The sequence below is a fragment of the Streptomyces sp. NPDC048623 genome (assembly GCF_040650755.1).
Classification (GTDB): Bacteria; Actinomycetota; Actinomycetes; order Streptomycetales; family Streptomycetaceae; genus Streptomyces.
Map to the genome: position 1 here is coordinate 165429 of NZ_JBEZHV010000011.1, position 55330 is coordinate 220758.

Annotated in this window: 53 protein-coding genes and 1 pseudogene; 27 read left to right on the forward strand and 27 right to left on the reverse strand. The window is 71.9% G+C overall.

The annotated features are described in order from the left end of the window. Window positions 1–321: 321 nt before the first annotated feature. Complete coding sequence (locus AB0C73_RS18410; RefSeq protein WP_362530833.1) at window positions 322–1026, reverse strand: hypothetical protein; 705 nt, start codon at window positions 1024–1026, stop codon at window positions 322–324. A gap of 75 nt (window positions 1027–1101) precedes the next feature. Between AB0C73_RS18410 and AB0C73_RS18415 the strand changes: the two genes are divergently transcribed. From AB0C73_RS18415 to AB0C73_RS18425, 3 genes are all read left to right on the forward strand, one after another. After that, window positions 1102–1836, forward strand: coding sequence for an aquaporin (locus tag AB0C73_RS18415; protein ID WP_362530835.1), 735 nt, complete (start codon window positions 1102–1104; stop codon window positions 1834–1836). 46 nt (window positions 1837–1882) lie between these two features. Continuing rightward, window positions 1883–2572 carry an ElyC/SanA/YdcF family protein gene (locus AB0C73_RS18420; protein ID WP_362530838.1) on the forward strand — a complete coding sequence of 230 codons (690 nt, stop codon included), beginning with the start codon at window positions 1883–1885 and terminating at the stop codon, window positions 2570–2572. A 237-nt stretch (window positions 2573–2809) separates the two neighbouring features. Beyond that, window positions 2810–4981 (forward strand): molybdopterin oxidoreductase family protein, encoded by a 2172-nt coding sequence (locus AB0C73_RS18425; protein WP_362530841.1) that lies wholly within the window; start codon window positions 2810–2812, stop codon window positions 4979–4981. A gap of 80 nt (window positions 4982–5061) precedes the next feature. Here the strand turns inward: AB0C73_RS18425 and AB0C73_RS18430 are convergent, their stop codons facing one another. Both AB0C73_RS18430 and cutA read right to left on the reverse strand, forming a co-directional pair. Continuing rightward, entirely contained in the window at window positions 5062–5466 is a 405-nt protein-coding gene (locus AB0C73_RS18430; protein ID WP_362530844.1) for a gamma-glutamylcyclotransferase family protein, read from the reverse strand. Further along, window positions 5463–5780: a divalent-cation tolerance protein CutA gene (cutA, locus tag AB0C73_RS18435; RefSeq protein WP_362530847.1), complete on the reverse strand. Its 318-nt coding sequence runs from the start codon at window positions 5778–5780 to the stop codon at window positions 5463–5465. The genes AB0C73_RS18430 and cutA overlap by 4 nt, the downstream gene beginning before the upstream one ends. A gap of 297 nt (window positions 5781–6077) precedes the next feature. Here cutA and AB0C73_RS18440 point away from each other — a divergent pair, with 297 nt between their 5' ends. Next, window positions 6078–6641, forward strand: a complete 564-nt coding sequence (locus AB0C73_RS18440; protein WP_362530850.1) for a hypothetical protein — start codon at window positions 6078–6080, stop codon at window positions 6639–6641. Between the two features lie 90 nt (window positions 6642–6731). Beyond that, window positions 6732–7355 (forward strand): class F sortase, encoded by a 624-nt coding sequence (locus tag AB0C73_RS18445; protein ID WP_362530852.1) that lies wholly within the window; start codon window positions 6732–6734, stop codon window positions 7353–7355. Between the two features lie 37 nt (window positions 7356–7392). Here the strand turns inward: AB0C73_RS18445 and AB0C73_RS18450 are convergent, their stop codons facing one another. After that, window positions 7393–8184, reverse strand: coding sequence for a TSUP family transporter (locus AB0C73_RS18450; RefSeq protein ID WP_362530855.1), 792 nt, complete (start codon window positions 8182–8184; stop codon window positions 7393–7395). Between the two features lie 213 nt (window positions 8185–8397). Between AB0C73_RS18450 and AB0C73_RS18455 the strand changes: the two genes are divergently transcribed. From AB0C73_RS18455 to nirD, 3 genes are read left to right on the forward strand one after another with little or no spacing between them, the layout of a single operon-like run. Further along, window positions 8398–9900, forward strand: a complete 1503-nt coding sequence (locus AB0C73_RS18455) for an FAD-dependent oxidoreductase (protein WP_362530858.1) — start codon at window positions 8398–8400, stop codon at window positions 9898–9900. Further along, window positions 9897–12446, forward strand: a complete 2550-nt coding sequence (gene nirB / locus AB0C73_RS18460) for a nitrite reductase large subunit NirB (RefSeq protein WP_362530861.1) — start codon at window positions 9897–9899, stop codon at window positions 12444–12446. Before AB0C73_RS18455 ends, nirB begins: the two co-directional genes overlap by 4 nt. Then, window positions 12443–12808 (forward strand): nitrite reductase small subunit NirD, encoded by a 366-nt coding sequence (gene nirD / locus AB0C73_RS18465; RefSeq protein ID WP_362530863.1) that lies wholly within the window; start codon window positions 12443–12445, stop codon window positions 12806–12808. The genes nirB and nirD overlap by 4 nt, the downstream gene beginning before the upstream one ends. Window positions 12809–12939: 131 nt before the next feature. On the opposite strand, the gene AB0C73_RS18470 is transcribed toward nirD, so the two are convergent. The 3 genes from AB0C73_RS18470 to AB0C73_RS18480 all read right to left on the reverse strand — a co-directional run bounded on the left by AB0C73_RS18470 (window position 12940) and on the right by AB0C73_RS18480 (window position 15075). After that, complete coding sequence (locus AB0C73_RS18470) at window positions 12940–13353, reverse strand: VOC family protein (RefSeq protein ID WP_362530865.1); 414 nt, start codon at window positions 13351–13353, stop codon at window positions 12940–12942. Window positions 13354–13466: 113 nt separating this feature from the next. Next, window positions 13467–13949, reverse strand: coding sequence for a group III truncated hemoglobin (locus AB0C73_RS18475; RefSeq protein WP_362530867.1), 483 nt, complete (start codon window positions 13947–13949; stop codon window positions 13467–13469). Between the two features lie 73 nt (window positions 13950–14022). Beyond that, complete coding sequence (locus AB0C73_RS18480) at window positions 14023–15075, reverse strand: hypothetical protein (RefSeq protein WP_362530870.1); 1053 nt, start codon at window positions 15073–15075, stop codon at window positions 14023–14025. A 278-nt stretch (window positions 15076–15353) separates the two neighbouring features. On the opposite strand from AB0C73_RS18480, the gene AB0C73_RS18485 reads away from it, so the two are divergent. Continuing rightward, window positions 15354–16514, forward strand: coding sequence for an alkaline phosphatase PhoX (locus AB0C73_RS18485; RefSeq protein WP_362530871.1), 1161 nt, complete (start codon window positions 15354–15356; stop codon window positions 16512–16514). Here the strand turns inward: AB0C73_RS18485 and AB0C73_RS18490 are convergent. The 4 genes from AB0C73_RS18490 to AB0C73_RS18505 form a co-directional block, all read right to left on the reverse strand. Further along, window positions 16484–17533: a winged helix-turn-helix domain-containing protein gene (locus tag AB0C73_RS18490; protein WP_362530874.1), complete on the reverse strand. Its 1050-nt coding sequence runs from the start codon at window positions 17531–17533 to the stop codon at window positions 16484–16486. The two genes, AB0C73_RS18485 and AB0C73_RS18490, sit on opposite strands and share 31 nt — an antisense overlap. Window positions 17534–18091: 558 nt before the next feature. Beyond that, window positions 18092–20803, reverse strand: a complete 2712-nt coding sequence (gene ppdK, locus AB0C73_RS18495) for a pyruvate, phosphate dikinase (protein ID WP_362530876.1) — start codon at window positions 20801–20803, stop codon at window positions 18092–18094. 377 nt (window positions 20804–21180) lie between these two features. Further along, window positions 21181–22317 carry a tRNA dihydrouridine synthase DusB gene (gene dusB / locus AB0C73_RS18500; protein ID WP_362530879.1) on the reverse strand — a complete coding sequence of 379 codons (1137 nt, stop codon included), beginning with the start codon at window positions 22315–22317 and terminating at the stop codon, window positions 21181–21183. Window positions 22318–22637: 320 nt separating this feature from the next. Then, a complete protein-coding gene (locus tag AB0C73_RS18505; protein WP_362531012.1) occupies window positions 22638–23636 on the reverse strand; it encodes a helix-turn-helix domain-containing protein in 999 nt (332 codons plus the stop codon). A 110-nt stretch (window positions 23637–23746) separates the two neighbouring features. On the opposite strand from AB0C73_RS18505, the gene AB0C73_RS18510 reads away from it, so the two are divergent. From AB0C73_RS18510 to AB0C73_RS18520, 3 genes are all read left to right on the forward strand, one after another. Continuing rightward, window positions 23747–25207, forward strand: a complete 1461-nt coding sequence (locus AB0C73_RS18510) for an MFS transporter (RefSeq protein WP_362530882.1) — start codon at window positions 23747–23749, stop codon at window positions 25205–25207. A gap of 74 nt (window positions 25208–25281) precedes the next feature. Then, on the forward strand, window positions 25282–26319 hold the full coding sequence (locus AB0C73_RS18515; protein WP_362530885.1) for an aldo/keto reductase: 1038 nt from the start codon (window positions 25282–25284) through the stop codon (window positions 26317–26319). A 17-nt stretch (window positions 26320–26336) separates the two neighbouring features. Next, window positions 26337–26927 carry a TetR family transcriptional regulator gene (locus tag AB0C73_RS18520; RefSeq protein WP_362530888.1) on the forward strand — a complete coding sequence of 197 codons (591 nt, stop codon included), beginning with the start codon at window positions 26337–26339 and terminating at the stop codon, window positions 26925–26927. Between the two features lie 107 nt (window positions 26928–27034). On the opposite strand, the gene AB0C73_RS18525 is transcribed toward AB0C73_RS18520, so the two are convergent. Continuing rightward, the gene (locus tag AB0C73_RS18525; RefSeq protein WP_362530890.1) at window positions 27035–28417 is read right to left on the reverse strand and encodes a glycine--tRNA ligase; all 1383 of its coding nucleotides are present in this window, start codon (window positions 28415–28417) and stop codon (window positions 27035–27037) included. A 263-nt stretch (window positions 28418–28680) separates the two neighbouring features. Between AB0C73_RS18525 and AB0C73_RS18530 the strand changes: the two genes are divergently transcribed. The 4 genes from AB0C73_RS18530 (at window position 28681) to AB0C73_RS18545 (ending at window position 31913) form a co-directional block, all read left to right on the forward strand. Continuing rightward, window positions 28681–29652: a metal ABC transporter substrate-binding protein gene (locus AB0C73_RS18530; protein ID WP_362530892.1), complete on the forward strand. Its 972-nt coding sequence runs from the start codon at window positions 28681–28683 to the stop codon at window positions 29650–29652. A 68-nt stretch (window positions 29653–29720) separates the two neighbouring features. Continuing rightward, complete coding sequence (locus tag AB0C73_RS18535) at window positions 29721–30524, forward strand: metal ABC transporter ATP-binding protein (RefSeq protein ID WP_362530895.1); 804 nt, start codon at window positions 29721–29723, stop codon at window positions 30522–30524. 20 nt (window positions 30525–30544) lie between these two features. Beyond that, window positions 30545–31441, forward strand: a complete 897-nt coding sequence (locus AB0C73_RS18540; protein ID WP_362530897.1) for a metal ABC transporter permease — start codon at window positions 30545–30547, stop codon at window positions 31439–31441. Window positions 31442–31502: 61 nt separating this feature from the next. Beyond that, window positions 31503–31913, forward strand: a complete 411-nt coding sequence (locus AB0C73_RS18545; protein WP_362530899.1) for a transcriptional repressor — start codon at window positions 31503–31505, stop codon at window positions 31911–31913. A gap of 67 nt (window positions 31914–31980) precedes the next feature. On the opposite strand, the gene AB0C73_RS18550 is transcribed toward AB0C73_RS18545, so the two are convergent. Genes AB0C73_RS18550 through recO form a run of 3 tightly spaced genes read right to left on the reverse strand, consistent with a single transcriptional unit; the run spans window position 31981 to window position 34101 of the window. Continuing rightward, on the reverse strand, window positions 31981–32493 hold the full coding sequence (locus AB0C73_RS18550; protein ID WP_362530901.1) for a YcxB family protein: 513 nt from the start codon (window positions 32491–32493) through the stop codon (window positions 31981–31983). Between the two features lie 21 nt (window positions 32494–32514). Then, window positions 32515–33339, reverse strand: coding sequence for an isoprenyl transferase (locus tag AB0C73_RS18555; RefSeq protein WP_362530903.1), 825 nt, complete (start codon window positions 33337–33339; stop codon window positions 32515–32517). A 12-nt stretch (window positions 33340–33351) separates the two neighbouring features. After that, window positions 33352–34101 carry a DNA repair protein RecO gene (gene recO, locus AB0C73_RS18560; protein WP_362530905.1) on the reverse strand — a complete coding sequence of 250 codons (750 nt, stop codon included), beginning with the start codon at window positions 34099–34101 and terminating at the stop codon, window positions 33352–33354. A gap of 278 nt (window positions 34102–34379) precedes the next feature. Here recO and AB0C73_RS18565 point away from each other — a divergent pair, with 278 nt between their 5' ends. Further along, window positions 34380–35546 carry a DUF3103 family protein gene (locus tag AB0C73_RS18565; protein ID WP_362530907.1) on the forward strand — a complete coding sequence of 389 codons (1167 nt, stop codon included), beginning with the start codon at window positions 34380–34382 and terminating at the stop codon, window positions 35544–35546. Between the two features lie 92 nt (window positions 35547–35638). Here AB0C73_RS18565 and AB0C73_RS18570 read toward each other — a convergent pair whose 3' ends face one another. Further along, entirely contained in the window at window positions 35639–35854 is a 216-nt protein-coding gene (locus AB0C73_RS18570) for a hypothetical protein (RefSeq protein WP_362530910.1), read from the reverse strand. After that, complete coding sequence (locus AB0C73_RS18575) at window positions 35851–36078, reverse strand: hypothetical protein (RefSeq protein WP_362531015.1); 228 nt, start codon at window positions 36076–36078, stop codon at window positions 35851–35853. The genes AB0C73_RS18570 and AB0C73_RS18575 overlap by 4 nt, the downstream gene beginning before the upstream one ends. Window positions 36079–36210: 132 nt before the next feature. On the opposite strand from AB0C73_RS18575, the gene AB0C73_RS18580 reads away from it, so the two are divergent. The 4 genes from AB0C73_RS18580 to AB0C73_RS18595 are packed head-to-tail and all read left to right on the forward strand — an operon-like array spanning window position 36211 to window position 38724. Further along, window positions 36211–37044 (forward strand): helix-turn-helix transcriptional regulator, encoded by an 834-nt coding sequence (locus AB0C73_RS18580; RefSeq protein ID WP_362530911.1) that lies wholly within the window; start codon window positions 36211–36213, stop codon window positions 37042–37044. Continuing rightward, entirely contained in the window at window positions 37026–37295 is a 270-nt protein-coding gene (locus AB0C73_RS18585; RefSeq protein ID WP_362530912.1) for a DUF397 domain-containing protein, read from the forward strand. The genes AB0C73_RS18580 and AB0C73_RS18585 overlap by 19 nt, the downstream gene beginning before the upstream one ends. Next, window positions 37292–38131: a hypothetical protein gene (locus AB0C73_RS18590; RefSeq protein ID WP_362530914.1), complete on the forward strand. Its 840-nt coding sequence runs from the start codon at window positions 37292–37294 to the stop codon at window positions 38129–38131. Before AB0C73_RS18585 ends, AB0C73_RS18590 begins: the two co-directional genes overlap by 4 nt. Continuing rightward, entirely contained in the window at window positions 38128–38724 is a 597-nt protein-coding gene (locus AB0C73_RS18595) for a GNAT family N-acetyltransferase (protein ID WP_362530916.1), read from the forward strand. The genes AB0C73_RS18590 and AB0C73_RS18595 overlap by 4 nt, the downstream gene beginning before the upstream one ends. On the opposite strand, the pseudogene AB0C73_RS18600 reads toward AB0C73_RS18595, so the two are convergent. The 4 genes and pseudogenes from AB0C73_RS18600 to AB0C73_RS18615 all read right to left on the reverse strand — a co-directional run. After that, a pseudogene (locus AB0C73_RS18600) lies at window positions 38670–39133 on the reverse strand (class I SAM-dependent methyltransferase); the annotation flags it as partial. The gene AB0C73_RS18595 and the pseudogene AB0C73_RS18600 overlap by 55 nt on opposite strands. Further along, the gene (locus AB0C73_RS18605) at window positions 39117–39704 is read right to left on the reverse strand and encodes a hypothetical protein (RefSeq protein WP_362530919.1); all 588 of its coding nucleotides are present in this window, start codon (window positions 39702–39704) and stop codon (window positions 39117–39119) included. The gene AB0C73_RS18605 and the pseudogene AB0C73_RS18600, both read right to left, overlap by 17 nt. After that, window positions 39701–41212, reverse strand: coding sequence for a hypothetical protein (locus tag AB0C73_RS18610; protein WP_362530921.1), 1512 nt, complete (start codon window positions 41210–41212; stop codon window positions 39701–39703). Before AB0C73_RS18610 ends, AB0C73_RS18605 begins: the two co-directional genes overlap by 4 nt. A gap of 16 nt (window positions 41213–41228) precedes the next feature. After that, the gene (locus tag AB0C73_RS18615; protein ID WP_362530924.1) at window positions 41229–41702 is read right to left on the reverse strand and encodes a hypothetical protein; all 474 of its coding nucleotides are present in this window, start codon (window positions 41700–41702) and stop codon (window positions 41229–41231) included. A 222-nt stretch (window positions 41703–41924) separates the two neighbouring features. Between AB0C73_RS18615 and AB0C73_RS18620 the strand changes: the two genes are divergently transcribed. Continuing rightward, window positions 41925–42728, forward strand: a complete 804-nt coding sequence (locus AB0C73_RS18620; RefSeq protein WP_362530926.1) for a hypothetical protein — start codon at window positions 41925–41927, stop codon at window positions 42726–42728. A gap of 9 nt (window positions 42729–42737) precedes the next feature. Here the strand turns inward: AB0C73_RS18620 and AB0C73_RS18625 are convergent, their stop codons facing one another. Beyond that, window positions 42738–43190, reverse strand: a complete 453-nt coding sequence (locus AB0C73_RS18625; RefSeq protein WP_362530928.1) for a DUF3592 domain-containing protein — start codon at window positions 43188–43190, stop codon at window positions 42738–42740. 86 nt (window positions 43191–43276) lie between these two features. On the opposite strand from AB0C73_RS18625, the gene AB0C73_RS18630 reads away from it, so the two are divergent. From AB0C73_RS18630 to AB0C73_RS18640, 3 genes are all read left to right on the forward strand, one after another. Beyond that, complete coding sequence (locus AB0C73_RS18630) at window positions 43277–44128, forward strand: hypothetical protein (protein WP_362530931.1); 852 nt, start codon at window positions 43277–43279, stop codon at window positions 44126–44128. 213 nt (window positions 44129–44341) lie between these two features. After that, window positions 44342–45715 (forward strand): FAD-dependent oxidoreductase, encoded by a 1374-nt coding sequence (locus AB0C73_RS18635; RefSeq protein WP_362530934.1) that lies wholly within the window; start codon window positions 44342–44344, stop codon window positions 45713–45715. A gap of 56 nt (window positions 45716–45771) precedes the next feature. After that, window positions 45772–47208, forward strand: a complete 1437-nt coding sequence (locus AB0C73_RS18640) for a LuxR family transcriptional regulator (protein ID WP_362530936.1) — start codon at window positions 45772–45774, stop codon at window positions 47206–47208. 282 nt (window positions 47209–47490) lie between these two features. Here AB0C73_RS18640 and AB0C73_RS18645 read toward each other — a convergent pair whose 3' ends face one another. Together AB0C73_RS18645 and leuA are read right to left on the reverse strand one after the other, a co-directional pair. Continuing rightward, on the reverse strand, window positions 47491–48186 hold the full coding sequence (locus AB0C73_RS18645) for a TerB family tellurite resistance protein (protein WP_362530939.1): 696 nt from the start codon (window positions 48184–48186) through the stop codon (window positions 47491–47493). 306 nt (window positions 48187–48492) lie between these two features. Beyond that, window positions 48493–50256, reverse strand: a complete 1764-nt coding sequence (gene leuA, locus AB0C73_RS18650) for a 2-isopropylmalate synthase (protein ID WP_362530941.1) — start codon at window positions 50254–50256, stop codon at window positions 48493–48495. Window positions 50257–50551: 295 nt separating this feature from the next. On the opposite strand from leuA, the gene AB0C73_RS18655 reads away from it, so the two are divergent. Both AB0C73_RS18655 and AB0C73_RS18660 read left to right on the forward strand, forming a co-directional pair. Then, window positions 50552–51607, forward strand: coding sequence for a M4 family metallopeptidase (locus AB0C73_RS18655; protein WP_362530944.1), 1056 nt, complete (start codon window positions 50552–50554; stop codon window positions 51605–51607). A gap of 21 nt (window positions 51608–51628) precedes the next feature. After that, complete coding sequence (locus AB0C73_RS18660; RefSeq protein WP_362530947.1) at window positions 51629–51910, forward strand: protealysin inhibitor emfourin; 282 nt, start codon at window positions 51629–51631, stop codon at window positions 51908–51910. Window positions 51911–51934: 24 nt separating this feature from the next. On the opposite strand, the gene AB0C73_RS18665 is transcribed toward AB0C73_RS18660, so the two are convergent. From AB0C73_RS18665 to AB0C73_RS18675, 3 genes are read right to left on the reverse strand one after another with little or no spacing between them, the layout of a single operon-like run. Continuing rightward, window positions 51935–53239: a TerD family protein gene (locus AB0C73_RS18665; RefSeq protein ID WP_362530950.1), complete on the reverse strand. Its 1305-nt coding sequence runs from the start codon at window positions 53237–53239 to the stop codon at window positions 51935–51937. Window positions 53240–53271: 32 nt separating this feature from the next. After that, a complete protein-coding gene (gene era, locus AB0C73_RS18670; protein WP_362530952.1) occupies window positions 53272–54222 on the reverse strand; it encodes a GTPase Era in 951 nt (316 codons plus the stop codon). A gap of 30 nt (window positions 54223–54252) precedes the next feature. After that, the gene (locus tag AB0C73_RS18675) at window positions 54253–55227 is read right to left on the reverse strand and encodes a DUF916 domain-containing protein (RefSeq protein WP_362530954.1); all 975 of its coding nucleotides are present in this window, start codon (window positions 55225–55227) and stop codon (window positions 54253–54255) included. Window positions 55228–55330 lie beyond the last annotated feature (103 nt).

Here is a 55330-nt window from a genome sequence, read left to right on the forward strand (position 1 = left end):
AGAAGAAGGCGAGGCGGGTGCGACTCGCGGCCCGCCGCAGGCAGGGCCGGCCCGAGCGGCTGCACGGCGCCCAACGGACGGCCCAGAGCAGGCGCGCCCGGCTGCGACCGCTGGACGCCCGTGCGTGGCCGGATCAACGGGCGCAGGCCCGGCGGGCCCTTGGCCCACCGGCCCGCGCGCAGCGCGCTACGGCCGGGTGGGCACTGGAGGCCGGCCGGCCGCGCCCACCGCGCCTGCCGCGCCTGCCGCGGGCCGGCCCGCGCACGGCGCGAGGCCCTCCCCCGGGCCGGCCGGAGGCCCTGGGCCGCCCCGTCTCACCCGCTATGCGTCGAGCCAGACCCACAGCGGGCCGAGCGTCTCGAAGCCCGCCGCGAGGGCCGCGTCCAGGTCGTCGCCCGACTCGTAGCCGACGACCGGGAGGCCAGGGGTGGCGTGGGCGAGGGCGCCCGTCCAGGCGTAGGAGGCGGGGAGGCCGTCCGTCGTGAAGAGGTTGGAGACGCCGGTGACACCGGCGGACTCGGTGAGGACGGCGCCGCCGAGGACGCGGCCGTCGGCGGCGTACCCCGCGAGGATCGTGGTCGTCGAGTCGGCGAGGAGGTCCGGGCGGAAAAGGGCGGCCTCGTCGGGGTCACCGTCGCTCCAGGCCAGGGACCACGCGGCGAGTTCGGCGGCGGTACGGACCGGGCGCCAGCCCTCGGCGGCCGGACGGGCCGCCGGGGCCGGGCGGTGGATCCACTGGGCGTCGAAGAGGAGGCGGAGGCCCTCGGCGGCCAGGTCGAGCCGGGCGTAGCTGTCCTTGACGGAGGCGCCGGGCGCGGCACGGTCGACGCCGGTCAGGACGTCCGCGGCGGTCGCGTCCTCGGCGAGGGTCACGGCGTCCGGGTAGTAGAGCGGCGCACGGCGCGGGCTGGTCCAGGCCCGGGGGCCGAAGGTGCCGGTCAGGCCGTGGGCGCGGCACATGACGGCGCACCAGTCGGCGTTGTTGCGGACGGCGTGGGCGAGGAGCTCGGCTTCGGTGATCGTCACCGGCGGATCGTACGGACTCCGCACCCCTCCCCTCCCCCCTTTTTTCGTTCCGAATCACGGAATATCTTTTCCGCTATGAGAATGTCCCCCGCGTCGCTCCCCCGACGCGCCCTCGCCGAGTTCACCGGCACCGCCGCGCTCGTCGCCGTGATCGTCGGCTCCGGTCTCCGCGCCGACGCCCTCAGCCAGGACATCGGGGTCCGGCTGATCGCCAACGCCGCCGCCTCCGCGATCGGCCTCGGCCTGCTCATCGCGCTCATCGGCCCGCTCTCCGGCGCCCACCTCAACCCGGTCGTCACCCTCTCCGAGTGGTGGACCAGGCGCACCCGGGACCACAGGAACGGCGGCCGCGAGGCCCTCGCCTACATCGCCGCGCAGCTCGGCGGCGCCGTGGCGGGCGCGCTGCTCGCCGAGGCGATGTTCGGCCGCGCGCCCGGCGCCGGACTCGCCACGGCCCGGCGCGCCGAGCTCCACCTCCTCCTCGGCGAGGCCGTCGCGACCGCAGGACTCGTCCTCGTCGTCCAGGGCCTGCGCCGCATCGGGCGCCCCTCGCTCGCGCCGGTCGCCGTCGCCGGGTACATCGGCGCCGCCATCTGGTTCACCTCCTCAGGCTCCTTCGCCAATCCGGCGGCCACCGTCGGCCGCGCCTTCTCCGACTCCTTCACCGGTATCGCCCCCGGCTCCGTGCCCGCCTTCGCCGCGGCCCAGCTCCTCGGGATGCTGCTCGGCATGGGCGTCTCCGTACTGCTGTACGGAACGGACCGCGCCGCGAGCGAACCGAAGCCCGCCGAATCGCGTCGGACGGAGTGACCCCTTCTTCCTGACCACGACCACCACGACCCCGGAGGTCCACCCGATGCGCGGCGTACGCCTGCCCCGCCTCCCCCGCACCACCCGGGGGCGCCGCCGCGCCGTCCAGGCCCTCATGCTCGGGGCGGTGCTCGCCCTCGCGCCCGCCACCTGGATGCGGGTCACGACCGAGGACCGGCTGCACACCACCGCCGACGTGCCCGCGCAGGACGTGGCCGTGGTGTTCGGCGCCGGACTGTGGAACGGCCGCCCCACCCCGTACCTCGCCCACCGCCTCGACACCGCCGCCGAGCTCTACCGGGCCGGCAAGGTCAAGGTCCTCCTCGTCACCGGCGACAACAGCCGCACCGAGTACGACGAGCCGAGCGCCATGCGCGCGTACCTGGCCGAGCGCGGCGTCCCGGACGACAGGGTCGTCAGCGACTACGCGGGCTTCGACACCTGGGACTCCTGCGTCCGCGCCAAGAAGATCTTCGGCGTCGACCGGGCGGTCCTGGTCACCCAGGACTTCCACATCAAGCGGGCGGTCGCGCTGTGCGGGGCGGCGGGCGTGGAGTCGTACGGCGTCGGGGTCGGCGAGCCGAAGGACGCCACCTGGTACTACGGCACCACCCGCGAGCTCGCCGCCGCCGGCAAGGCCGCGCTCGACGCGGCGCTGCGGCCCGACCCGCACTTCCTCGGCGAGCGGGAGGACGGCGTGACGAAGGCGCTGGCCGCGCCGCGTACGGACGGCTGACCGACGGGGCCTGCCTCGCCCGTACGGACGGCCGGCCTCCGGCGGCCGGTCCGGGGCCCGGGGCCCGGCGGAGGGCGGATGGCCGGCCTCCTGACGGACGGACCGACGGCCCGAGGCCCGGGCCTCGCCCGTACGGCCCGCGCCTCACCCGCCCGGCCCCGCGCCCGGGAGCGCACCGCACCCCGCCCGTAATCCGGCGCGAGCATGCCCGTAACACTCCCGACCCATCCTCGGACCATGTCCGAGGTCAGCACCGCCATCGCCGCCGTCCCCACGCACTGCCCCTACTGCGCCCTGCAGTGCGGCATGAACCTGCGGCCCACCGCCGCGGGCGCGCTGCCCGCCGAGGTGGTCGACCGGCCGGACTTCCCCGTGAACCGGGGCGCGCTGTGCGGCAAGGGCCGCACCGCGCCCGCCGTGCTCTCCTCCCGGGTCCGGCTCACCGAGCCCCTGGTCCGCTGCCCTGACACGGGGGCGCTGGAGCCCGCGACCTGGGAGGAGGCCCTGGCCGCCGTCGCCGAGGGGCTGAACAGGACCCGCGCCGACCACGGTGCCGACGCCGTGGGGGTCTTCGGCGGCGGCGGTCTCACCAACGAGAAGGCGTACGCGCTCGGCAAGTTCGCCCGCGTCGTCCTCGGCACCTCGCAGATCGACTACAACGGGCGCTTCTGCATGTCCTCCGCGGCCGCCGCCCACCAGCGGGCCTTCGGCCTCGACCGCGGGCTGCCGTTCCCCCTGGAGGACATCCCGAAGACCGGCTGCGTGATCCTCGTCGGCTCCAACCTCGCCGAGACCATGCCGCCCGCGCTGCGCTACCTCACCGAGCTGAAGGCCAACGGGGGGAAGCTGATCGTCATCGACCCGCGCCGCACCCGTACCGCCGAACAGGCCGACCTGCATCTCGCGCCGCGCCCCGGCACCGACCTGGCGCTCGCCCTCGGCATGCTGCACCTGGTCGTCGCCGAGGGGCGGGTCGACGAGGAGTTCGTGGCGGCGCGCACGGAGGGCTGGGCGGACGCGCGGGCCGGGGCGATGTCCCACTGGCCCGAGCAGGTGGAGCGGATCACCGGCGTGCCGGTGCCCCGACTGCGCGAAGCCGTACGGATGTTCACCGAGGCCGGCAGCGGCATGGTGCTCACCGCGCGCGGCCCCGAGCAGCAGTCCAAGGGCACCGACACCGTCGGCGCCTGGATCAACCTGTGCCTGGCCACCGGCAAGGCGGGCCGCCCGTACAGCGGTTACGGCTGCCTCACCGGCCAGGGCAACGGCCAGGGCGGCCGCGAGCACGGCCAGAAGGCCGACCAGCTGCCCGGCTACCGCAAGCTCGACGACCCGGCGGCCCGCGAACACGTCGCCGGGGTGTGGGGCGTCCCGCCGGAGTCACTGCCCGGCCCGGGACGGAGCGCGTACGAACTCCTCGACGCCCTCGGCCAGGACGTGAAGGCCCTCCTCCTCATGGGGTCCAACCCGGTCGTCTCCGCCCCGCGCGCCGCGCACATCGAGGACCGGATCCGCGCCCTGGACTTCCTCGCCGTCGCCGACGTCGTCCTCTCCGAGACCGCGGCGCTCGCCGATGTCGTGCTGCCCGTCACCCAGTGGGCCGAGGAGACCGGCACCACCACCAACCTGGAGGGCAGGGTGCTGCTGCGCCGCCGGGCCCTCACCCCGCCGCCGGGGGTCCGCAGCGACCTGGAGGTGCTGCACGGGCTCGCGGCGCTGCTCGGCCGGGAGAAGGGCTTCCCGGCCGACCCCGAGGAGGTCTTCGCCGAGCTGCGGCGCGCCTCGGCGGGCGGCCCTGCGGACTACTCCGGCATCAGCTACCGCCGGATCGAGGAGGAGCAGGGCGTGTACTGGCCGTGCCCGGAGAACGGGCCGGGCGAGCCGCCGCACGCGGGCACGCCCCGGCTCTTCCTCGACCGGTTCGCCACCCCGGACGGGCGGGCCCGCTTCGTGCCCGTGGTGCACCGCGCGGCGGCGGAGGAGACGGACGCCGACTACCCGGTCGTGCTGACCACCGGCCGGGTCGTCGCCCAGTACCAGTCGGGCGCCCAGACCCGGCGCGTCGACGAGCTGAACGCCGCCGCGCCCGGCCCGTTCGTGGAGCTGCACCCGCGGCTCGCCGAGCGGATCGGGGTCGCGGAGGGCGAGCCCGTCGCGGTGGTCTCGCGGCGCGGGCGGGCGGTGGCACCGGCCCGGATCACCGCCGCGATCCGCCCGGACACGGTCTTCATGCCCTTCCACTGGCCGGGCGAGGGCCGCGCGAACTCCCTGACGAATCCGGCGCTCGACCCGGTGTCGAAGATGCCCGAGTTCAAGGTGTGCGCGGTGCGTCTTGAGGCCGTCGGCGCCCTTGGGGCCGTCGGCGCCGGGGACGGCACGGCCGCCCTCGGGGAGCCCGCGGCCGCCTGACGCGTTGTACGCCGTACGCCTGACACCCTTGCGCCTGACGCCCTTGCGCCTTTGCGCCTTTGCGCCTTGCGCCCTTCGCCTTACGGGCGCCTGAACCAGTCGCCGCTCGCGATGACCGGGCCGAGGGGCGCGCCGGGGGCCGCCAGGTACACCCAGGCGGTCACGCGCGCCCCGTCCCGCGCCCGTACGACCTCGCGCGCCGCCCGCTCGTACCCGGCCGGCAGCTCCACCAGGTCCAGTACGCCGAGGAGTTCGCCGTACGCGCCGGGCGCGGCGGTCACCAGGGTGCCGGTGACCCGCCCCTCGCCGGGGACCGCGTACGGATAGCCGGGCCCGTCCCGCAGTACGGCCCCCGGCAGCTCCGCGTCCTCCTCACCGCCGGTCCGGCCGCGCAGGAAGCGGTCGTGGTTGTACGCGCCCGGGCGCAGCGTCCCGTACACGAAGAACGGCAGCTCAGGTGCCACGCCGGACGCGGGCGCGCTCACGGGGCGGCGGTCTCCTGCTCGACCCACCGCGCGTACTCGGCGCTCACCCGGGCCACCGGGGTGGCCAGGATCTCGGGCGTCTCGTAGTCGTGCGCGGCGCGCAGATGTGCCTCCAGGTCGCCGTACCGCGCGTCGGTGGTCTTGAACAGCACCTGCCACTCCTCGGCGGTCTCGACCGCCCGCTTCCAGTGGTAGACGGAGGTGACCGGCCCGACGACCTGCGCGCACGCGGCCACCCGCGCCTCGACGGCCCCGCGCGCCAGGACCTCGGCCTTGTCGCGCGCGTCGGTGGTGGTGAGAACGGTGAGGATCACCCGCCCACCGTACGGCAGGGTGCGGCGGCGGCGACGGCGCGGAGCCCCGACAGCGAACCGCCGTCCCCGTCGACGTCCCTGTGGACAAAGGGCCCGGTCACCCGTTCGGCACGGACCGTCAGCTGACGCCACGAAACCCGCCCCCACCTGCACGAACACAAGATTTCCAGCGACACGCCGCACCTGAACGGCCGCATTCTGATCCTCCATCAGCAGGCGCCTGACGCGTCCACGCATTTATCTCGGACCTACGGAAGCCCCTTTCCGTACGAACGTCCGCGCGCCACGGAGGCCCCCATGCGCCGCACCCCTGTCCCCCTCCCCCGCCCCCTGCTGACCGGCACCGCGCTGACGGTCCTCGCGCTCGGCGCGTTCGCCGCGCCCCTGGCGTACGCGAACAACGACGGACACGACAACAACAGTGACTGGCAGCACAGCAGCGGCTCGCAGACGCTGGAGATCTTCCCCTCCTCCGCCGACCCGGGCACCACCGTCACCGTCAACACCCTCGCCTGCGGCTCGCACGGGCACGGGGTGGGCGACGCGAACTCGCTCGGCGCGGGCGAGTTCCAGCTCAACCCGAGCACGCACAAGGAGGTCGTGGTCGGACAGTTCACGGTGCCGCACCACGTCACGTCGGGCACGTACGGCATCAGCGTGGCCTGCGACAACGGCAAGACGGCCCGCGGCGATCTCTTCGTCAAGCACAAGACCCCCAGCGGCCATGTGCAGACCGGTGTCGGCGGCAGCGTGGGCCCCGACACCGCCCAGGTCACGGCGGGCGTGGCGGTGCTGGCCGCGGCCGCCGTCGGCGGTACCTGGCTCCTGCGCCGCCGGGCGAGCGGCGCGCAGGGAGGCTGAACGGATACCGCCCTCGTCCTGCCCCCGCCGCGCGCCCGCTGACGGCCCGGCGGGGGCAGGACCATCCGGAAGAAAGTGGAGGCCGCCCAGGTGAGCAACCGCAGCAAGGGCTGGGGGATAGCCGTCGCCGCCTGCGTCGGGCTGTGGATGATCCACAACGGCTCGGGCGAGGTCACCCCGCCGGTGCCGTCGGCCGCGCAGGCCTTCGCCGCCGGTCCGAGCGTGCACACCGACGCCGCCGCCGACCCGCTGCCGCCCTCGTCCCCGCTCCGGCTGCGGATCCCCGAGATCGACGTCGACGCGCCCCTGACCGGCCTGGGCCTCGGCCCGGACGGCGCCCTGGAGGTGCCGCCGGCCGCCGACCGCAATCTGGCCGGCTGGTACGAGGACGGCACCCGGCCCGGCGCCAAGGGCACCGCGATCGTCGCCGGCCATGTCGACAACGCGCAGGGCCCGGCCGTCTTCTACGCGCTCGGCGCGCTGAAGAAGGGGCACCGGATCGAGGTGGACCGGCAGGACGGCCGGACCGCCGTCTTCACGATCGACGCGATCGAGGTCTACGAGAAGGACGGCTTCCCGGACGCCAAGGTGTACGGCGAGGCGGACCGGGCCGAGATCCGGGTGATCACCTGCGGCGGCGGCTTCTCGAAGAAGGCGGGCGGCTACCAGGGCAACGTGGTCGCGTTCGGCCACCTCATCGGCGTACGGCCCTGAGACCCGCCCCGACCGCCTCCCCTCACACCCACGGGTCTTACACCCACTGGTCGAAGGCGAGCTTCGCGACCAGCGAGAAGACGACCACGAGCAGCACCCCGCGGACGAACTCCGAGCCCTTCCGCAGCGCCATCCGCGCACCCAGCAGGCCACCCGCCAGGTTGAACACCGCCATGACCGCGGCGAGCAGCCACATCACATGCCCCTGGTAGGCGAACATCGCGAGCGCGCCGAGGTTCGTGCAGGCGTTGACGATCTTCGAGGTGGCGGAGGCCGTCACCAGGTCGAGGTGGAGCACGGCGGTCAGGGCGAGCACCAGGAAGGTGCCGGTGCCGGGCCCGAACAGGCCGTCGTAGAAGCCGATGCCGCCGCCGACCACGACGATCGCGGTGACGATCCGGGCGCGGGTGAGCGGGAGCCGGTCGGCCTCGTCCGCGGTACGGCTGCCGAAGGACGGGCGCAGCATCACGAACGCGGCGACGCCGAGCAGCACGATCATGATCACCGGCCGCAGCACCTCGCTGCTGATCCCGGCCGCGAAGAAGGCGCCGCCCATCGACCCGGCGAGGGCGGCGAGCCCGATCCGTACCGCCATGCCGACCTTCACCGGCGTCCTGCGGAGATAGGTGAGGGCTGCGCCGGAGGTGCCCACGATCGACACGGCCTTGTTGGTGCCGAGGATCTGCGCGGCCGGCACGTGCGGCAGGCCGAGCAGCAGCGCGGGCAGCTGCAGCAGCCCGCCGCCCCCGACCACGGCGTCGATCCAGCCGGCGGCCAGCGCCGCGAGGCAGAGCAGGACGAGTGTGGTCAGGGATATGTCAGGAGGCACGGGCGCGATCCTATGCGCCCGATAGGTGTGTCGGCCATCGATCCCTGGCCACGTGAGCCGGACCGGAGCCCGTGGCGGCCACGTCGGGGGTTCCGGCTCGTATACGTGCCCCCTGCCGCCTCACAGCGCCCCGCCCCCGCCGTGAGATCAGCGTTCCGTACGGGAAACAGCCGGGAACCCGCCGGGTAACACCCGCCCCGCACGCTTCCGGGTATGAGTACACGGATCGTGGTGGTCGGGGGCGGAACGGCGGGCGCCCGGCTCGCCCAGCGCCTGCCGGTCACCCTGCTCGGCGAGGAGTCGCACGCGCCGTACAACCGGCTGCTGCTCGCGGACGTCCTCGCCGGGCGGTACGGCCCCGAGGTCATCGCCCTGCCCGCGGCGCGGGAGCCGGCCCGGCTCGGCACGCGGGCGGTGCGGATCGACCGCGCGGCCCGCACGGTCGAGTGCGCGGACGGCTCGCTCGTCCCGTACGACCGGCTGGTCCTCGCGACCGGCGCGGCCCCCGTACTGCCGCCGCTGCGCGGACTGCGCGGGGCCCGGCTGCCCTCCGGGGTGCATCCGTTCCGCACGCTCGACGACTGTCTGGCGCTGCGCGAGCGGGTCCGGCCGGGGGTGCGGGCGGTCGTGGTCGGCGGCGGGCTCCTCGGCGTCTCGGCGGCCCGGGCGCTCGCGGCGGGCGGCGCGGAGGTGATGCTCACCCAGCAGGGCGAGCGCCTGATGGAACGCCAGCTCGACGACGAGGCCTCCGCCCTGCTCCACACCCACCTCACCGAACTCGGCGTCGAGGTGCACACCGAGTGCCGCGTCAGCGGTCTTCGGCAGCGGGACGGCGCGGTCACCGCGGTCGAACTCGCCGACGGCTTCGTCCTCGACGCGCAGATCGTGGTCCTGGCGTGCGGGGTACGCCCCCGCGTGGCCCTGGCCCGCGAGGCGGGCCTCGACGTCCGCACGGGCGTCGTGATCGACGACGAACTGCGCACCTCCGACCCGTCCATCCACGCGATCGGCGACTGCGCGGAACACGCCGGCCGCGTCTACGGCCTCGCGGGCCCGGCCCTGGACCAGGCGGACGTCCTGGCGGAGCTGCTGGCCGCGGAGGCGGCGGCCCTCGCCGTGGGCGGCGCCTCCGGGCCCGACACCGAAGCCGCCCCGTGTGGGCAATCGTCCCGCAGGGCGTGGGGGTCCCCCCAGGGCGAAGCCCTAGGGGGAGGGTGGGCCACACGGGACGGCGCCCTGGGCGGCGCCTCCGCCCCCCGCACCGACCCGCACCACGAGGCCGCTGCGCCCGCGCCGCAGGCCCCGGCCTCCGGGCCCAGGCCCGAACCGGCGGCCCCGGGCGCCGGCACGGAGCCCGCCCCGGCGGCCTCGGGCTCCACCCCGGAGCCCACCCCGGCGGAGCCGGGCACGCGCCCCCTCCCCCGTTACACCGGCACCCGCGCCCTCACCCGGCTCACCCTCGGCGGCGCCCAGCCGCTCGATCTCGCCGCGTTCGGCGAGGCCACCCCGCTGCCCGGCGACGACGTCGTACGGCTCACCGACGCGACCCGCGGGGCCTACCGGAAGGTCGTCGTCCGTGGCGACCGGCTCGTGGGCGGGGTCCTGCTCGGCGACCTGGGGGCCGTCGGGACGCTCGCCCGGGCCTGGGAGGGCGACGAGGCCCTGCCCGACGCCCCCCTGCTGCACCTGCTCACCCACGACGGAGGCTCCTCATGACGACCCCGACCACCCCGACCACCCCCACCATCGTCCTGGTCGGCCACGGCATGGTCGGCCAGCGGTTCCTGGAGGCGCTCGCGGAGCAGGGCGTCACCGCGCGGGCCCGGGTCGTGGTGCTCTGCGAGGAGCCCCGCCCCGCCTACGACCGCGTCCAGCTGACCTCGTACTTCTCCGGCCGCACCCCCGACGAGCTGTCCCTGCTCCCCGAGGGCTTCCTCGCCGAGCACGGCATCGAGCTGCACACCGACGAGCCCGTCACCGCCGTGGACCGCGCCGCCCGCACGGTCACCACCGGCTCCGGGCGGGTCGTCGCGTACGACACGCTCGTCCTGGCCACCGGCTCGTACCCCTTCGTGCCGCCCGTGCCCGGCAAGGACGCCCGCGGCTGCTTCGTCTACCGCACGATCGAGGACCTCCTCGCCATCGAGGAGTACGCGAAGGGGCGGACGACCGGCGCGGTGGTCGGCGGCGGCCTGCTCGGCCTGGAGGCGGCCGGCGCGCTCAAGGGCCTCGGGCTCGACACCCACATCGTGGAGTTCGCGCCGCGCCTGATGCCGGTGCAGGTCGACGAGGGCGGCGGCGCGGCGCTGCTGCGCACCATCGAGCAGATGGGCCTGACCGTCCACACCGGGACCGGCACCCAGGAGGTCGTCACCGAGGACGGCGCGGTCACGGCCATGCGCCTGTCGGACGGCTCCGAACTCGCCACCGAGATGGTGGTGTTCTCGGCGGGCGTCCGCCCCCGCGACCAGCTCGCCCGGGACTGCGGCCTGGACGTCGGCGAGCGCGGCGGCATCGCCGTGGACGAGCTGTGCCGGACCTCCGACCCCGCCGTGTTCGCGATCGGCGAGTGCGCGCTCGCGTCCGACGGGCGGGTGTACGGCCTGGTCGCACCCGGCTACGAGATGGCGCTGACCGCGGCCGCGACGATCGCCGAGGAGAGCACCAAGGGCTTCACCGGCGCCGATCTGTCGACCAAGCTGAAGCTGCTCGGCGTGGACGTGGCCTCGTTCGGCGACGCGCACGGCACCGCCGAGGGCTGCCTGGACGTGGTCTACTCCGACTCGCGCTCCGGGATCTACAAGAAGCTCGTGGTGGACGGCGAGGGCGTGCTGCTCGGCGGCGTCCTGGTCGGCGACGCCGAGGCGTACGGCATGCTGCGCCCGCTCACCGGCTCGAAGCCGCCGGTCTCCCCCGAGCAGCTCGTCCTCCCCGCGGGCGTCGGCGCGCCGGTCGCGCTCGGCCCCTCCGCGCTCCCCGACGACGCCGTCATCTGCTCCTGCCACAACGTCACCAAGCACACGATCAGCCAGTGCACGACCCTCCCCGAGGTGAAGAAGTGCACCAAGGCCGGTACGGGCTGCGGCAGTTGCGTGAAGGTGATCGAGAAGCTGCTGCCGGCCGCCGCCGACAAAGGGCTCTGCGGCTGCTTCTCGTACACCCGCAGCGAGCTCTACGAGATCGCCCGCACTCTGCGCGTGACCTCCTTCGCCGCGCTGCTCGACTCGCACGGGCGGGAGGAGGCGAAGGGCGGCGAGGGCTGCGAGGTGTGCAAGCCGACCGTCGGCTCCATCCTGGCCTCGCTCGCCCCGACGATCGGCGTGGGCGGATACATCCTGGACGGCGAGCAGGCCGCGCTCCAGGACACCAACGACCACTTCCTCGCCAACATGCAGCGCAACGGCTCCTATTCGGTCGTGCCGCGCATTCCCGGCGGCGAGATCACGCCCGAGAAGCTGATCGTGATCGGCGAGGTGGCCCGCGACTTCGGCCTCTACACGAAGATCACCGGCGGCCAGCGGATCGACCTCTTCGGCGCCCGGGTCGACCAGCTGCCCTCGATCTGGACCCGGCTCGTCGACGCCGGTTTCGAGTCGGGGCACGCGTACGGCAAGGCGCTGCGCACGGTGAAGTCCTGTGTGGGGCAGACCTGGTGCCGGTACGGCGTGCAGGACTCGGTGAAGATGGCGATCCTGCTCGAACTGCGCTACCGGGGCCTGCGGGCGCCGCACAAGCTCAAGTCGGCGGTCTCGGGCTGTGCCCGCGAGTGCGCGGAGGCCCAGTCGAAGGACTTCGGGATCATCGCGACCGCGAGCGGCTGGAACCTGTACGTGGGCGGCAACGGCGGCGCGACCCCGCGCCACGCGGATCTGCTCGCCCAGGACCTGTCGGACGCCGAACTGATCCGGCTGATCGACCGGTTCCTGATGTTCTACATCCGCACCGCGGACCGCCTGGAGCGCACGTCGGTGTGGCTGGAGCGCCTGGAGGGCGGCCTCGACCACCTCAAGGACGTCGTCGTGCACGACTCGCTCGGCCTGTGCGAGGAGCTGGAGGCGCTGATGGCGGCGCATGTCGCCGGCTACCAGGACGAGTGGGCGCAGACCCTGGACGACCCGGAGCGGCTGCGGCGCTTCGTCTCCTTCGTGAACGCGCCGGAGACGCCGGACCCGACGGTGAAGTTCGTGCCGGAGCGCGACCAGATCAAGCCGGACCTGACCATCCTGACGATCGGCACCCTGGAAGGAGCCACCTCCCGATGACGACGATGACGACGACGGCGACGACAGCGACGACGGCGATCCTCGAACTCTCCCCCGACGCGGAGACCTGGATGACGGTCTGCGAGGAGGCCCGGCTGACCCCGGGCCGGGGCATGGCGGCGCTGCTGCCGGACGGCCGGCAGGCCGCGGTCTTCCGGGACCGCGCGGGCCGGACGTACGCGATCGACAACCGCGATCCCTTCACGGGCGCCCAGGTGCTCTCCCGCGGCCTGATCGGCTCGGCGGGCGGGCGGGCCTTCGTGGCCTCGCCGCTCCTGAAGCAGCGCTTCGACCTGGAGACGGGCCGGTGCCTGGACGACGACGAGGTGGCGGTGGCGGTGTATCCGGTACGGACGACCTGACCGTACGGCGAGCCTGGCCGCACGTACGAACCTGACCGTACGGCGGGCCTGACCGTACGGCCGGGGCGGGCGCGGCTTCGGGCGGAGGTCGCTCCGCCCGGCCGGCCCGCCGCTCCGTACCGTGTTCCGGTTCAGCCCTGGACGGCCGCCGGGTCCATCCACACGACCTCCCAGTGGTGCCCGTCGAGGTCGGAGAACGAGCGCCCGTACATGAAGCCCATGTCGATCGGCTGCTGCGCCGGGCTGCCGCCCGCCGCGAGGGCCTTGTCCGCCAGCTCGTCGACCTTCTCGCGGCTCTCGGCGCTCAGCGCGCACATCACCTCGGTCGCCTTCGTCGCGTCGGAGATCACCTTGCCCGGCGCGGCGAAGCCGAGGAACTTCTCCTCGGTCAGCAGCATCGCGAAGATCGTGTCGCTGATGACCACGCAGGCGGCGGTCTCGTCGGTGAACTGCGGGTTGATGGTGTAGCCGAGCTGCTCGTAGAAGGCCTTGCTCGCGTCCAGGTCCTTCACCGGCAGGTTCACGAAGATCATCTGCGGGGCCATGGTGTCCACTCTCTTCTTCCGTCGGAGCCGTGTCGGCGCTTTCGAGAGTGAAGACCGGCGGGCCCGGCGGAACTCATCGCCCCGCCGACACTTTTCCCGGGAATCCTTTCCGCTCAGCCGGCCGAGCGCAGCGTGAGCGCCGCCAGCGGGACGAACCCGCCGCTGCCGCCGACCCTCGCCGGCGCGTCGGTGGAGGCGCCGCACCGGTCGAGCCGCTTCAGCATCGCGACCGCGATCCGCTCGCCCTGCGCCTTGGCGCGCTCGGCCAGCGGCCCCGCGTGCCGCCCGTCGATCGTGGCCCGCCACAGCTGCACCCAGCGCCCGAAGTGGGCGGCGGTCAGCGGCCGCACGGAGTGCAGGGCGGCGTGCGGCCCGAAGGCGTCGCGCCGGTACTCGGCGCTGCGGAACAGGGCCCGCTCCCAGAAGTCCGCGATCCTCGGCAGATGCGCGTCGAGGTCGGTGCCGGCGATCTCGGTGAAGAAGGGGCCGATGAGCGGGTCGGCGAAGGCCGCCTCGTAGAAGCGGCGCAGCAGCACGTCGAGATCGGCGCGGGAGCCGATGTCACGGAGGTCGCGGAGGTCATGGGTGGCGGCCATACGTCGAGGGTCGCCGACCGGACCGGCCCGGGGCCAGTGCCGAAGGTCCCGGCCGGGCTCAGCAGGCGGGCGCTCAGATCGTCCAGCGGCGGACGGTGTCCGTCTCCCCGTCATGCGTGAGCCAGGTGCCGTCGCCGAGCGGGCGGACCTCGCCGTGGTCGGTGCCGTCGGGGTACGCGATCCGCCCGCGGATCTCCAGGGTGCGGGCGTCCAGCAGCCAGGTGCCGCACTCCTCGGGCTCGTCGGCGGTCTCGACGCCGGTGGTCGCGAGCACCCTGTCGCCGTCCAGGAAGCCGCAGGCCCAGTCCCACTGCGGGTACTCCTCGTCCGGGGCCGGGGGCGCGTCGGCCTCGGCGAGGACCGTCCCGTCGAGGGCGTGCAGCTGGAGGTCGTTCCCGTAGTGCTCGACGGTGAGGAAGCCGGGGTGGGCGGGGTGGACGTCGATCAGGATGCGGTCGAGCCCGTCGTTGAGCTCCTGGTGGACGGTGAGCTCCGCGCCGTCCCAGCGGCCCCAGAACACCAGGACGCCGTCCTGCCCCATGCCGACGGACAGGCCCATGTGGACCCCGTCGGGGTGGGAGAGGTGGCCGGAGCCGGAGGCGACGGTGTCCAGCGGCAGCCGGGCCAGCTCGCGGCCGTCGCGCGCGTCGAGGACGACCCAGATCTCGTCGTACTCCCCCGGGGTCACGACATGCGCCCAGACCAGCCGTCCGTCGTCGGAGACCCGGCAGGAGCCCGACTCGATGCCGGGGCAGATCTGCAGCTCGTCGCCGGTGTGCGGGTGGTCGACCAGCTGGTCCCAGCAGCCGTGCTCGTACACCCAGCGGGTCGAGCCGTCGGCGTCCACCGCGCGTACGGACCGCTGGCCGGAGAAGACGGCGAAGGAGCGGTCCGGGCTCACCGAGTGGACGCCCCCGGACCAGCCGGGCCAGGGCAGCGGGAAGCGGGCGGCCGGCTTCCGCTCGCCGGCGAGCAGGTCGGTGAGCTCGTGGACGGCGAGTTCGGTCTCGCCGGTGAGCAGGGCGCGGGAGGAGCCGCCCGCGCGGTTCTCGAAGGCGTACGGGTTGACCAGGGCCGAACCGCCGGGGAACGGGTGCGCGTCGAGCGGGCGTGCGACGAAGTCCATGGCCGGAACCTACCGGCCGCCACCGCCGGACAGGCCCTAGCCCCCAGTCCGCCGTCGACGGACCCCACCGCACCGCCCTCGGTGGCCCCCGCCCGCACCCACCCGCACCCGCCCGCTCCCTCCCGGCGCCACCTACCTGGCCCCGCCCCGCACCCGACTCCTCCGCGTCACCGCCCGTTGACGCCCGGTCAACTCCGGACGCCTAGATTCCAGGACCGCGCGACCCCGGCGCCGACCGGTGCGGCGGGGCGGATCACACCCCTGATCAGGAGTGAGACGTGGAGCGACGCAGTTTCCTGCGTGGAGCGGTCATCGGTACGTCGGCCGCCGCCTTCGGCGGCAGCCTCTGGGGCGGGGCGGCCCACGCCGCGCCCGCACAGCCCGGCGCCGGCCCCTACGGGGCGCTCGGCGCGGCGGACGCGAACGGCATCCTGCTGCCCGCCGGATTCACCAGCCGGGTCATCGCCCGGTCGGGCCAGACGGTCCCGGGCACCTCGTACACCTGGCACAGCGCCCCGGACGGCGGGGCCTGCTTCGCCGACGGCACGGGCTGGATCTATGTGTCCAACTCGGAGATCAACCCGGGCGGCGGCGTGAGCGCCGTGCGGTTCGACGCGGCCGGCACCGTGACCGGCGCGTACCGGATCCTGTCCGGCACCCGCCAGAACTGCGCGGGCGGCAGGACCCCGTGGAACACCTGGCTCTCCTGCGAGGAGGTCAGCCGCGGTTACGTCTACGAGACCGACCCGTACGGGGTGAACGCGGCCGTACGGCGCCCCGCCCTCGGCCAGTTCAGGCACGAGGCCGCCGCCGCCGACCCGGTGCGCCGGGCGGTCTACCTCACCGAGGACGAGACCGACGGCTGCTTCTACCGCTTCCTGCCCACCACCTGGGGCGATCTGTCCTCGGGCACCCTCCAGGTGTTCAAGGCCGGCACCGCCACCTCCGGCACGTTCACCTGGCAGAACGTGCCGGACCCGGACGGCTCGCCGACGTACACCCGTAACCAGGTCTCCGGCGCCAAGCGCTTCAGTGGTGGCGAGGGCTGCCACTACGCCGACGACACCGTCTGGTTCACCACCAAGGGCGACAACCGGGTGTGGCAGGTCAACCTGCTCGCCGGCACCTACGAGCTGGCCTACGACGACTCGCTGGTGCCCGGCGGCGCCGCGCCGCTGACCGGCGTGGACAACGTGACCGGCGCGGCCTCCGGCGACCTGTATGTCGCCGAGGACGGCGGCAACATGGAGATCTGCCTGATCACGCCGGACGACGTGGTCACCCCGTTCCTGCGGATCAGCGGCCAGTCCGGCTCCGAGATCACCGGACCGGCCTTCTCCCCCGACGGCAGCCGGCTCTACTTCTCCAGCCAGCGCGGCACCACGGGCAGTTCCTCGGGCGGGATCACCTACGAGGTCACCGGCCCGTTCCGCGCGTAGCACCGGGACTCGCGGGGTTCACGGACCTCGCGGGGCTCACGGGGGCCGCCGGCGCCGCCCAGGAGGGCGGCGCCGAGCGGGGTGAGGGTGTGCAGGACCGCGTTGCCGTGGCGCAGCGTGGCGACCAGGCCCGCGTCGCGCAGGACGCCGGCGTGCTGGCTCGCGGAGGCGAGGGAGACCCCCGCCCGGCGGGCCAGTTCGCTGGTGGTGCCGCCGTCGCCGATGGCGTTGAGGACCTCCGAGCGGGTGTGGCCGACGAGCTTGGCGAGCGAGGGCAGGCCGGGGGCCCGGACCTTCGGCGCCTCGCTGTGGGTGACCGGGTAGACCAGGACCGGCGGCAGCTCCGGGTCGCGCAGCACGACCGGGGTGCCGCGGCAGAAGTACGAGGGCTGGAGCAGCAGCCCGCGCCCGTCGAGGTGCATCTCGCGGTCGACCGGGTAGTCCGCCTCCAGGACCGGGCTGCGCCAGCGCAGCATCGGCGGCAGCGAGGCGAGGAGTTCGTCGGCGCCGCCGTCGAGCAGGGCCCGGCCGCGGCGTGCCCGGTCGGCCTCGACCCGGGCCTGGATGTGGCTCCAGTACGGTTCGACGGCGGCCCGGTGGTAGGCGCGCAGCGCGCCGAGGAGCCGGCCGAGCGGTCCGCCGCCGCCGTCGGCGAGGGCGCGCAGGGCGGACGGCACGGCGGGGCGCCCGGAGCGGGCGGCGCCGATGAGGGCGAGCTCGGTGTGCAGCCGGCCGGGCGGGGTGGCCCGGATCGCGTCGAGGCCCTCGTCGAGACCGAGGATGCCCTGGGCCGGGGTGAGGAAGTCGGGGAAATAGCCGCGGCTGGGCACGAGGGCGCCGAGCAGCCGGGTCTCACCCCCGAGTCGTATACGCGCTTCGGACCGCCATTCCCCGTAGACCACCGAGCCGCGCCGGTCTCTTAAACGGTGAAAACTGAGAATCGTTTCCCACAGAACGTCCGGCTGTGCGGCCATCCGCACCCCCGCCAAGTCGTTTCCGCTGAAATGAATCCGCAGCATGGAACCCCCACCTGTGCACTCGCAACCACCCCCGACGACGAGTATGCACATCATCACTGCACGTTACCAGGGTGTTTCAGCCACACTTGAAAAGCCTCGCGGCGAACAGCCGGGAACCGAAAGGCTGTGCACGTCGGACGGGAAACCTTCAGGACCGAGGTGACGCGGCGAAGACCGTGGGGGGCTTTGGCGCGTCCGGCGGCGGTCGGCGAGGGTTGCGGCTCACCCGCCCGACGAGGGTAATGGGCGCGGCTTCCGGGTGGGGATCCGGAGGCCGCGCCCGCCTCATTCTTTGCAAATGTTCAATGCCGAATAATTCAATGCGGGGCCCCTGTGCGAGCCCATGCACCACTGGCACATGCAGTTGAACAGGACCTCACATTTTCCCCAACGATCTTGCAACGGTCGCCGGGGGCAAACCACGACGGGGCGGACACCTCCGCACAAGGTGTCCGCCCCGTCTCCTGTGGAAACCGGAGCCGCCGTCCATCGGTTCTGAGGGTCGGGGACGAACGGCGGCTCCGGTGGTCTGGCCGGGCTTTGCTACTGAACCGACGTTCAGCGGCTGTCGCTGCCCTTCGCCTCGGCCGCCGCGCGGCCGGCCTCCAGGCGCGCCACCGGGATCCGGAACGGCGAGCAGGAGACGTAGTCGAGGCCGACCTCGTGGAAGAAGTGCACCGACTCCGGGTCGCCGCCGTGCTCGCCGCAGACACCGAGCTTGATGTCGGGGCGGGTGGCGCGGCCGGCCTCGGCGGCCTGGCGGACCAGGGAGCCGACGCCGTCCTTGTCGATGGTCTCGAAGGGGCTGACGCCGAAGATGCCCTTCTCCAGGTACGCGGTGAAGAAGCTGGCCTCCACGTCGTCGCGGGAGAAGCCCCAGACCGTCTGCGTGAGGTCGTTGGTGCCGAAGGAGAAGAACTCGGCGGCCTCGGCGATCTGGCCGGCGGTGACGGCGGCGCGGGGCAGCTCGATCATGGTGCCGAGGGCCAGCTTCAGCTCGACGCCGGTCTCCGCCACGACCTGGGCGATGACCTTCTCGGCGTCGTCGCGGACCAGCTCCAGCTCCTGGACGGTGCCGACGAGCGGGATCATGATCTCGACGCGCGGGTCGCCCTTGGCCTCGACGCGCTGGGCGGCGGCCTCGGCGATGGCGCGGACCTGCATGGTGAACAGGCCGGGGATGACCAGGCCGAGGCGGACACCGCGCAGACCCAGCATCGGGTTCTGCTCGTGCAGCCGGTGCACGGCCTGGAGCAGGCGCAGGTCGTTCTCGTGCGGCTCCTTGCGGGCCTCGGCGAGCGCGACGCGCACCGAGAGCTCGGTGATGTCGGGCAGGAACTCGTGCAGCGGCGGGTCGAGCAGGCGCACGGTGACCGGCAGGCCGTCCATCGCCTCGAAGAGCTCGACGAAGTCCTTCTGCTGGAGCGGGAGCAGCGCCTTCAGCGACTCCTCGCGCTCCTCGTCGGTGTCGGCGAGGATGAGCCGCTCGACGTACTGGCGGCGCTCACCGAGGAACATGTGCTCGGTGCGGCACAGGCCGATGCCCTGGGCGCCGAAGCGGCGGGCGCGGGAGGCGTCCTCGGCGTTGTCGGCGTTGGCGCGGACGCGCAGCCGGCGGACGCGGTCGGCGTAGGCCATGATCCGGTGCACGGCCTGGACCAGCTCGTCGGCGTCGTCGGCGCCGGCGTGCATACGGCCCTCGAAGTACTCGACGACCGGGGACGGTACGACGGGTACCTCACCGACGTACACCTTGCCGGTGGAGCCGTCGATGGAGACGACGTCGCCCTCCTCGATGACCACGCCGGAGGTGGTGGTCATGCGGCGGCGCTTGGTGTCGACCTCGAGCTCCTCGGCGCCGCAGACACAGGTCTTGCCCATGCCGCGGGCGACGACGGCGGCGTGCGAGGTCTTGCCGCCGCGGGAGGTCAGGATGCCCTCGGCGGCGATCATGCCGTCCAGGTCGTCCGGGTTGGTCTCGCGGCGGATCAGGATGACCTTCTCGCCGGAGCGGGACCACTTGACGGCCGTGTACGAGTCGAAGACGGCCTTGCCGACGGCGGCACCCGGGGAGGCGGCGATGCCGCGGCCGATCTGCTCGACCTTCGCGTGCTCGTCGAACTTCGGGAACATCAGCTGGGCGAGCTGGGCGCCGTTGACGCGCTGCAGCGCCTCGGCCTCGTCGATGAGGCCCTGGTCCACGAGCTGGGTGGCGATGCGGAAGGCGGCACCGGCGGTGCGCTTGCCGACGCGGGTCTGCAGCATCCACAGCTGGCCGCGCTCGATGGTGAACTCGATGTCGCAGAGATCCTTGTAGTGGGTCTCCAGGGTCGACATGATCTCCATGAGCTGGTCGTACGACGCCTTGTCGATCGACTCCAGCTCGGCGAGCGGCACGGTGTTGCGGATACCGGCGACGACGTCCTCGCCCTGCGCGTTCTGCAGGTAGTCGCCGTAGACGCCCTGGTGGCCGGAGGCGGGGTCGCGGGTGAAGGCGACGCCGGTGCCGGAGTCCGGGCCGAGGTTGCCGAAGACCATCGAGCAGACGTTGACGGCGGTGCCGAGGTCGTGCGGGATGCGCTCCTGGCGGCGGTACAGCTTGGCGCGGTCGGTGTTCCAGGAGTTGAAGACCGCCTCGATGGCGAGGTCCATCTGCTCGCGCGGGTCCTGCGGGAAGTCGCGGCCGGTCGCGGTCTTGACGATCTTCTTGAACTGCTTGACGACCTTCTTCAGGTCGGCCGCGTCCAGGTCGGTGTCGCTGGCGACCTTCTTGGCGGCCTTGGCCGCGTCGAGGGCGTCCTCGAAGAGCTCGCCCTCGACGCCGAGGACGGTCTTGCCGAACATCTGGATGAGGCGGCGGTACGAGTCCCAGGCGAAGCGCTCGTTGTCGGCCTGGGCGGCCAGGCCCACGACGGAGGCGTCGGAGAGGCCGATGTTGAGGACGGTGTCCATCATGCCGGGCATCGAGAACTTCGCGCCGGAGCGGACCGAGACGAGCAGCGGGTTGTCGGCCTGGCCGAGCTTCTTGCCCATCTGCTGCTCAAGGGCGTCGAGGTGCGCGCTGACCTCGTCGCGGAGCTCGACCGGCTCGGAGCCGGACTCGAGGTAGACCTTGCACGCCTCGGTCGTGATCGTGAAGCCGGGAGGCACCGGGAGGCCGAGGTTGGTCATCTCGGCGAGGTTGGCGCCCTTTCCACCGAGCAGGTCCTTCAGGTCCTTGTTGCCCTCGGTGAAGTCGTAGACGAACTTCTGATCATTGATTTCCGACACGGGTCACGACTCCTCGACGACTCGGTTGGCTGCCCTGACGCCGAGGAACATACCCAGATCGAAGGCGTCTGGGGAGGTACGCCTACCGGTCATCCGGTCTTAACCACCCGTCCGCCAGCACATCGAAAGTAACCGACGAGTAGCTTCCGCTTTCAGGGCCCGAAGCCCGTTTGACCGAAAGCTGGACTCCCGCGCTCATCTGAGCGCCGAATGGAGCAGTTGCGTTCAACTCTTGAACGCAAAAAGGGTGGCACCGCGTGCCACCCTTCAAGCGGCAGAGGGGTCGGTAATCTGCTCATCTGAGCACTACCCCTATCAAGGGTGGCGAGGATCACTCGCCAAAAGCGCCCCTGAATATGGCCCGGGAGACCCTGGTCTCACCCTCCGGACGTGTCCAGCTCGGCCTCCTCGCTCACGCCGGCGCAGTCGTAGGGGTCCTTCAACCAGCCGTCCGGCAGGACAACACGGTTGTTTCCGGACGTACGCCCCCGGGGCCCCTCCGCCCCCTCCGGCCACGGCTGGTCCAGGTCGAGCTCGCTCAACTGAGCGCCGAGCTCCTCCAGGGACGAGGTGATCGCGAGCCGCTTGCGCATCTCGGAGCCGACGGCGAAGCCCTTCAGGTACCAGGCGACATGCTTGCGGAAGTCGATGACACCGCGCGCCTCGTCCCCCAGCCACTCTCCAAGCAGTGTCGCGTGCCGCACCATCACCTCGGCCACCTGCCGGAGGCCGGGCCTCGTGTAGGCGCCCGTGCCCTCGAAGCCCGCGACCAGGTCCCCGAACAGCCACGGGCGGCCCAGGCAGCCGCGGCCCACGACCACACCGTCGCAGCCGGTCTCGCGCATCATCCGCAGCGCGTCCTCGGCCGTCCAGATGTCGCCGTTGCCGAGCACCGGGATCTCCGGCACGTGCTCCTTCAGACGGGCGATGGCCTCCCAGTCGGCCGTGCCGCCGTAGTGCTGAGCGGTCGTCCTGCCGTGCAGGGCGATCGCGGTGACGCCCTCCTCGACCGCGATCCGGCCCGCGTCGAGATAGGTGAGGTGGTCGTCGTCGATGCCCTTGCGCATCTTCATCGTGACCGGCAGCTCACCGGCGTTGGCCACGGCCTCGTTCAGGATCGCCCGCAGCAGATGCCGCTTGTACGGCAGCGCCGACCCGCCGCCCTTGCGGGTCACCTTCGGCACCGGGCAGCCGAAGTTCAGGTCGATGTGATCGGCCAGGTCCTCGTCGACGATCATCCGCACCGCCTTGCCGACGGTCACCGGGTCCACCCCGTACAGCTGGATCGACCGCGGCTGCTCGGACGGATCGAAGTGGATGAGCTGCATCGTCTTCTCGTTGCGCTCCACCAGCGCCCGCGTCGTGATCATCTCGCTCACGAACAGGCCCTTACCGCCGGAAAACTCACGGCACAGGGTACGGAAGGGGGCGTTGGTGATGCCGGCCATGGGCGCGAGCACCACCGGCGGCTGCACGATGTGCGGCCCGATGGAGAGGGGGGAGAACGCGGTCATTGCCCCATTGTCCCGCACGCGGAAAGTCTTTAGACAACCGTACGATCCGGGGGCGGCGGGCGAGCGTGGGGGCGGAAGCGGTACGGGGGCCGGGCGCGGCCTCGGCGAGCGGCGCGGGCACGGCGGGCCCCGGGGCCGCGCGCGGGGCGGGCGCGGCCCGGCGGGTGGGCGCGGGGCGGACGCGGCCCGACGGGCGGGCGCGGCCCGACGGGCGGGCGCGGCCGTGCCGACCCGACGCGGGTGCCATGCAGAGCGCAGCGAAGTCCGGCGCGGGGCGGACGCGGCGCAGCGCGAGGCCGGGCGCGCCCCGCGCCGCGGGCTCAGACCGCGGCCAGGCGGGCGGGCGGCTCCGCCGCCTGCGCCGCCTTCACCCGCTCCTCCGTCAGCACGCGCGCGAGGAGGCGCTCGATGCCCTTCCGGCTCGCCTCGTCGACCGGGACGTAGGTCACCAGGCGCGGGCCGGCCATGGGGCCGAGCCACAGGTTGGTGTGTTCGAGGCGGAGGGGGCCGACCTCCGCGTTGCGGATGAGCTTGGTGCGGCCGGACTGGTCGACGACGTCATGGCGGGCCCAGATCTCGCGGAACTCCGGCGACGCCGCCTGGAGCCGGTCGAGGAGCGCCTTCCAGGCGGGCTCGGCGAGGTGCTCGGCCATCGAGGCGCGCAGCTTGCCGGCGAGCGCGCCGAGCACCTCGGGCAGGTCGGTGACGGCGGACCGGAAGTCGTCGTTGGTGAAGGCCAGCCACAGGCTGTTGCGGTCCTCGCGGGGCAGCGCGTCCAGGTCGCAGAAGAGGCGCCCGAAGGTGCGGTTGTGGGCGAGGAAGTCGTAGCGGCTGTTCTGCACGGCGGCGGGCACCGGCTCCAGCCGGTCGAGGAGCTCGCGGAGCGCGGGGGTGACGGTCGGGCAGGGCGTCTCGGGGTGCGGGTCGGCCTGTCCGGCGAGGGAGAAGAGATGGGTCCGCTCGGTGGGGTCGAGGAGCAGGGCGCCCGCGAGCGCGTCCAGGACCTGCGGGGACACCTGTATGGGCCGCGCCTGCTCCAGCCACGTGTACCAGGTGACGCCCACGGCGGAGAGCTGCGCGACCTCCTCGCGGCGCAGCCCCGGGGTGCGGCGGCGCCGCCCGCGCGGCAGCCCGACCTGCTCGGGGCTGATCCGCTCGCGCCGGCTGCGCAGGAAGGCGGCCAGCTCGTGCCGCCGGACATCGGGCTCCGCCGCCGGGCCCGCGGTGCCCGCCGTACCCGCCGTACCTGCCGTACCTGCCGTACCTGCCGTACCTGCCGTACCTGCCGTACCTGCCGTACCTGCCGTGTCGAGGCTCATGACGCTCATGCCCCCAGGGTGCCGGGGCACTCAGCCCATTGCCAGGTACTGCTTGTACCAGGATAAGGAGACTCTGGTACCAGGCTGAGGACCGCGCGAGGCTCGGTCCCGTGACCACGACATCCACCCCGTCCACCACCTCCGCGTCCGTACCCACCGGCGCCGTCCCGCGCGTCGACCACACCCGGCGGCCGGTGCTCGGCGCGCTCGGCCTGTTCACCGTGCTGCTCGGCGCGGCCCTCCCCCTCATCGACTTCTTCATCGTCAACGTCGCCCTGCCCACCATCGACCACGACCTGAACGCGGGCCCGGCCCTCCTCGAACTGGTCGTCGCCGGCTACGGCCTGTCGTACGCCGTGCTGCTCGTGCTCGGCGGCCGGCTCGGCGACCAGTTCGGCCGCCGCCGGCTCTTCCTGGCGGGCATGGCCGCCTTCGGGCTCACCTCGCTCGCCTGCGGGCTCGCCCCGGACGCCTGGACCCTGGTCGGCGCCCGGGTGGCACAGGGTGCCGCGGCGGCCCTGATGCTGCCGCAGGTGCTCGCGACCATTCACTCCTCGACCTCGGGTGCCCGCCACGCACGGGCGCTCAGCCTGTACGGGGCGACCGCGGGCCTGGCCATGGTGGCCGGCCAGATCCTGGGCGGTGTGCTGGTCGCGGCCGATCTCGCGGGCAGCGGCTGGCGGTCGATCTTCCTGGTCAACGTGCCGGTGGCGGCGATCGGCCTGCTGCTCGCGGTGCGCGGCGTCCCCGAGACCCGCTCGGACCGGCCCGCCCCGGTCGACCTGCCCGGCACCCTGCTGCTCGCCGTCTCCCTGCTCACCCTGCTCGCCCCGCTGACCGAGGGCCGGGCGGCCGGCTGGCCGCTGTGGACCTGGGTCGCGCTCGCCGTCTTCCCGTTCGCGGCCGGCGCGTTCTGGTGGGTGGAGCGGCGCGCCGACCGCCGCGGCGGTACGCCCCTGGTGCCGCCGAGCCTGCTGCGGCTGGTCTCGCTGCGCCGCGGCCTCGCGATGGTGCTGCCGTTCTCGGTGGGCTTCGGCGGCTTCATGTTCGTGATCGCGGTGGCGCTCCAGCAGGGCCTCGCGATGGGCGCGGTGGCCTCGGGCCTGGCGCTCGTACCGATGGCGGTGGCCTTCTTCGGGGCCTCGCTCGCGGGCCCGCGGCTCGTCGGCCGCTGGGGCACGAGGGTGGTGCCGGCGGGCGCCGCGCTCCAGGCGCTCGGTGTCGGGCTGCTCGCCTGGACGGTCGCGGACGGCTGGCCGGAGCTGTCGGGGTGGAGCCTGCTGCCGGGCATGGCGGTCGCGGGCTTCGGCCAGGGGCTCCAGCTGCCGGTGCTCTTCCGGGTGGTGCTCTCGGAGGTGCCGGCGGAGCGGGCGGGCGTGGGCAGCGGCGTGATGGTGACGACCCAGCAGTCGGCCCTCGCGCTCGGCGTCGCGACGCTCGGCTCGCTCTTCCTCTCCCTGGCCGGATCCGGCGACATGGGCTCGGCGCTGACGACGACGCTCCTGGTGCAGCTGGGCGTGGTGGTGCTGACGCTGCTGCTGAGCCTGCGCCTCCCTGCGATGAAGGGATGAGGACATCAGGGATCGAACGCAGGAATCGACTGACAGATATTGAAATCTGTCATCGCACATGTCATGGTTGATGCATGACGACGCACATCACTCCCCTCCCCACCCGTTCCCTCGGCACCACCGGCCCCACGGTCTCCGCGCTCGGCCTCGGCTGCATGGGCATGTCCGCCCTGTACGGCGAGGCCGACCGCGCCGAGTCGATCGCGACCATCCACGCGGCCCTGGACGCGGGCGTCACGCTCCTCGACACCGGCGACTTCTACGGCATGGGCCACAACGAGCTGCTGATCAACGAGGCCCTGCGCACCGCGCCCGCCGCCGCCCGCGAGAAGGCGCTCACCAGCGTCAAGTTCGGCTCCCTGCGCACGGTCGAGGGCGGCTTCACCGGCATCGACGGCCGCCCGGCCGCGGTCAAGAACTTCCTCGCCTACTCGCTCCAGCGCCTCGGCACCGACCACATCGACATCTACCGGATCGCCCGCGTCGACCCCGACGTCCCGATCGAGGAGACCGTCGGCGCCATCGCCGAGCTGGTCGAGGCCGGGCACGTCCGGCACATCGGCCTCTCCGAGGTCGGTGCCGACACCCTGCGCCGGGCGGCGGCCGTCGCCCCGATCGCGGACCTCCAGATCGAGTACTCGCTGATCTCCCGCGGCATAGAGGACAAGATCCTGCCGACGGCCCGCGAGCTGGGCATCGGCATCACCGCGTACGGAGTGCTCTCCCGCGGCCTGATCAGCGGCCACTTCACCCGGGACCGCGAGCTCGCCGCCGGCGACTTCCGCGGCATGAGCCCGCGCTTCCAGGGCGAGAACCTGAACCGCAACCTGGACCTGGTCGACCGGCTGCGCGCCGTCGCCGAGGCCAAGGGCGTCTCGGTCGCGCAGCTCGCCATCGCCTGGGTCCTCGCCCAGGGCCCCCGGCACGGCGCGGACATCGTCCCGCTGGTCGGCGCCCGCCGCCGCGACCGGCTCACCGAGGCCCTCGGCGCGCTCGACGTCACGCTCGACGCGGCCGACCTCGCGGCGATCGAGTCGGCCGTCCCGGCGGACGCGGCGGCCGGCGCCCGCTACCCGGAGGCGCAGATGGCCCACCTGGACAGCGAGCACTGACGGGTACTGTCAGTGGCATGGCCGCCAGCACCGAAACCCTGACCGCAGAGCGCATCCTCGAAGCCACCGAGGAGGTGCTGCGCCGCTACGGCCCCGCGAAGGCGAACGTCGTCGACGTGGCCCGGGCGCTCGGCGTCAGCCACGGCAGCGTCTACCGCCACTTCCGTACGAAGGCGGCCCTGCGCGAGGCGGTCACCGAGCGCTGGCTGTCGCGCACCGAGGTGGCCCTGGCCGAGCTGACCGAGGCCCCGGGGCCCCGGGCTCCGCAGAAGCTGCACGACTGGTTCGCCACGCTCTTCGAGGCCAAGCGCCACAAGGCGGGCGACGACCCGGAGCTGTTCGCCACGTACAACGTCCTGATCGACGAGAACAGCGGTGTGGTCGACCGGCACCTGGAGGTGCTGATCGGCCAGGTGCGCACGATCGTCGAGGAGGGCACGCGGGAGGCCGAGTTCACCGCACCCGACCCGGAGGCCACGGCCCGCGCGCTGTTCTACGCGACCGCGCGCTTCCACGACCCGGCCTACGCCCCGGAGTGGCGGCGTCCGGCGATAGACACGGAGTTCGAGTCCGTGGTCGGCCTGCTGCTGCGCGGCCTGCGCCCGTAACCCGCGACCCGCACCCCGTACGTACCCGTACCCCGCACCCGTGCATACGGGAAGCCCCCGGCTCCGAGATTCGGAACCGGGGGCTTCGCCGTATGCGTGAAGCGGACTCAGCAGCCCAGCAGGCGGCTGGCCAGGTAGCCCTGGATCTGGTCCAGGGAGACGCGCTCCTGCTTCATGGTGTCGCGCTCGCGCACGGTCACCGCGTTGTCGTCCAGGGTGTCGAAGTCGACGGTGACGCAGAACGGGGTGCCGATCTCGTCCTGGCGGCGGTAGCGGCGGCCGATGGCGCCGGCGTCGTCGAACTCGATGTTCCAGTTCTGCCGCAGGTCCGCCGCGAGGCCCTTGGCCTTCGGCGAGAGCTGCGGGTTGCGGGACAGCGGCAGGACGGCGACCTTGACCGGGGCCAGGCGGTAGTCGAGGCGCAGCACGGTGCGCTTCTCCATCACGCCCTTGGCGTTGGGGGCCTCGTCCTCGTTGTACGCGTCGAGCAGGAAGGCGAGCATGGTGCGGCCGACACCGGCGGCGGGCTCGATGACGTACGGCGTCCAGCGCTCCTGGGCCTCCTGGTCGAAGTAGACCAGGTCGGTGCCGGAGGCCTTGGAGTGCGCGGAGAGGTCGTAGTCGGTGCGGTTGGCGACGCCCTCCAGCTCGCCCCACTCGCTGCCGCCGAACTGGAAGCGGTACTCGATGTCGGCGGTGCGCTTCGAGTAGTGGGAGAGCTTCTCCGCCGGGTGCTCGTACCAGCGCATGTTCTCCTCACGGAGACCCAGGCCGGTGTACCAGTTCCAGCGCTGCTCCATCCAGTATTCCTGCCACTGCTCGTCCTCGCCCGGCTTGACGAAGAACTCCATCTCCATCTGCTCGAACTCGCGGGTGCGGAAGATGAAGTTGCCCGGAGTGATCTCGTTCCGGAAGGACTTGCCCATCTGCGCGATGCCGAACGGGGGCTTCTTGCGCGCGGCCCCCTGCACCTGGGCGAAGTTGGTGAAGATGCCCTGCGCGGTCTCGGGACGCAGGTAGGCGATGGAGCCGCTGTCCTGGGTCGGGCCGAGGTGCGTGGCGAGCAGGCCGGAGAACTGCTTGGGCTCGGTGAAGGTGCCCTTGTTGCCGCAGTTGGGGCAGTTGAGGTCGGAGAGGCCGTTCTCGGGGAGACGGCCGTGCTTCTCCTCGTACGCCTCCTCCAGGTGGTCCGCGCGGTAGCGCTTGTGGCAGGAGGTGCACTCGGTCAGCGGGTCGGTGAAGGTCGCGACGTGACCGGAGGCCTCCCAGACCTCGGTGGCCAGGATGACCGACGAGTCGATGCCGACGACGTCCTCGCGCGCGGTGACCATGTAACGCCACCACTGGCGCTTGATGTTCTCCTTGAGCTCGACGCCCAGGTGTCCGTAGTCCCAGGCGGCGCGCTGACCGCCGTAGATCTCACTGCAGGGGAAAACGAAGCCACGGCGCTTGCTCAGGCTGACGATGGTGTCGATCTTGTCGGCGGCCACGGTGCTCTCTTCATTACGACGACGAAGTGCGAATGCCTCAGGTTACCGGCGCCCCTGGGGCCCGTATCAAATCGGTTCCTCCTCGCTCACCGGGAAGCGGAGGGAGGGGGATACGCGGGCGTCGAGGGCGGGTCCAGGTCACTCCCCGACTTGTACCAGTCTGCCTGGATATCGATGACGGCGCCGCTCTCCCGAACAGTCGTGCTGCGGGACACACGTACGGCAATTGACAACCGTTTCCATCTTTGTTGAAAATGAGTGTCATGAACGTACGCCGACTGATACCCACCACCGCCCTCGCCGGAGCCGTCGCCCTGGGCCTCGTCACCCTCACCGCCTGCGGCGGGAGCTCCGACGCCGCCGACAAGGGCGGGGACGGCAAGCTGGACGTGGTGGCGTCGTTCTACCCCATGCAGTATCTGGCCGAGCAGATCGGCGGTGGCCACGTCGCCGTCAACACGCTCACCAAGCCCGGCGTCGAGCCGCACGACCTGGAGCTCAAGCCGAAGCAGATCGGCGAGCTCGGCGAGGCCGACCTCATCCTCTACCTCAAGGGCATCCAGCCCGCCGTCGACGACGCCATAGCCCAGGCCGGTGTGAAGAACACGGTCGACGCGGCCGGCCTCACGAAGCTCGAAGCGCACGGCACCGAGGTCGGCCACGAGCACGGCGGCTCCGAAGAGGCTGGCCACGAGGACCACGAGTCCGAGGCCGGCGCCGACCCGCACATCTGGCTCGACCCCGTGAAGTACGCCGAGGTCGCCCAGGGCGTCGGTGCCGCCTTCGAGAAGGCCGACCCGGCGCACGCCGCCGACTACCGGAAGAACACCGACGCCCTGGTGAAGAAGCTCGGCGGCCTGAACACCGCGTTCGAGACGGGCCTGAAGAACACCGCCACCAGGACCTTCATCACCACCCACTCCGCCTTCGGCTACCTCGCCGAGCGCTACCACCTGGAGCAGGAGGGCATCTCCGGCATGGACCCCGAGTCCGAGCCGAGCCCCGCCCGCATCAAGGACCTCCAGGACATCGCGGAGAAGGACAAGGTCACCACCGTCTTCTTCGAGACCCTCGCGAGCGACAAGACCGCGAAGACCCTCGCCACCGACACCGGCCTGAAGACCGATGTGCTCGACCCCCTTGAGGGGATCACGGACAAGTCCAAGGGCGATGACTACATCGAGGTCATGCAGTCCAACCTCGCCGCGCTGCAGAAGGCCCTCGGCGCCAAGTGACCACAGCACAGCAGGCACAGCAGGCACGGCAGCCACAGCAGCAGGCAGCACAGCAGGAGGTACGAGCCATGGCAGCCCCGGCAGCCCCGACCGTCCCGTCCGCCCCGTCCGCATCGGATCCCGTCATCTCCGTCCGCGGAGCCACAGCGGCCCTCGGCGCGCGGCCCGTCCTCCGGGGCGTCGACCTCACCGTCCACCGCGGTGAGGTCGTCGCCCTGCTCGGCGCCAACGGCTCCGGCAAGTCGACCGCCGTCCGCTCCGTCATCGGCCAGGTGCCGCTGACCGGCGGCTCCATCGAGCTCTTCGGCACGGAACAGAAGCGGTTCCGCGACTGGGCCCGCGTCGGATACGTACCGCAGCGCACCACCGCGTCCGCCGGCGTGCCCGCCACCGTCCGCGAGGTCGTCGCCTCCGGTCGCCTCGCCCGCCGCCGCTTCGGCCTGCCGAACAAGGCCGACAAGGCCGCCGTCCTGCGCGCCATGGAGCTCGTCGGCCTCGCCGACCGCGCCCAGGACGCCGTCAGCGCCCTCTCCGGCGGCCAGCACCAGCGCGTGCTCATCGCCCGCGCGCTCGCCTCCGAACCCGAGCTGCTGATCATGGACGAGCCGATGGCCGGCGTCGACCTCGCCAGCCAGGAGATCCTCGCCTCGACCCTGCGCGAGCAGGTCGCCGGCGGTACGTCCGTCCTCCTCGTCCTGCACGAGCTGGGCCCGCTGGAACCGCTCATCGACCGCGCGGTGGTGCTCCGCGACGGCTGCGTCGTCCACGACGGCCCGCCCCCGAAGGCCGTCGGCCAGCACGCCCTGCCCGGCCACGACCACGTCCACCCGCACGCGGCCGACGAGCCGCTCCGCACCGGCCTGCTGACCTGACCCGAGGCGCTGAACCGACCATGGAATTCCTCGAACCCGCCTTCATGCAGCGCGCGCTCCTCGCGGCCGTGCTCGTCGGCATCACCGCCCCCGCCGTCGGCATCTACCTCGTCCAGCGCCGCCAGGCGCTCATGGGCGACGGCATCGGCCATGTCGCCATGACCGGCGTCGGCCTCGGCTTCCTCATGAACACCAACCCGGTGTGGATGGCGACCCTCGTCGCCGTCGTCGGCTCCGTCGCCATGGAGCTGATCCGGGCGTACGGCAAGACGCGCGGCGACCTCGCGCTCGCGCTGCTCTTCTACGGCGGCATGGCGGGCGGCGTCATGCTGACGAGTCTCTCGACGACCGGCTCCAACGCCAACCTGACCTCGTTCCTCTTCGGCTCGCTCTCGACGGTCTCCGCCGAGGACGTCACCACGATCAGCATCCTGGCCGGATTCGTGCTGCTCGTGACGGTCGGCCTGCGCCGCCAGCTCTTCGCCGTCAGCCAGGACGAGGAGTTCGCCCGGGTCACCGGCCTGCCGGTCCGTGCCCTGAACCTGCTCATCGCGATCACCGCCGCCCTCACGGTCACGGTCGCCATGCGCGTCGTCGGCCTGCTCCTGGTCAGCGCGCTCATGGTGATCCCGGTCGCGGCGGCCCAGCAGCTGTCCCGGTCCTTCAAGGCCACGTTCGCCCTGGCCGTGCTGATCGGCACCGGCGTCACTCTGTCCGGCACGATCACCTCGTACTACCAGGACGTACCGCCCGGCGCGACCATCGTCCTGCTCGCGATCGGCGTGTTCATCGCCCTGTCTCTGCTCGCCGCACCGCTCGCCCGCCGCCGGGCGAAGGCCGCCGAGCAGGCCATCGCGGACTGCGACGCCCGCTGCGTCCCGGCGACCCGGCGCCCCACGGACGACGTGAACGTCTAGCAAAGGCCGGAGGGGGGACTGGCAGAATGGCGGGGGCAGACAAGGATTCAAGGAGGCCCCCGTGGTGACGGCAGGACCCCCCGTAAAAGGCCGCTCGACCAAGCAGCGGGCCGCAGTCTCCGCGGCCCTGAACGAGGTCGACGAGTTCCGCAGTGCCCAGGAGCTGCACGACATGCTCAAGCACCGCGGCGACTCGGTCGGCCTCACCACCGTCTACCGCACGCTCCAGTCCCTCGCGGACGCGGGCGAGGTCGACGCGCTGCGCACCAGCGAGGGCGAGACGGTCTACCGCCGCTGCTCGACCGGCGACCACCATCACCATCTGGTGTGCCGCGTCTGCGGCAAGGCGGTCGAGGTCGAAGGCCCGGCGGTGGAGCAGTGGGCGGAGACGATCGCGGCGGAGCACGGCTTCGTGAACGTGGCGCACACGGTGGAGATCTTCGGCACGTGCGCGGACTGCGCATCGACGTGACCTGACAGACGAAGGGGCCCGCACCGGACGATCCCGGTGCGGGCCCTCGCGTCTGCCGTGCGCGTGCTCAGAGGCGGGTGATGTTCCGGTCGAGGACGGTACGGAGCCGGTCGACGTCACCGGGGTCGGTGAGCCCGCGCTTGGGCAGGGCGGCGATGCCGGCACGCCCCTTGTCCCCGGAGAACAACACGAACTGCGTCGAGGTCTCGGCGTACCGGGGCGTGAGCTGCCAGCGGGCCGTGACCTCGCTGTCCCGGGTTGTCCAGCGGATCCCGTCCTCGTCGACCCGGGCCCGGTGCTCCCCCTGCCGCGCGATCATGGCGTACATCTGCCGGGCGGTCAGCCTGGCCGCCAGAGGCCGGAGCACGACCGTGAGCAGTCCGAGCGAACCCATGAGGACCGCGCCCCCGACATCCGGCTCGCCGGGCCCGGTCAGCAGCAGCGCGACGGCCACGAAGGCCAGGACGGCGGCGACCGGCATCAGCCACCTCAGCACCCGGAACGAGCCGTACCGCAGCTGCACCCGCACCGCGTCGGCAACATCCTCACGCGTCGGCGTGTAGACCAGCTCCATCGTCATCCCCCCCGGCCAGTCCCGGCCTCAGGACTTCTCGAGGACCGCGAGGTCCGCCGGGTCCACCCCACCGAAGCGCCGGTCGCGCTGGGCGAACTCGACGCACGCCCGCCACAGGTCGCGGCGGTCGAAGTCGGGCCACAGCACGTCCTGGAAGACCATCTCGGCGTACGCGCTCTGCCAGATCAGGTAGTTGGACGTGCGCTGCTCGCCGCTGGGGCGCAGGAAGAGGTCGACGTCCGGCATGTCCGGGTAGTAGAGGTACTTCTGGATCGTCTTCTCGGTGATCTTGGCCGGATCGAGCCGGCCCGCCTTCACGTCCTCCGCGAGCGCCTGCGCCGCGTCCGTGAGCTCCGCGCGCCCGCCGTAGTTCATGCAGAAGTACAGCGTCAGCTTGGTGTTGTCCTTGGTCTGCTCCTGCGCGACCTGGAGCTCCTTGGCGACCGACTTCCACAGCTTGGGCATGCGGCCCACCCAGCGCACCCGGATGCCGAGCTCGTCGAGCTGGTCGCGGGTCTTGCGGATGAAGTCGCGGTTGAAGTTCATGAGGAAGCGCACCTCCTCGGGCGAACGCTTCCAGTTCTCCGTGGAGAAGGCGTACAGCGAGATCGCCCCGACACCCATCTCGATCGCGCCCTGGAGCACGTCGAGCACCTTCTCGGCGCCGACCTTGTGCCCCTCGGTGCGCGGCAGCCCGCGCTCCTTGGCCCAGCGGCCGTTGCCGTCCATGACGATCGCGACGTGCTCGGGCACGAGCTCCGACTGCAGCTTCGGCGGGCGGGCACCGGACGGGTGCGGCTCGGGGGTCCTGTACTCCCGACGCTGGCGCCCGAGGAGTCGTGCGATGGCCATGGGTGGTGTCTCCTAGCTCTTTTCCACGTAACGCAGGGAACGCAGGCCGCGCTCCAGGTGCCAGTGCAGATAAGCGGACACGAGTCCGCTGCCCTCCCTGACGTGACGCGGCTCGGCCGCGTCCGCCGTCTCCCAGTCGCCGGTCAGCAGCGCGCTGAGCAGGCCAACGGCCTCCGCAGAGGGTACGACGCTTCCGGGGACCCGGCAGTCCGCGCAGACCACTCCACCCGAGGCGACCGAAAAGAACCGGTTGGGGCCGTGAAGTCCGCATTTGGCGCAGTCCTCGAAGCTGGGCGCGTAGCCGTTGACGGCGAGCGAGCGCAGCAGGAAGGCATCGAGGATGAGGTGCGGGGCGTGCTCGCCGCGCGCGAGGGTGCGCAGTCCGCCGACGAGCAGCAGATACTGCTGCATGGCCGGCTCGCCCTCGTGATCGGTGAACCGTTCCGCCGTCTCCAGCATGGCGGTGCCGGCGGTGTAGCGGGCGTAGTCGGTGACGATCGAGCTGCCGTACGCGGCGATGGTCTCGCTCTGCGTGCAGAGCGGCAGCCCGCGCCCGATCAGCTCACTCCCGCGGGCGAAGAACTGCACGTCCACGTGCGAGAACGGTTCGAGCCTGGCCCCGAACTTCGACTTGGTCCGCCGCACCCCGCGCGCGACGGCGCGTACGCGTCCGTGACCGCGCGTGAGCAGCGTGATGATGCGGTCCGCTTCACCCAGCTTCTGGGTGCGCAGCACGATGCCGTCGTCGCGGAACAGGCTCATGGGCCCATTGTCCCGTACGGGTCGGACAGCCCGGCGCGGGGCGGGCAGGGGCGGCGCCGTACGGCCACAGGACCTACGGGAATCAGCCAACTACCGTCCGGCAGCGGGAAGTTCACCCGCGAGTAGCCTGCAGACCTTGTGTGTATGACATGCCCTCGTCATGATGATGCCTGAGGAAACTTTCTACCCGCATAGATCGTCCGCACTCATCGCCCGCACCCCCACCGTCGCACCACCACGTCGTATCACCGACCACTCCCACCGGAGGAGCGATCACCGTGAGACCTCGTCCCACCCGACGACGCGGCACCCTCACCGCCACCGCGGCCACCCTCGTCGCACTCTGCGCGGCACAGACCCTGGGCGCCGCCTCCGCGGCCACCGCCGCCCCGACCCCGGCGCCGGCGCCTGTTTCGGCTTCCGCCTCCGCGGCCGCCACCAAGGCCGCCGTCACCTCCGCCCAGGACCGCGCGGCCCAGGACATCGCGCGCTCGCTCGGCGACGCCGCCTGGAGCAGGAGCCTGAGCGCGGCCACCCTGAAGTCCGGCGGGGCCGAGGTGCCGGTCGCCGAGAAGGCGAGCGGTGCGCTGAAGTCCCGGCTCACCGCCGCCGACCACGACATCGCCGCGGCGAAGGGGCTGGACTCCAAGACCGGCTCGCTGCTCCGGCTGCGCCTCGGCGCCCCGTCGATGCGCGCCGCGCTCTCGGCCGGCGCCACCCCGTGGGTCGCCGCCGCCGTCGCGGACGACGACGCCGCCACGATCACCGCGTACGACAGCCAGGGCCGGGCCCACCGGCTCGACGCCCGCAAGGCGCCCGCGCAGCCGGTGTACGTCGTCGACATCGACAGCACCAAGGCGCTGGCGGCCGGCCTGGACGTCATGAAGCAGGAACTGACGAAGGCCGGCGTCGAGTCCGCGCAGCCGACGCCCACCCACACCATGGCGGCCACCGCCGGCTTCTGGACCACGAAGATCACCGCGGTCCACCTGAACGACGACGAGGAGCCCTGGATCAAGGGCGACGCCGAGATCTACACGCTCGTCAGCGGCTTCGGCCAGGACGGCAAGGTCCGCGTCGACCCGGTCGACATGCCGTACCTCGACAGCGACGGCACGGTCTACCGGCCGAACCAGATCCTGGTCAACTGGTCGAACTACAAGTACAACCTGGCCGACGCCGTGATGATGGAGGAGGACGGCAGCACCAACTACCGCGACCTCGCCAAGGCCATCGCCGCGGTGCTCCTCACCATCACCGACCAGGGCGCCTACATCCCGCTGGTGAACGCGATCCTCGACGCCATGCCGGACGACTGGTGGACCGACGACCCCGACTACGTCGACTCCTGGTACACCCTGGCCCAGCAGAGCCGCGGCACGCTCTACGGCGCCCGCGGCAACGGGTACATGACCGTCGAGCCGTACTTCGTCGAGCAGTTCTGACGCCGGCGCACTGACCCGCGTCCGACAGACGACGAGAGGGGTCTGTGGGGAGCAGCACTCCCCACAGGCCCCTCCGTGCCCCCCTCCACCCCTCAGGGCACCTCCCCCCGGCTCCGCGCGTTCGCGTGCGCGGTGGAGGCGCGCAGCCGCTCCCCGGGCGTGGCGACCCGCACCCCGTCGGGCTCGCAGTCCCACTCACGCCCGCCACCGATCGGCCGGAGCTGGAGATAGGGCCCCTCGTGCCCCATGACGGTGCCGACCCTGCCGGTCACGATCTCGACGACGTACGCGCCGATGGGCGGTTTCATTCGCGTCCCCCTTCGTTCACGAGCGCTGCGGCCATGAGCGCTGCGGCGAGCAGCCGTGCCGTCGCGGCCGTACAGCGCCCCAGTTCGACGAGCGGCCGAGGAGGATCGGCGGCAAGGGTGAGGGCGTCGAGCCCGAGCGATGGCAGGACGACCCCGACCCGCCGGAGCGCATCGCGCAATTCCCTCACCGCCTCTCGTGCCACATCCGTTTCCGTCGGCCGCATGCTCTCTTCTTTCACCAACGCGATCCTTTCCGAATCCATTTCCCGCTTTTCGCATCCAGAGTGGTGGCGGCTCCGTAGAATCGGCAGACGCGCGGGGGAAACAACTGCGGTGTCGCGTTGGGGAGTTAATCCATGGCCAAGGCCAAGCGGGACGAAGTGTGGGTGTTCTTCGGTGAGCTCCTGAAGGAGCGCCGAGAGGCGGCGGGGCTGTCCCAGAGCGAGCTGGGCAGACGGGTGTTCGTGTCGGGGGCGTACATCGGGCTGTTCGAGCAGGGTGTGCGAAAGCCGCAGCTGGATGTGGCACAGAGAATCGACGAGGCGCTACAAACCAGCGGTATTTTCGAACGGACCTGTCGCGACCTCATCAACGCGTCGCCGTATGCCTCGTATTTCTACGAGGTGGCGGAGCTTGAGGCGGTGGCGACGAAGATCTGCGAGTTCGCGCCGACGGTGGTGCCGGGCCTGTTGCAGACGGCGGAGTACGCGCGAGCGGTGACGGTGGCGGCGAATCCGTTCGTGACGGAGGAGTACATCGAGGAGAAGGTCAGTTCGCGACTCGAACGACAGGCGATCCTCCAGGACGCTACAAGGCCCGAGTACTGGGTGGTACTGCACGAGAACGCGGTACGCGCTCCGGTCGGCGGCCCAGAGGCGATGGCGAGGCAACTGGACCACATCGCGGCACTGATCCGGCAGCGGTGGCTCGTGGTGACGGTGCTGCCGCGAACGACCGGGGAACACGCCTCGATGGGCGGCATGCTCCAGCTCTTGGAGTTCAGCGACCAGCCACCAACGGCCTATACGGAGACATCGTTTTCGGGAACGCTGCTCGACGATCCGGCAGTGGTGAAGCGCGCACAGCGCGCCTACGATCTGCTCAGGGTCGCCGCGCTGTCGCCAGAGGCGTCCCTGGCCCTGATCGAGTCGGCGGCGGAGGACTTCAGACGATGCGCGAGTTCAACCTGAGCAACGCCCACTGGTTCAAGAGCTCCTACAGCAACGGTGAGGGCGGCGACTGCGTCGAGGTCTCGTACGACTTCACCGGCGCCGCCTGGCGCAAGAGCTCGTACAGCAACGGCGAAGGCGGTTCCTGCGTCGAAGTCCTCGACAACGTCCCCGGCGTCGTCCCCGTCCGCGACTCCAAGAACCCCACCGGCCCCGCCCTCCTCGTACCGCCCGCCGCCTGGGCCGCGTTCGTCGCCGGCCTGAAGAGATGACGACCGCCTCCACGCCCGTCCTGCGCGGCAAGGACCAGACCGTCCTGCGTCACGAAGGCACGTCGCTGACGCTGCGGCGCGAGGACGAGGAGATACGCATCCCCCTTCGCGCCGTCCGGGACCTCGTCCCGGACGGCCGGGCCCTCACCGTCGAGCTGCACGCCCCCACCGGGGCGACGCCGGCCACCCACCGCATCGAGGGCGTCAACCAGGCCTCGGTCGACCTGTTCGCGACGACGGTGGGCAGGGAGTTGTCCAGGCTGCCGGAGCCCGACCCGTCGCTCGACGGCGCGACGCTCGTGACGACGCGCTCGCTCCGTCCGGCCGCCCCCGCCGAGGACCTGCCGCAGATCGGCACGGCGCGGAAGGCGAGGGCGCTGGGGTGGATCCTGCTGGCGCTGGTTCCCGGTGTCGGGGCGACCGTCGCCACGAGTGTGCTGGTGGTGCGGGCGGGAGAGCCGGGTGCGCTCCCGCTCTCGGTCGTCCTGGGGATCGTGGCGGTGCTGCTCAACCTGTGCAGCGGGATGTTGACGGAACGCATCTTCCAGATGTGGGTGCTCCCCCGGCGCGGCATCACGGTGATGGCCGTGCGCAACAACTCGTACGGCAAGACGGGGTTCTACGAGTACACGGACCTGAGCGGAATGACGTACAACCACACCCGGCAGGCGTACGCGAGCGAGATCGAAATCTGTTACCACCCGGACAACCCCGCTGAGAACGTCGGTGTCTATCCCGTCTTCACGCGGGTGGTGATCACGTTCGGGGCGCTGCTCCTGTGGGGCGTCACGCTCGGCCTCTGCACCCTGATGATCCTCTTGGGAGGATACGCATGACGTGCCCGCGGGACGCGGTCGCGATCGACGACCGGCTCACCCTCCGCCGCTTCGTGAACCCCGCGGACCTGCCCGAACTGCACCGGGTGCTCGGCGAGTCCGTCGATCATCTGCGGCCGTGGATGGACTGGGTCGACGACCACAGCCCGGAGTGGACCGCCGGGTTCCTGTCGCGGCGGGACAGGGACTGGGAGGCGGGGACGAGTTACACGTACGCGGTCGTGCTGGACGGGGCGATCGTCGGGGCGTGCGGGCTGCACGTACAGGAGGACACGCCCCCGGGGACGTACGAGATCGGGTACTGGCTCCATCCGGCCGCCACGGGGCGCGGCGTCGCCACCAGGGCCGTACGGACGCTCACGGCCGAGGGCTTCCGGCTGCCACACGTACGGCAGCTCCTGGTGATGCACCTGCCGGAAAACCACGCGAGCGCGGGCGTCCCGGCGCGCCTGGGGTTCACCGAGGTGGACCGGGCGCAGGGGGAAGAGGGCGAGGAGTTCCGGGTCTGGCGCCTCACGCGGGCCGAGGCGACGGCCGAGCCGGCGAGCATCAGGCGGCCCCCAGGAGCCAGGACGCGGGCGAACTCCGCGTAGACGGCGGGGAGGTGCTCGGGGGGCGTGTGATGGGTGGAGTAGTACGCGAGGACGCCCGCGAGCGCGCCGTCGCGCACCCCGAGCGCGGTCATCGACCCGACGACGAACGGCACGTCCGGCCGCGCCCGCCGCGCGATCGCCACCATCCGCGCCGACAGGTCCACCCCGACACCCGCACCCCGCCGGCCGCCAGATACCCGGCCACTTTCCCGGGCCCGCACCCGACGTCCGCGACGAGCCCCACCCCCGCCATCTCCCCGACGAACACGTCGAGCACGGCCCGCGAAAGCGGATCGAGCCGCTCGGGCGGCGGCACGGTCTCGGCGTACACGTCGGCCACGGTGTCGTACGACGCCCGCACCGCTTCAAGGAATCCGCTCACCCGGCCAAACCTAGGGCTTGGGCGCATCCGGGAGGGGGCTGATGCCCGGTTCGAAGTAGTCGCGGATGTAGATGCGGGTTCTGTCCGGGGCGTACTCGTGGGCATACAGCTTGACGCAAGCCCCGTCCTGAGTCCCGTACGGGTCGTCTACGGGGTCGCCGGCACAGACTGTGCCGTACCGCATGCCGTCCTTGAACGTCTCCGGCTCCGGCAGGCCGAGTTGGGTGAAGTCCCTGTATCGCGTGTCAGGGTCCGCCTTCTCCGGCGTCAACCACATGCCTTCCGGCGGATTCTTCTTCAGGTAATCCTCGGCCTCGGCCCTCGTCAGGGTGAAGGTGAGCAGCCCGGTGTCGAACTGGGACTGGACGTGATACGCGGCCTGAGCGGTCTTGGCCGTGGCCGGCACGTCGATCTTCATGTGTTCAGCCATCCACGCGGGCGTGACCCCCTCGGCCCACCGCCCGTCCTTCACCCTGCTCTCCCCGCTGTCCACCCCTCGGTCAGGATCACCACAGCCGCCGAGGAGTAATCCGCCGGCTACGACGGCACCGATGACACCCGCCATGAAGTGACCCCGCCGAGAGAAGAAGCCGTTCATCGGGCCCCCACCCTCTCCGTTCCCCTGTGGGCCGTGCGGTTCGTCTGCTCCCGACCGGGCTCCATGCGTCCGTCCCTGCTTTCCTCGGGACCCGGGAGTGGGTCCCCGTTCGGCTGCGACGAGCCGAGATCGTAGTGCTTGACCTCGCTGCTGCCCGCCATGGCGAACTCCTGGGCGAGCCCGGTCCGGTGCAACTTCGCCATCTGTCCGTCCGGGACGTTCAGCGGGCCGATGTCCACACCCTTGCCCTCGTCCCAGTTGTACCGGTCCCAGACATTCGCCTGGTAATCGACGGCGATCTTCGGGTTGCCCTGGGCGTCGGGAACCGCTGTGACCACACCGGTCACGTTGTGGTTGGCCCCACCCACCGCGTAATACCAGTTCTCGTCGAGATTCTGCCCGAAGTAGAAGTTCTCTTCCTGGCGCGCTTCCACCGGAAAGGCGACTGGTTTGCCACCATTTTTCCGGAACTCTTCAAGGGCCTGCTGGCGCCAGGTGTGCTGGTTGAGCCGCACTGTCTCGTCCACGTACGCCTTGTATTCGGGGACGTCCGCCATCATCTTGTCCACCGGCAGGCTCATTGGAGTGCCGCTGCTGCCAAGGTAATGCGTCATATGGCGGGATGCGTCCGTCATCCCCTTCATGTCGGCGCCCGCCAAGATCAGTTCCATCTTGCGCTTGGTGGACCACTCCTCGAAGCCAGGCGACTCCGATCCATGCCGCCCCGCCCCAGCGTCGGCCGCGATCTGCGGCACCGTAGTGCCCAGCACACCCGCCGCTATCAGGTCTTCCTTCTTCGCGAGCCAGAGACGTGCCCGCGCCTCGGGGCTCAGCGATTCCCACAGACGCTTCAGCTCGGCGCGCTGCTTCGCGTCGGCATCGCCGCCCAGGCCGGCCAGTTCCTCCGCACGGGGCAGTTGCTCCTCGTCCAAGGAGGTGTACTTGGCGTGCCCGGCGTTGTGCGGGTCATTGCCGTGGCTCTTGCGCAGCGCGCGCGCCGCCGCGGCGTCCACCTCGGCGGCGTGCTGGACGATTCCGTTGAGCGTGTCGACGTACCACTGGATGTAATCCTTGGTGCGCTGGTTCGTGCCCTCCGGTGTGCAGATCGCCTCCATCACCCGGACGGTGCCGCCCGGTCCGTCCACGATGATGAGGGAGGGGTCCGGTGGATTATGGCTGGGATCGCCCCTACGCGCCTTTTCGGTAAGACTTCCGGCCTGCTTCTGATAGTTCGCCAACTCGGCGTGCGCATCAGCGAGTACGGCGGCGATGCTCGTCGCCTCGGCCTGAAGATCGGCGACTTCCTTGGCCGTCTTGTGCACGAACTCGCGCGTGACGTCCGCGTTGACGCCCTTCCAGTCGGCCCCGTCGGACTTCTTGACCAGGCCGTCCCGTGTAGCGGTGGCCAGCTTGGCCAGGTCGGCGACCATCGACTCCCAGTCGGAGACCGCCGTGGCCAGCTTGCCGAGGTCCAGTGCCATCAGGTCGGAATAGGTGAAGTCACCCATCGCTCCCCGCTCCCCCCTACTTGAAGTACTCGTTCAGCGCGGAGACGGACACCGGACCGGTTCGCCCCTTGAGGTCGGCGGCGATCTGGGTGTCGTCGCGGGCGTGCATCTTCTTGCTGTAGTCGAGGTGGTTGGAGATGTGCGCGGCCGCCTGGAGGACATGCTTGACCTGTGAGGTCCAGACCTCGACAGTCGTTTCGAGCTCCGAACCCAGCTCCAGGTGGTGACTCTTGAGCGCGGCGGCGGCCCGCATGGTGGACCCCGAAGCCTCGTTGCCGGACCCTGCGGCCGCGATGTCGGCCTTCTTGCTCAGTTCGCCATGGAGAATGAACGCCTCGTGCCCGACTGCGCCGAGGTCGTCCTGGCGTACGACGAGATCCGCGGCTCCGGACCCACCGGATCCACTCGCCCCGGCCTGGTTCAGCCGCATCCGCGTGCTCTCACGGGCCGCTACTACTGCTTTGGCCCTTTCCCACTCTTCCCACGCCATGGGACCCCCGTCCTCCGGTCGATCAGGCGCCGGCCGTCGGCCTACGCGCCACCGAATCTACCAACTTGCGCAGACAGTCGTTGCAGTTGGTAATCGGCGGCGGTCGATTCCGGCCGTTGCGCGGCCGGTGCGGCACCACAGGCCCCATCAGCACCACCGGCCCCGCCCGAAACCTCCACACCCCCTTCACCGCCGAGGAGTTCGCGCCCTACGATCACGCGCATGTCGATCGTCTCCTCCATACCCGTCCTCAAGGGCAACGGTGGCACCAATCTGAGCGCCCTCCCCGAGGGGCTGCTCCTGCGGAGCCCGTACGACGAGCTCAACATCCCCGGCAGGGCCGTGGCCCGGGTGCGGGCCGAAGGGGGGTCCGTCATCGTCGAGTTGAGGGTTCCCGCCGGGGCCGCGCCTGCGGCGCACCGGATCGAGGGGGTGAACGAGGCGGCCGCCATCGCCTTCGCCGACGGTGTGAACTCCTTGTTGCTGGAGCCCGAGCCGGACGAGGAGGTCGACGGCGCTTCCCTCGTCGTCCTCGACACCATCAAGACGCGCTGGTACCGGGGGCACATGCGCCGGGTGAAGTGGTTCGCGCTCGGCTGTCTCGGGGCGGTCGTCGTCCTGTCCGTGATCAACGGGGTGGCAGGAACCGCCGTCCATGTCGTCGGAATCGTCATGGTCGGGGTCGTGGCGGGCCTGTGCCTCGTGGCCGCGTGGATGGGGCTGGGGGCGTGGTTCCACCGGCGTCAGGTGCGCAAGCGAGGCACGAAGGAGTTCGCCCGGCCGGCCAACGTGCCGGGGACGTTCCTCTATGTGGACCGGGCCGGGATGGCCCGCACCGTGTCCAGCTTCGCCTCCGGACCGTATCTGGAGATCGTCTACGACCCGGAGGATCCGGCGGACGTCTTCACCCTCAAGCCGGGGTTCTTCCAGCGCTTCGACATCTGGGGCGGAACGTTCCTGCTCCTCTGCGGGCTCGGCGGCGTGGCGGCCCTTGTGGCCATCACGGCCGACGCCTTCGGCTCCTAGGGCGCTTCTTCAGGAGGGGCTGACGATCAGGCCCACCGTCGCCAGGACGCCCACGGCCAGGGACAGCAGCGCGAACCGCTGCGCTCCGCGCACGTCGCCCTGGCGGCGCTTGCGCTCCTTGCGGGCGGCCGCCATGTCGCCCAGGTGCACGCTCTTCGGGTTCTGGGGGTCGTACACCATCGGGTACTCGTGGCCGATCACGTGCGCGGGGCCCCGATTCGCCCCCTTGTTGTGTCGGACGGTGCCGGTGGCGGTCTCGAACTCGTACGTCACGCTCGCGTAGCCGTTCTTGCCGAACGGCACCAGGCTGATCAGCTTCGCCTGGACCTCGACGCCGGACTCGCACAGGCCCGTCATCCGCTTCCGCTCGTGCCGCTCGCCGGAGATCAGCATCAGGCCGAAGAAGAAGGCAGGCACGGACGCGACGATGAAGCAGACGAGGACTCCGGTCACCAGGTTCACAGGCGGACGGTACGACACCATCGGCCCCGACCGAAACCCCCACATCCCCTTCACCGGCGAGGAGTTCGCGCCTTACGATCACGCGCATGTCGATCTCTTCGTCCATACCCGTCCTCCAGGGTGACCGGGGCACCGAGCTCCGCTCCGCAGGCGAGGAGCTGGTGCTGCGCCGCCCGGATGCCGAGCTGCGCATCCCGCTGGCCGCGATCGCGCGCGTCCGGGCCGAGCGGCGGGACCTCGCGGTCGAGCTGACCGCCCCGGCGGGGGCCGAGCCGACGGCGTACCGGGTCACGGACGTGAGCGCCGCCGCCGCGTCGGTCTTCGCCGACGCCGTGAACGCCGCACTGCCCGAGCGCACCGCGGGCGAGGAGACGGTGGACGGCGCGACGCTCGTCGTCACGCGGAGTCTGGTCTTCGACGAGGAGGAGGAGACGGACGAGGACGAGGACGAGACCGAGGTGAAGGCCGGGCTGCCGTCCCTCCGCGGGCCGGCGTACGCGGGCTGCGTCGCCGTCGCGATCCTCGCCGTCGCCGTCGGGCTGTTGGACAAGAACTGGGGCCGGGGCATCGCGACGCTGCTCCTCGGGGAGGCCGGTGTCGGCGTCACCTACGTCACTCTGATGGGGCTGCTCGGGGAGTGGCGGGCGTGGTACCTGCCCCGCTACGGGATCACCGTGGAGGGGCGGCAGGTCTTCCGGGGCGGCGACACCACCAACGCCTTCACGGCCACCGACGGCATGACCCGCTACATCGGCGGCAGCAACAAGGGCAGGCCCGTGCAGATCGCCTATCACCCGCGGAACCCCAGGAACGCCATCGTCCGCACCGACTGGCGCGAGCACGCGTTCGGACTGACGGTCTTCCTCGTCGTCGCCGTCGTCGCGGGGTTCCTCGACTACGGGACGTACCTCCTGGCCCTGCCCGCCTTCAGCGGCTGACCGTCCCTGATTCCTGCCCCCCGCCACCCCCGGCATCCCTCGCCCTTCCCCGTCCCGTAAGCTCGGCGACCTCGCCTCCACTTATGGAAGTCATAAGTCTGCCTTATGGGGCCATAGACCGGGGTCAGGTACCGAGCAGCTTGCCGCATTATTTAGGGTGGCCTAAGCGCGGCGATCCCTCGCCGTCGCGTCGCTTGCGAAGGGAAACCTGTCATGCCCCGCCCCCTCCGGGTCGCGATCGTCGGCGCCGGCCCCGCCGGGATCTACGCCGCTGATGCGCTGCTGAAGTCCGAGGCCGCCGCCGCGCCGGGTGTGTCCATCGACCTCTTCGAGCGGATGCCCGCGCCGTTCGGCCTCATCCGCTACGGCGTCGCGCCCGACCACCCGCGGATCAAGGGCATCGTCACCGCCCTCCACCAGGTCCTCGACAAGCCGCAGGTCCGGCTCTTCGGCAATGTCGACTACGGCACCGACGTGCACCTCGACGACCTGCGCGCGTTCTACGACGCCGTCGTCTTCTCCACCGGCGCCATGGCCGACCGCGAGCTCCGCATCCCGGGCGTCGAGCTCGACGGCTCGCTCGGTGCCGCCGACTTCGCCTCCTGGTACGACGGCCACCCGGACGTCCCGCGCACCTGGGACCTGTCGGCCGAGAAGGTCGCCGTGCTCGGCGTCGGCAATGTCGCCCTCGACATCGCCCGGATCCTCGCGAAGACCGCGGACGAGCTGCTGCCGACCGAGATCCCGGCCAACGTCTACGACGGGCTCAAGGCCAACAAGGCCCTGGAGGTCCACGTCTTCGGCCGCCGCGGCCCGGCCCAGGCCAAGTTCAGCCCCATGGAGCTGCGCGAGCTGGACCACTCCCCCAACATCGAGGTCATCGTCAACCCCGAGGACATCGACTACGACGAGGGATCGATCGCCGAGCGGCGCAAGAACAAGCAGACCGACATGGTCGCCAAGACCCTGGAGAACTGGGCGATCCGCGACATCGGCGACCGCCCGCACAAGCTCTTCCTGCACTTCTTCGAGTCGCCCGTCGAGATCCTCGGCGAGGACGGCAAGGTCGTCGGCCTGCGCACCGAGCGCACCGAGCTCGACGGCACCGGCAACGTCAAGGGAACCGGACAGACCACCGACTGGGACGTCCAGGCCGTCTACCGCGCCGTCGGCTACCTCTCCGACGAGCTGCCCAAGCTCCCCTGGGACACCACGACCGGCACCGTCCCGGACGAGGGCGGCCGCGTGATCGAGGAGGGCGGCGCGCCCATGCCGTCCACGTACGTCACCGGCTGGATCCGCCGCGGCCCCGTCGGCCTCATCGGGCACACCAAGGGCGACGCCAACGAGACCGTGGCCAACCTGCTCGACGACCACGCCAACGGCCGGCTCCTCACCCCCGAGTCCCCGGCGGAGGACGCGGTCGTGTCCTTCCTGGAGGGCAAGGGCATCGCGTACACGACGTGGGAGGGCTGGTACAAGCTCGACGCCGCCGAGAAGGCGCTCGGCGAGCCCCAGGGCCGCGAGCGCGTGAAGATCGTCGAGCGTGAGGACATGCTCCGCGCGAGCGGCGTCGACCTCGGCTGACCGAGCCGTTGCTTCCTTCCCGGTCCTATCCTGATGGGGCCGGGAAGGAGCCGTTCATGGCCGCTGCCGAGCACCGCGCCGAGCGCGATACGACACCCCTCGCGCAGGCCGCGGCCGACCGCGAGGACTGGCCCGCCACCTACGCCCTCCTCCACGGGCGGCCCCTCGGCCCCGACGGCCTCGCCCTCCTCTCCGACGCCGCCTGGTGGTCCGGCCGGATCGACGAGTCCGTCTCCGCCCGGCTACGGGCCCACGCCGCCTACGTCGCCGCGGGCGATCCGCGCGGCGCCGGGCTCACCGCGTGGTGGCTCGCCGACGCGTACCGGCGGCTCGGGCGGCCGGCCGCCGCCGCGGGCTGGCTGCACCGGGCCCATCACGACCTGGACGGGCGCCCCGACTGCCCCGAGCAGGGCCTCCTCGCCTGGACCGACACGGCGGACGCCGAGGAGCACCACGACCCCGCCGCCGCGCTCGCCGCCGTCCGCCGGGCCACCCGGCTCGCCGTCCGCTCCGGCAGCCCCGACCTGCTCGCGCTCGCCCGCCAGGCCGAGGCATCCCTCCTGCTCGCCCACGACCGGCGCACCGAGGCCTTCGCCCTCCTCGACGCCGCCATGGGCGCCGCGACGGCCGGCGCCCTCGGCTCCACCGTCACCGGCCGGCTCTTCTCCCTCGCTCCCGGGCAGGCCCTGCGCGCGGGCGACCTGCGCCGCGCGGCCGCCTGGTCGCAGGCCGCCATGACCTGGTGCGCGGGTCCTCCCTCTGGTCCCGCCCCTGGTCCCCACCCCTTCCGGCCGCTCTGCCGCGTCCACCACCTCCAGGTCCTCGACCTCCGCGGCGCCTGGGCGCAGGCCGAGGAGGCCGTGCGGCTCGTCTGGCAGGAGGCCGGGCCGGACACGCTCGGCGCGGCGGCGGACGCCTCGTACACCCTCGGGGAGATACGGCGGAGGCAGGGGCGTACGGCGGAGGCGCAGCGCTCGTACGCGCGCGCGTACGGGCTCGGGCGGGTGCCCCAGCCCGGGCTCGCGCTGCTGCGGCTCGCCCAGGGGCGCCCGGACGCGGCGCTCGCGGGGCTCCGGCTCGCGCTGGACTGCCAGACGGACCCGGCCCACGACCGGCTCGGCCGGGCCCGGCTGCTCGCCGCGCTCACCGAGACCACCCTCGTGCTGGGCGCGCACGGCGCGGCTGCCGGAGCCGTCACCGAACTTGAGGCGCTCGCCGCGCCCGACGCGCCCCTGCTCGCCGCTCCGGCCGCGGGCGCACGCGGTGCGCTGACGGGCGACCCGGCTCCGCTGCGGCGCGCGCTCGCGCTCTGGCTCGATCTGGACGTTCCGTACGAGGCGGCGCGGGTACGGCTGCTGCTCGCGGCGGCAGACCGGGCGAACGGCGACGAGACCGCCGCCCGGCACGAACTCCGCGCCGCCCGGGCGGCCTTCGAGCGCCTGGGCGCCACCCCGAACGCGGCCCGCGCGGCCAGGCGGCTCGCCACCTCGTGACGGCACCCGCGCCGTGCGCGAAAGTCGGCCCAGCTCGTACGAGACCCGGCCTACACCCTGCCGAGACTTCCCCGGCCCCGGACACGGCCGCGGCACGGCCGCGCGGCTCGCCACCTCATGACGGCGCCCCCGCCGTGCGCCGTGCAGCCGTACGCCGTGCGAAAGCTGGCCGAGCTCGTACGAGATCCGGCCTACGCCCCGCGAACGCTTCCCCGGCCCCGGACACGGCCCGTGCGGCCGTGCGCCGTACCCGTACGAAACCGGCCCGGTCGGCCTCCCCGCTCAGCCGACCTTGCGCGCCGTCTCCAGCAGCCTCGCCGTGTCGTCCGCGCACAGCGTCAGCGCGTTGCCGACCGTCGTCAGGACCTCCCGCTCCGCCGGCGTGTACGGGCCGTCCGCGAGGGCGATGCGCGCGCCCTGCAGCAGGATCGATTCGCGGCCGGCCGCGGCCAGGTACGGGGTGAGGGGTTCGAGGGCCTCGTGGAGTTCGATCGCGAGGGCCGCGCCGCCGCTGCTCACGTCCGGGAGGAAGCGGCCGGTGTCGGCGGCGAGGGCCTCGACCAGTTCGACGAGCTGGAGGGAGGTGCAGTCGGCGTAGCCGGCCGCGCGGACCCCGGTCGCGGCGGTGTCGACGGCGGTACGGGAGGAGGTGCCGCCGGCCGCGAGGACGGCCAGGGCCACGGTGTGCACCGCGTCGCGCAGCATGCCGGAGAAGCGGCTGGTCGTCGGCTGGGCCAGCACCTCCGTACCGAAGTGGGTGTGGCAGGCGGCGCACTCGACGACCGGGCCCGTGTGCCCGCGGGGCAGCAGCGGCACGCCCAGCACGGCGAACCGGCGGCGGCCGGTGCGGCGGCGGTAGTTGCGGTCGCCGCCGCACTCCTCGCAGTAGAACTCGCCGTCGCCGATCGTGTTCCAGGAGGTACGGATTCCGCAGAGAACCAGGCTTCGCTCACGAGACTTCCGCGCTGACGACCGCACGCCGCACCTCCTTACGACCCGGCAACGCTGCCGGCGTTGGCGTGATGTTAGCCACATCGATGATGTGGCGTCAGCACCTCGTCAGCAGAAGAACCCGGACTTGGCCGAGACCCGCCGGACCGTTTCCGCCGTGTTTTCGCCGTGCCGCAGGTCTCGGGCAGGTCCGATGGACGAACCGGCCGGCGCGAGATCACCCTCCGGGGTGGCCGGAGCCGAGGCCGGAGACGACACCGGAGACGACACCGCCCCGCACCCCGGAGCGGGGTGCGGGGCGGTGTCCGCGGGAAGGTGCCGGACGGCGTCGCGTCAGCGGGCCGAGCGGTTCACCGCCGACACGACCGCCTTCAGCGACGCGCGCGTCGTGTTCGCGTCGATGCCGATGCCCCACAGGACCCGGCCGTCGATCGCGCACTCGATGTACGAGGCGGCCTGCGCGGACGCGCCCTCGCTCATGGTGTGCTCCTGGTAGTCCAGCAGGCGCGCGTCCACGCCGATCTCCTGCAGCGCGGCGAAGAAGGCGGAGATCGGGCCGTTGCCGGAGCCGGTCAGGACGGTGTCGACGCCGTCGACGACCGCCTCGATCCGCAGGGTGTCGGTGCCGTCCGTGTCGGAGGTCGACTGGCCGGAGCGCAGCTGGATACGGCCCCACGCGTTGTCCGGGTTGGGCAGGTACTCGTCCTGGAAGACCGACCAGATCTCCTTCGGCGTGACCTCGCCGCCCTCGGCGTCCGTCTTCTGCTGGATGATCCGCGAGAACTCGATCTGCATGCGGCGCGGCAGGTCCAGCTTGTGGTCGTTCTTCAGGACGTACGCGATACCGCCCTTGCCGGACTGCGAGTTGACCCGGATGACCGCCTCGTACGAGCGGCCGACGTCCTTCGGGTCGATCGGCAGGTACGGCACCGCCCACTCGATGTCGTCGACGGTGACGCCCTTCGCGGCCGCGTCGGCCTCCATGGCGTCGAAGCCCTTCTTGATGGCGTCCTGGTGGGAGCCGGAGAAGGCGGTGTAGACCAGGTCGCCCGCGTAGGGGTGGCGCGGGTGGACCTCCATCTGGTTGCAGTACTCGCTGGTCCGGCGGATCTCGTCGATCTGCGAGAAGTCGATCTGCGGGTCGACGCCCTGGCTGAACAGGTTCATGCCCAGGGTCACCAGGTCGACGTTTCCGGTCCGCTCGCCCTGCCCGAACAGACAGCCCTCGATACGGTCCGCACCCGCCATGATGGCCAGCTCGGCCGCCGCCACCGCCGTACCGCGGTCGTTGTGCGGGTGGACGGACAGGCAGACGTGCTCGCGGCGGGTCAGGTTGCGGGACATCCACTCGAAGCGGTCCGCGTGCGTGGACGGCGTCGAACGCTCCACGGTGGCGGGCAGGTTGAGGATGATCTCGCGGCCCGGGCCGGGCTGCCACACGTCGCAGACCGCCTCGCAGACCTCCAGGGCGAAGTCCAGCTCGGTGTCGGTGAAGATCTCCGGGCTGTACTGGTAGCCGAAGGTGGTCTCCGGCCCCAGCAGCTTCTCCGCGTACTCCATCACCAGGCGGGTGCCGTCGACGGCGATCTGCTTGATGTCGTCCTTCGAGCCGCGGAAGACGACCCGGCGGAAGGTCGGCGCGGTCGCGTTGTACAGGTGCACGGTGGCGCGCTTGGCGCCGACCAGGGACTCGACGGTCCGCTCGATCAGGTCCTCGCGGGCCTGGGTCAGTACGGAGATGGTGACGTCGTCCGGGATCGCGCCCTCTTCGATGATGGAGCGCACGAACGCGAAGTCGGTCTCGCCGGAGGACGGGAAGCCGACCTCGATCTCCTTGTAGCCCAGGCGCACCAGCAGGTCGAACATCTCGCGCTTGCGGGCCGGGCTCATCGGGTCGATCAGTGCCTGGTTGCCGTCGCGCAGGTCGGTGGACAGCCAGCGGGGCGCCTTGGTGATGCGCTGCTCGGGCCAGGTGCGGTCGGGGATGGCGACGGCCTCGTACTGCCCGTACTTGTGGATGGGCATCCCGGACGGCTGCTGGAAGTGCGTCGCGTTGGTGACGGGCGTCGGGCGGCTGATGAAGGGCGACTGAGACATTGCGTAGGGCTCCTCGGAGGTCCTGAGAAACGGACGGCCGACTGTCGAACGCAACACCGAAACCCGCGGGGAGGGGGTCGGCCTACGACTACAGGCCCTCGCCGCGGCAGCTAAGGAGAAGCAGCCCGAAACGCATGATGTGCGTCACTGTAGCCCAGGCCCGGCGGAGGCGGACGTCCCGTTTCAGTATGCGGGACGGCTGGGACGTCAATCGGAAAAGGTGACCCATCACTCCATTTCGCCAATCATCGTCGCAGGTCGTGACACCGCCACCACTCAGTGCCACATTGCTGCAATGACACCCCACACTCCTGTCTTCTGCTCGATCGTCCCCCCGCACGTCCTGGAGCGGCTCGCCGGCTCCGCCGACCCGGCGATCGCCGCGGCCGCGCGGCGCACCCTCGCGGTCGACGACACCCAGCGCTCGGCCCGCGCGTCCGCCGTCGCCACCCTGCCCGGCGAGGCCTCCGGCCGCCCCAGCCGCACGGTGTACGACGCGGAGAACGGCACCACGCTGCCGGGCGTGAAGGTGCGCGGCGAGGGCGACCCCGCGATCGAGGACACCACCGCGAACCGCGCGTACGCCGGTCTCGGCGCCACCTTCGACTTCTTCCTGAAGAACTACGGCTGGGACTCGATCGACGGCGCCGGGATGCCGCTGCTCGCCTCCGTCCACTTCGACGAGAAGTACGACAACGCCTTCTGGAACGGCGAGCAGATGGTGTTCGGCGACGGGGACGGAGAACTGTTCCTCGACTTCACCCTCCCGGTGGACGTCATCGGCCACGAGCTCGCCCACGGCTTCACCCAGCACACCGCGAACCTCGCCTATTACGGGCAGTCCGGCGCGCTCAACGAGTCCGTGTCCGATGTCTTCGGCTCGCTGGTGAAGCAGTACGCGCTCGGGCAGAGCGCCGAGCAGGCCGACTGGCTGATCGGGGCCGGGCTGCTCGGCCCGGCCGTCGACCGGGGCACGGCGCTCCGCTCGATGAAGGAGCCGGGCACGGCGTACGACGACGACGTCCTCGGCAAGGACCCGCAGCCGGCGACCATGGACGGCTACGTCCGCACCAGCTCCGACAACGGCGGCGTGCACATCAACTCGGGCATCCCCAACCACGCCTTCTACCTGCTCGCGACCGAGCTCGGCGGCAACGCGTGGGAGCGGGCCGGGCAGATCTGGTACGACGTGATGGCCGGCGGCACGCTGGACACGGAGGCCCGGTTCGCGGACTTCGCGGCGGCGACGGTCGCGGCGGCCAAGGCGCGCTACGGAGGCGGGGGCGAGGAGAGCGAGGAGGTCCGGGCGGTCCTGAAGGCCTGGTCGGTGGTGGGCGTGCCGACCGACTGAGCCGGCTGGTAGACAGAACCCATGCGGATTCGAGTGCGGCGCACGGGCGGTTTCGCGGGGATCGAGCGGTCGGCGGAGGTGGAGGTCTCGGACCCGGACCCCGAGTGGGAGTCCCTGGCCGCCACCGTCCTCGCGGAGGGCGGCGGTGACGGCGACGGCGACGGCAACAGCGACGGCCGGGGTGTGCCGGACGGTTTCTCGTACGAGATCACCGTCGACGGCCGCACGGTCCGCTGCTGCGACCCCCACCTCACGGACGCGCAGAGGACCCTCGTCACGAGGGTCCTCAAGGAAGGCGCGTAGGCGTGTAGGGCGCGTGGGCGACGGCTAGCGGGAGCCCCGGCGCCAGAACCTGCCCGACCCCTTCTCCTTCGGCGGCCGGACCTCCACGGACCAGTCACCCTCGGCACTCATGACCTGCACGAGCAGCGGCCCCTCGGGCAGCGGCCGCAGGTCCTTGGGGCGCCTGGCCGCCGCGTTGGTGAGCAGGTGCCGGCTACCGTCCGGCTCGAAGCCCTGCACGTGGAAGTACGCGTGGTCGGACACCGGGCGGAGCCGGGCGGCGAGCAGGCCGGCGGGCCCCGTGTAGAGCAGCACGTCGGCGCCCCGCCCCGTGGCGCCGCGGCCGAGTTCGTCCACGGTGCTCACGGGGCGGACGGCGACCGTCCAGTCACGCTTGTAGGCGTTCACGCGCAGGCGCAACGGGCTCCGGCCGTCGTGCCGCAGCACGGCCCGGCCCTCGAAGTCCTCCAGGGTCGTGTTCGCGAGCAGGGTCGCGCTCTCGCCCTTCTCGTCGACGGTGTGCACCGAGAAGTAGCCGTCACCCCACCGGGCGGAGTCGACCACGACGAAGCCGGCCGGGACGGTGACGTCGACGGTGAGTTCGGCCTTGCCCTCTCCGCTGCGGACGAACTCGGGGAAGTCCTCGCCGAAGAGGTCGGTGTCCCACAGCGGACCGACCCGCAGGGGGCCGGATACGGGGACCTGCGCCGGGACGGCGGCCTCGGCTTCCCGGACCTTGGCAAGGAACTCCTCGGGAATGGCCTCTCGCGGGCCGTCGGCGGAGGCGGGCTCGTCGTTGCCAGCGGGCTCGTCGGGGTCCCTGCCCACGATGCCGAAGTCCTCGGCCAGGCCGACGAGCCCGGAGTCGTACCCCTGGCCCACGGCGCGGAACTTCCACGCCCCGTCGCGCCGGTAGAACTCGCCGAGCACGAACGCCGTCTCGGTGCTCGCGTCGTCGACCTCGTACAGCGCCAGCTGCTCGCCGGTCCCGGCGCTGACCGTCCGTATGTGGAGCCCCGGCACCTGGCCGAACGTCCCGTCGTCGCTGGAGGCGGTGATCACGATGCGCTGGACGGCGGGCTCCACGCGCTCGGTGTCGATCTCCAGCCAGTCGGCGACCCGCTGCTCCTCGTCCCGTACCTGCCCGACCAGGCGCACCGCGCCGGACGCGTGCCCGGGCTGGTTGTAGAAGACCAGGTCGCCGTCGCCCCGGACCCGGCCCGAGGCATCGAGCAGCAGCGCCGAGGCATCGACCGCCGGCACCCCTTCACCGGCGGCCCGCCGGACGACCGCGACCCGCCACATCTGCCCGGGGACCGGCAGATTTCCCCCCTTGATGATCTGCGTCACCGCGTCATGCTGACACGCGGTGGGCGGCCGGGCTAGAAGCCCAGCTTCCTGAGCTGTTTCGGGTCCCGCTGCCAGTCCTTCGCGACCTTCACGTGGAGGTCGAGGAAGACCGGGGTCCCGAGCAGGGCCTCGATGTGCTTGCGGGACTTCATGCCGACCTCCTTCAGGCGCTTGCCCTTGGGGCCGATGATGATGCCCTTCTGGCTGGGGCGCTCGATGTACACGTTGGCGTGGATGTCGAGCAGCGGCCGGTCGGCGGGGCGGTTCTCGCGGGGCAGCATCTCCTCGACGACCACCGCGATGGAGTGCGGCAGCTCGTCCCGTACGCCTTCGAGCGCGGCCTCGCGGATCAGCTCGGCGACCATGACCATCTCGGGCTCGTCGGTGAGGTCGCCCTCCGGGTAGAGCGGCGGGGACTCCGGGAGCAGCGGGACGAGCAGGTCGGCGACGAGCTGGACCTGCTTGTCACCGACGGCGGAGACCGGCACGATCTGCGCCCACTCGATGCCGAGCTCCTTGCCGAGCTGGTCGATGGCGATCAGCTGCTCGGCGAGGGTCTTGGAGTCGACCAGGTCCGTCTTGGTGACGATGGCGACCTTCGGCGTCTTGCGGATCTCGGAGAGCTCCTTGGCGATGAAGCGGTCGCCGGGGCCGAGCTTCTGGTCGGCGGGCAGGCAGAAGCCGATCACGTCGACCTCGGCCCAGGTGGTGCGCACGACGTCGTTGAGGCGCTCGCCGAGCAGGGTGCGCGGCTTGTGCAGGCCGGGGGTGTCGACGAGGACGAGCTGGGCGTCGGGGCGGTGCACGATGCCGCGGACCGTGTGGCGGGTGGTCTGCGGCCGGTTGGAGGTGATCGCCACCTTCTGGCCGACGAGAGCGTTCGTGAGGGTGGACTTGCCCGCGTTGGGGCGCCCGACGAAGCAGGCGAAGCCCGCCCGGAAGGGGGCGGTGTTCTCATCGGTCTCAGGGGTACGAACGCTCATGGGGGCCATTGTCCCCGATGAGCGCCCGCCTCACGTACCCAGTGCCCGGTCGGGCGCCCGGCGGCGGCGGATCCGCAGGGCGACGGCCCCTCCGGCGGAGCCGAGGAGGAGCACTCCGAGCGGCAGCCACGGCAGGGCCAGGAAGCCCACCCGGCCGGACTCGCGCACGTCCTCGGCGGTGGCGGTGAGGGTCACGTCGCCCCAGTCGAGCTGCGGCGAGCCGGTCCACTGCTCGGTGAGCCGGATCTTCTGCCGGGGCAGCAGCTCGGCCGGCAGCCGCTCCAGGTCGCGGGAGAGGAGCGTACGGCCGAAGAGGCCCTGGGCCTTGAGGGCGACCCGGGGGTTGAGGGTGACGTTGCCGCGGTTGTGGAGGGTGTACGAGACCACGGCGCGGCTGGTGCGGGTGCCGGGGACGAGCGGCCGGTCCTGGCTGAGGGTGACGTCCTCGACGGACAGGGCGGGGACGGTGGGTCCGCCGACCCGCAGGTAGACGCGTGCGGCGACGGCCCGCTGCACCCCCAGCGCGAGGGCGTCCCGGCCCGAGCCGCCCTTCGCGATCCGCTCGTCGAGCGCGACGACGGCGCCGGGGTGGTCGCCGGGTTCGGCGTCGGCGGGGACGGTGAGGGTGTACGGCACGGTGACGGCCGAGCGCGGCGGGACGGTGACCCGGGCGCGCGCGGGCCTGATCCAGGCGCCGGCGCCGGTCTGCCTCTCCTGCCGGGTGCGGACGGCGAAGCCGCCGTCGCGTTCGGTGTTGTAGGCGTCGGCGCCGTAGAGGAGGAAGGTGAGCGGGCCGGCGGTCTTGTTGGCGACGGTGACCTTGTCGGTGAGGGTGGTCCCGGGGTCGGCGGAGAGGTAGAAGTACGGGCGGCTGCCGAGCTGGGAGGCGGCCGGGTAGACGGCCCACTCGCCGTTCTCGGCGGCGGAGGCGGGCGCGGCGGCGGGCAGCGGGCCAAGGAGTGCGAGGACGGTGCTCAGGAGGAGTACGTACAGCTTGCGACGCACGGTGCGGCTCCCGGGGTGGGGAGCGGGCCGACCGGGTGCGCGCCCGGCCCGCTGAGCGGTCAGGTCAGCTCAGGACAGCTCATGACGGCTCACGACAGCTCAC

Excerpts from the sequence above, each read along its gene's own strand:
- AB0C73_RS18415 (WP_362530835.1), top strand. The coding sequence starts at position 1,102 with ATGAGAATGTCCCCCGCGTCGCTCCCCCGACGCGCCCTCGCCGAGTTC.
- AB0C73_RS18420 (WP_362530838.1), top strand. The coding sequence starts at position 1,883 with ATGCGCGGCGTACGCCTGCCCCGCCTCCCCCGCACCACCCGGGGGCGC.
- AB0C73_RS18425 (WP_362530841.1), top strand. The coding sequence starts at position 2,810 with ATGTCCGAGGTCAGCACCGCCATCGCCGCCGTCCCCACGCACTGCCCC.
- AB0C73_RS18440 (WP_362530850.1), top strand. The coding sequence starts at position 6,078 with ATGCGCCGCACCCCTGTCCCCCTCCCCCGCCCCCTGCTGACCGGCACC.
- AB0C73_RS18455 (WP_362530858.1), top strand. The coding sequence starts at position 8,398 with ATGAGTACACGGATCGTGGTGGTCGGGGGCGGAACGGCGGGCGCCCGG.
- nirB (WP_362530861.1), top strand. The coding sequence starts at position 9,897 with ATGACGACCCCGACCACCCCGACCACCCCCACCATCGTCCTGGTCGGC.
- nirD (WP_362530863.1), top strand. The coding sequence starts at position 12,443 with ATGACGACGATGACGACGACGGCGACGACAGCGACGACGGCGATCCTC.
- AB0C73_RS18470 (WP_362530865.1), bottom strand. The coding sequence starts at position 13,353 with ATGGCCCCGCAGATGATCTTCGTGAACCTGCCGGTGAAGGACCTGGAC.
- AB0C73_RS18475 (WP_362530867.1), bottom strand. The coding sequence starts at position 13,949 with ATGGCCGCCACCCATGACCTCCGCGACCTCCGTGACATCGGCTCCCGC.
- AB0C73_RS18480 (WP_362530870.1), bottom strand. The coding sequence starts at position 15,075 with ATGGACTTCGTCGCACGCCCGCTCGACGCGCACCCGTTCCCCGGCGGT.
- AB0C73_RS18490 (WP_362530874.1), bottom strand. The coding sequence starts at position 17,533 with ATGCTGCGGATTCATTTCAGCGGAAACGACTTGGCGGGGGTGCGGATG.
- dusB (WP_362530879.1), bottom strand. The coding sequence starts at position 22,317 with ATGACCGCGTTCTCCCCCCTCTCCATCGGGCCGCACATCGTGCAGCCG.
- AB0C73_RS18505 (WP_362531012.1), bottom strand. The coding sequence starts at position 23,636 with ATGAGCCTCGACACGGCAGGTACGGCAGGTACGGCAGGTACGGCAGGT.
- AB0C73_RS18515 (WP_362530885.1), top strand. The coding sequence starts at position 25,282 with ATGACGACGCACATCACTCCCCTCCCCACCCGTTCCCTCGGCACCACC.
- AB0C73_RS18520 (WP_362530888.1), top strand. The coding sequence starts at position 26,337 with ATGGCCGCCAGCACCGAAACCCTGACCGCAGAGCGCATCCTCGAAGCC.
- AB0C73_RS18530 (WP_362530892.1), top strand. The coding sequence starts at position 28,681 with ATGAACGTACGCCGACTGATACCCACCACCGCCCTCGCCGGAGCCGTC.
- AB0C73_RS18535 (WP_362530895.1), top strand. The coding sequence starts at position 29,721 with ATGGCAGCCCCGGCAGCCCCGACCGTCCCGTCCGCCCCGTCCGCATCG.
- AB0C73_RS18540 (WP_362530897.1), top strand. The coding sequence starts at position 30,545 with ATGGAATTCCTCGAACCCGCCTTCATGCAGCGCGCGCTCCTCGCGGCC.
- AB0C73_RS18550 (WP_362530901.1), bottom strand. The coding sequence starts at position 32,493 with ATGACGATGGAGCTGGTCTACACGCCGACGCGTGAGGATGTTGCCGAC.
- AB0C73_RS18555 (WP_362530903.1), bottom strand. The coding sequence starts at position 33,339 with ATGGCCATCGCACGACTCCTCGGGCGCCAGCGTCGGGAGTACAGGACC.
- recO (WP_362530905.1), bottom strand. The coding sequence starts at position 34,101 with ATGAGCCTGTTCCGCGACGACGGCATCGTGCTGCGCACCCAGAAGCTG.
- AB0C73_RS18570 (WP_362530910.1), bottom strand. The coding sequence starts at position 35,854 with ATGAAACCGCCCATCGGCGCGTACGTCGTCGAGATCGTGACCGGCAGG.
- AB0C73_RS18575 (WP_362531015.1), bottom strand. The coding sequence starts at position 36,078 with ATGCGGCCGACGGAAACGGATGTGGCACGAGAGGCGGTGAGGGAATTG.
- AB0C73_RS18580 (WP_362530911.1), top strand. The coding sequence starts at position 36,211 with ATGGCCAAGGCCAAGCGGGACGAAGTGTGGGTGTTCTTCGGTGAGCTC.
- AB0C73_RS18585 (WP_362530912.1), top strand. The coding sequence starts at position 37,026 with ATGCGCGAGTTCAACCTGAGCAACGCCCACTGGTTCAAGAGCTCCTAC.
- AB0C73_RS18590 (WP_362530914.1), top strand. The coding sequence starts at position 37,292 with ATGACGACCGCCTCCACGCCCGTCCTGCGCGGCAAGGACCAGACCGTC.
- AB0C73_RS18595 (WP_362530916.1), top strand. The coding sequence starts at position 38,128 with ATGACGTGCCCGCGGGACGCGGTCGCGATCGACGACCGGCTCACCCTC.
- AB0C73_RS18605 (WP_362530919.1), bottom strand. The coding sequence starts at position 39,704 with ATGAACGGCTTCTTCTCTCGGCGGGGTCACTTCATGGCGGGTGTCATC.
- AB0C73_RS18610 (WP_362530921.1), bottom strand. The coding sequence starts at position 41,212 with ATGGGTGACTTCACCTATTCCGACCTGATGGCACTGGACCTCGGCAAG.
- AB0C73_RS18615 (WP_362530924.1), bottom strand. The coding sequence starts at position 41,702 with ATGGCGTGGGAAGAGTGGGAAAGGGCCAAAGCAGTAGTAGCGGCCCGT.
- AB0C73_RS18620 (WP_362530926.1), top strand. The coding sequence starts at position 41,925 with ATGTCGATCGTCTCCTCCATACCCGTCCTCAAGGGCAACGGTGGCACC.
- AB0C73_RS18630 (WP_362530931.1), top strand. The coding sequence starts at position 43,277 with ATGTCGATCTCTTCGTCCATACCCGTCCTCCAGGGTGACCGGGGCACC.
- AB0C73_RS18635 (WP_362530934.1), top strand. The coding sequence starts at position 44,342 with ATGCCCCGCCCCCTCCGGGTCGCGATCGTCGGCGCCGGCCCCGCCGGG.
- AB0C73_RS18640 (WP_362530936.1), top strand. The coding sequence starts at position 45,772 with ATGGCCGCTGCCGAGCACCGCGCCGAGCGCGATACGACACCCCTCGCG.
- leuA (WP_362530941.1), bottom strand. The coding sequence starts at position 50,256 with ATGTCTCAGTCGCCCTTCATCAGCCGCCCGACGCCCGTCACCAACGCG.
- AB0C73_RS18655 (WP_362530944.1), top strand. The coding sequence starts at position 50,552 with ATGACACCCCACACTCCTGTCTTCTGCTCGATCGTCCCCCCGCACGTC.
- AB0C73_RS18660 (WP_362530947.1), top strand. The coding sequence starts at position 51,629 with ATGCGGATTCGAGTGCGGCGCACGGGCGGTTTCGCGGGGATCGAGCGG.
- era (WP_362530952.1), bottom strand. The coding sequence starts at position 54,222 with ATGAGCGTTCGTACCCCTGAGACCGATGAGAACACCGCCCCCTTCCGG.